The following is a 56,434-nucleotide window of genomic DNA, read 5'->3' on the forward strand; positions in this document are numbered from 1 at the left end:
ACCGCCGTACTGCACGGCACCTTCGACGGCGTGCGCGACGGCCTGACCCTGCTCCCGCCCGAACGCCGAAAGACATGGGCCGAGCGGCTGGACGAGGCACAGACCCACCCCCCGCACCACTTCGCCAACAACGGCTGGGTCGTCCACGCGCTCCAGGCCGCCTGGTCGGCCATCACCCACACCACCGTCCCCGAACTGAACCCCGCCCAAGGCCACTTCCCCGCCCAGCACCTGCGCCACGCCCTGGAAGCGGCCGTGCGGGCCGGCACGGACACCGACACCGTCGCGGCGATCACCGGCGCCCTGCTCGGCGCACGCTGGGGCTGCTCCGCCATCCCGCTGGACTGGCAGCAGGCCGTCCACGGCTGGCCGGGCCTGACCGCTCCGGACCTCGTCCGGCTGGCAGTGCTCACCGCCCGGGGCGGGAGCGACGACAACACCGGCTGGCCCTCGGCACCCCGACTGCCGGCCGGCGGCCACGCCGGCTTCGCCGTTCCCCACCCGCACGACGACGGGGTGATCATGGGCAACCTGGCCCTGGCGCAGGGCGCCGAGCCGGTCGACGTCGACGCCGTGGTCTCGCTCTGCCGTGTCGGTTCGGACCCGCTCCTGCCCGGCGCCGACGTCGAGCAGGTCCGGGTCTGGCTGGTGGACAGCGAGGGCGCGAACGCCAACCTCCACCACGTCGTGGACCAGGCCGCCCGCCAGGTACTGCGGCTGCGGCGGGAGGGCAAGCGGGTCCTGCTCCACTGCCACGCCGGGCAGAGCCGCACCCCGGCCGTCGCCGCCGTCTACAGCCACCTGGCCAAGGGCACCGACGCCGAGAGCGCGCTGCGGGATCTGCGCCGCGCGCTGACCGGTGGCTGGCACCTCGACGCGCACCCCGAACTCCGGTCCGCCGTCCACGATCTGACCGCACCCACGGTGGCCGCTTGAGCCCGGCTCGACCAGGGCGGCCGGGAGGCACCCGGTCCGGAACCCGCCGGGCGTCCGTCCTAAGACTTCCCCGGGGAGCGCGTACGCCTCGGGCCGGGAGGAGCACGGCCGGGGTCGCCGTCCCGGCGGGTGAGCCGCGCCCCGCCGTAACCCCAGGCCCGGATCCCGCGTGACACCGGGGCCTGGGCCGGGGCGGCGACCGTCCGGACGGTCCTGCCCGAGGGCCGCGCTCGGCGGCGACCCGTCACCGGAGGAGCGGCCACCACGTCAGATGTGCCCGACGGCACGTCAACTGTGTCGAAGGACCACGGCATGACGCGTTCTGCACTTTGCAAAGCGTCGCCAACATGCTGTGCCGCGCCCTGACGTCATGACAAACTACGCGGGGATCAGCGGTGTTGGAGGAGATTGACCGTGACTGAAGCGCGGGCGGCAAGCGCTCCCACCGTACTGCGGGTGGTACTCGGCAGACGCTTGCAGGACCTCAGGGAGAGGGCCGGGCTCTCCTACGAGCAGGCGGCCCGCGCCCTGGACGTCACTCATGCCACGGTGCGCCGCATCGAGAAGGCCGAGGTGGGCCTGCGGATCCCGTACGTGGAGAAGCTGCTCCTCACCTACGGCGTCACCGCGCCCGCCGAGATCGCCAACTTCCTGGAGCTGGCCCGCGAGGCCAACCGCCCGGGCTGGTGGCACCGCTTCCGCGACGTGCTCCCGGAGTGGTTCAGCGCCTTCGTCAGCCTGGAGGGCTCCGCCGAGCTGATCCGCGCCTACGAGCCGCACTACGTCCCCGGGCTGCTGCAGACCCCGCAGTACGCGCAGGCCGTGCTGCGCGCGGGCCGGCCGCACGCCTCGCAGGAGGAGATCGAGCGCGGCGTCGCGCTGCGGATGCAGCGGCAGGCGCTGCTCACCCGCGACGACCCGCCGCTGCTGTGGGTCGTGCTGGACGAGACGGTGCTGCGACGTCCCATCGGCGGGCCCGAGGTGATGCGCCGGCAGATCGACCGCTTGATCGAGGCGTGCGCGATGCCCCAGGTGCGGCTGCAGGTGCTGCCGTTCGCCTCGGGGCCGCACCCGGCGATGTACGGGCCGTTCCACATCTTCCGCTTCCCGCTGCCGGAGTTGCCGGACATCGCGTACGCGGAGAGCCTGATCGGCGCCGTCTACCTCGACGAACGCGAGGACGTCTCGCGGTTCCGCGAGGCCCTTGACCGGATGAGCGCCCAGGCGCTGCCCGCGGGCCCCACCCGTGAGTTCCTGGAGGAGGCACGGGACCGCCTGTGAGGGCGGGCGCCGTGCCGTCCACGGGCCAGCGGGTCAGCGAGGTCCACGGGTCAGCGGGTCAGCGGGTCAGCGGGTCAGCGAGGTCCACGGGTCAGCGCGGCATCGTGGCCAGCTTCGCCGCGAGGCTCTCCACGCGGTCACGCCAGACGTCCAGCGCGTGGGCGGCGGGCACGTCGGGCACACCGGTCTGGGTGAGGACGAGCCGCGCGCCGTGCCCGGTGCCCCGGGTCAGCTCCCAGCGCACGGTGCCCTCGTGGCGGCCGTGGAGGTCCCAGGGATAGGCGAGCACCTCCTGCGGGCGCAGTTCGCTCACCGGCCCGGCGGCGAAGTCGCCCACGACGAAGCCGCGCGGCACGGGTCCGCCGATCTCGGGCGCGGCCACCCCGCCGAGCAGGGTCTTCCACACGGTCGCCACGGGCTGGGTCAGCTGCCGCTCGAAGCGGATCCGCCAGCCGACGGGCAGTTCCTCGGCGGCACCGCGGTCGAGGCCGAACTCCTTGACGTAGCGCTCGTGGGCCGCCTTCATGTCCCCCGGGCCGGGCGCGGGCTCGCCGGCCAGTTCGGGGTCGATTCCGGCGATGCAGGCGTCCCAGCCGGCCGCGAAGCTGGCGGCGCCCGGGCGGTCGGCGAAGGTGTGGGTCAGGATCAGGACGGAGCCGAGGGACTCCGGGATCAGCTCCCAGCGCAGCACGTCCTCGTCCCAGGTGTAGGCGACGACGTGCGGCGGGTCCCACTCGACGACCTCGCCCTCCATGGTCTCGCCCTCGCCGTGCCGGAACGGGAAGCGGACCTTGCCGCCCAGCCGCGGCTCCATCTCCAGGTCGGAGGGGAACCACTTCGACAGGTGCCCGGGCTCGGTCAGGGCCCGCCACACCTTCTCCGGCGGGTGGGCGAGCCGCCGCTCCATCCGCAGCGCGGTCCGGCCGTCCGTGGTGGTCAGCGTCTCGCCGGTGTCCGTGGTCATGGCTCCTCCATCTCGTCGGGCATGGCGTCCAGGTGCCGCTCCAGCGCGTCCAGGCCGGTGCCCCACAGGCCGCGGTAGGGCGCGAGCCAGGCGTCCACCTCCCGCAGGGGCTCGGGGCGCAGCTCGTACCAGCGGCGCTGCGCCTCGGCGCGCACGCGGACCAGGCCCGCCTCGCGGAGCACGCGCAGGTGCTTGGACGTACCGGGCTGGCTGAGGCCGAGGTGCTCGGTGAGTTCGCCGACGAGACGGGGGCGCTCCAGGAGCAGATCGAGGATCCGCCGTCGCGTCGGCTCGGCCAGCACGTCGAAGGGTATGGACACGCTCCCCAATATACTCCCGAGGCTATATACCTGCAACGGAATGTAAGCCTCGCGCGCGACGAGCGGCCGGACGCGCCCGAGGCTTCCCGCGCCCTGGTGCGCGCCCCCGACGGTGGGTCAGAATGTCCGCCGTGACGATCACCACCGCCGAGGCGGACAAGGTCCTGGCCGACAACTTCGCGCCCTGGGTGCAGGACCTGGGGCTCACCGTCGAGGAGACGGGGGAGCGGCACGCCGTGCTGCGGCTGCCCTGGTCGGACCGGCTGGCCCGGGAGGGCGGCGCGCTGTCGGGCCAGGCGCTGATGGCCGCCGCCGACACGGCGACCGTGATCGCGGTGTCGGCGGCGCGCGGCGGCTACGGGCCCATGACGACCGTCCAGCAGTCGACGACCTTCCAGCGGGCCGTCATGGGCACCGACGTCCTGGTCACCGCGCGGGTCACCAAGCTCGGGCGGCGGCTGGCGTTCATCGACATCGAGCTCACCCCGGAAGGCGCCGGCGAGCCCGCGGCGCACGCGACCACGGTCTACGCCTTCCCCGGCTGACGCGACCGGGGCGGCCAAGGGGCGGCCCTCGCGACTGGGCCGCCGCACCCCGCCCGGCCGGTCCGCTTCCCTCCGGCTTTTCACCGTATCGAGTCGGATCCCCTCGTATGCGGCGTGGTGGTGCGACAACCCCGCCGGCCCGGGCAACCATTGACCTCTCGTCAGGTAATCGGTTCTCGGGCTGGAGCGACGTGACTCGACGACCCCGCCGGGTGCGCCTGGCGATCTCGGCGGCGCTGGCGTGGAGCGCGCTGCTCGGCGGCACGAGCGGCGCCGTCGCGGCGGTCGCCGGTGACGGACTGCGCTACGGCGCGACCACCGTGCTCGTCCCGGGCGTGGACTACCGGACGTTCACCTACCGGGGAGCCCACGGCACGACCCGCGGGCACCTGCTGACGGTGGACCTGCGCAACCCCGGCGTCGCGGTGGACCTGCTGCACCCCGGCGTCGTCGCCGGCCGCGGCAAGGTCTCGGCGCTCGCGAACGCCGCCGGAGCCGTGGGCGGCATCAACGCCGACTTCTTCAACATGAGCGAGAGCCAGCACCCCGGGGTGCCCGCGACCGGTGCCCCGGTCGGGCCGGCGATCGCCGCCGGGCGGACCCTGAAGTCGGCGGTGCCCCTGGGCCAGCGCTTCGGGCCCAGGCTCCCGCCCGGCACGTCGACCGAGGACGTCCTCGGGGTCGGGACCGACGGGGTCGCCCGGCTCGACCGGCTCCGGCTGGCGGGCTCGGTCGGCTTCGAGGAGGGCACGGTGGCGCTGGACGGACTGAACCAGTACGCGCTCCCGGTCGGCGGCGTGGGGGCGTACACCTCGGACTGGGGCAGCGCCTCCCGGCTCCGGGCCGCCTGCGGCGACGACATCAGGCGCGGGGCCCCGTGCAGCGACGACACCTACGAGGTCACGGTCAGCCAGGGCGAGGTCGTCGACGTCGCCGATCGTCCGGGAGAGGGCGAGATCCCGCCGGACGCGGTGGTCCTCGTCGGCCGGGAGGCGGGCGCGGAGGCGCTGCGCACGCTGGAACCCGGTGACACGGTGGACGTGCGGCAGCGGCTGGTGGCCTCCGCGTACGGCGACGGCTACCGCTTCGCCGTCGGGGGCTGTCCGATCCTGCGCGACGGATTTCCGCTGGCCGGGCTGGAGAACGGCGTCGCGGCGACCCGCACGGCGGCGGGCTACGGCGCGGGCGGGCGGGTGATGTACCTGCTGGCCCTGGACGGCAGGGCCGAGTCCCGCGCCGGACTGTCGGTCCTCGAACTCGCCTCCCTGATGTCCGGCATCGGCGCCCAGGCGGCCGTCAACCTCGACGGCGGCGGCTCCTCCACCCTCGTCACCCGCTCCCCCGGCGCGGCCGCCGTCAAGGTCCGCAACCACCCGGCGGGCGGCACGGAACGCCTCGTCGCCAACGGCATCGGCGTCTTCGCCGGCTGAGGCCGCAAACGCCGGTGCGGCGCCGGCGCGCCCGTCCGGGGCCTCAGCCGCCCAGGCCCGGCGCGCCCCAGAGCGGGAACCAGCGGCCGAGGTCCTCCTCGAGGCGCAGGTCGTTCCCGAGCAGCGCCTTGACCTGGAGTTCCAGGGGGTTGTCGCGCTTCTCCCCCGCCAGCGGGGCGAACGCGTAGAACGACCCGCGTTTGTAGAGGTAGACCAGCGCCAGCGACCGCCCCGCGTCGTCGCGGAAGGCGGCCAGCGAGCAGAGCAGCTGGGGGCCGAAGCCGTGCCCCTCCAGCGCCGAGTTGACCGCGTGGAGGTCGCCGACCAGGACCGGCAGGTCCTGTGCCGGGCGCCGGACGACCAGCCAGCTGTACCCGTACGCGTCACGGACCGACTCCACCGGGACGGCGCCCTGGCCGGTGTCCATGTCGAGGAGCGCCCGCACGTCCTGCTGGACCTCGGCGAACGCGCCCCCCTCCACGGCGGCGAAGCAGACGGAGCCCACACCGGTGGGGCGGAATCCGGCCGCGGCCTCCAGGGTCACGGCCGCCGAGGGGAGCCCGAACAGCTGGTCCAGGTCGGGCCTGACGGGCTTGCTGCGGCCGAGCAGCGTGTCCAGGAACCCCATCAGCGCCGCCCCAGCTCGACGGAGATCCGGCCGAGCTGCTGCAGCCGCTGCTCGAGGGTGGGGTGCGTGGAGAGCAGCTGGGCCAGGCTCTGCCCGCCGGCGAAGGCGGGGACGAAGTAGAAGGCGTTGAAGGGCTCGGCCTTGCGCAGGTCCTCGGTGGGGATGCGGGCCATCTGACCGGAGACCTTGGTCAGCGCCGACGCCAGCACGGACGGCCGCCCGGTGAGCAGCGCGGCGGAGCGGTCGGCGGACAGCTCGCGGTAGCGGGAGAGCATCCGGGTCAGCAGGAAGCTGACGCAGTAGACGAGTGCGCTGACCAGTGGGATGAGGATGACCACGATCGCGGTGCCGGGGTCCCGGCTGTTGCGCCCGAGGCCGCCCCACAGGCCGATGCGGGTGACCACCCCGGCGAGGACGCCCAGGAAGGAGGCGATCGTCATGACCGCCACGTCCCGGTGGGCGACGTGGGACAGTTCGTGGGCGATCACGCCCTCCAGCTCCTCGGGCTCCAGCCGGCGCAGCAGCCCGGTGGTGGCGCACACCAGGGCCGCCTTCTCGTTGCGCCCGGTGGCGAAGGCGTTGGGGACGTCGCTGTCGGCGATGGCGACGCGGGGTTTGGGCATGTCGGCCAGGGCGCAGATCCGGTCGACGACGCCGTGCAGTTCGGGGGCCTGCTCGGGCGTGACCTCGCGGGCGCCCATGCTGAAGGCGGCGATCCGGTCGCTGAACCAGAACTGGGCGATGAACAGCCCGCCCGCGAGGATCAAAATCAGCGGCCAGGCACCGCGCAGCAGTGCCAGCAGGACGCCCACGAACACGACGTAGAGCAGCCCGATCATGAACATGGTGACCACCATGCGGGTGGTCAGCCCCCTGTCGGGGGCGAAGCGGGTCCTGTCCATGGCCCCTCCCGTTCCTCGGGCCGCCGGCCGCGGCTTCGTGCTCCGCTGTCGATTGTGCCTCCGCGCGGAGGCGAACGGCGGGGCGCGGGCGCGGCCGGCGCGCGGCGGTCAGCCCGCCGGGTCGAGCGTCAGTTTTCCGTAAGTACGGCGGGCCCGCAGGTCCTCGTGGGCGCGGGCGACCTCGGACAGCGGGTAGCTGCCGCCCTCCTGGGGCTTCAGCCGTTCCTCGGCGGTCATGGCCAGCAGCTCGGCCATCGGCTCGCGGTACATGCCGGGGCGCCCCAGGCAGTGCATCAGCCAGACGCCGACGACGGCCCGGGAGCGGCCCATGAGCTGCGCGGCCTGGACCGGGGCCGGGGGGACCCGGGAGGCGAGTCCGTAGGTCACCAGGCGGCCGAAGGGGGCGAGGGCGGCCAGCGAGGCGTCGAAGACCGGGCCGCCGGTCATCTCCAGCACGATGTCGACCTTCCTGCCGCCGTTGGCCTCGACGAGCCGCTCCTTCAGCCCCGCGGCGTCCGCCTCGATCGCGACGTCGGCGCCGAGCTCCAGCGCCAGGTCGCGCTTCTCCTTGGAGGAGGCGGTGGCGATGACCCGTCCCGCGCCGAACTCCTTGGCGAGCTGCACGGCGAGCGAGCCGGTGCCGCCCGCGGCGGCGTGGACGACCACGGACTCGCCCTCGGCCATGCGGGCGGAGGTGCGCAGCAGGTGCCAGGCCGTGAGGCCCTGCACGACCAGCGCGAGGGCCTGGCCGTCGGTGACGCCCTCGGGCACGTCGTGGGCGAGGTACTCCTCGACGACGGCCTTCTCGGCGTAGCCGCCGTTGTCGGTGAGGGCGACGACGCGGCGGCCCCCGGCGGTACGGCCGACCACCTCGGCTCCGGGGACGAGGGGCAGGGTGGCCTTGGAGAGGTAGGAGTTCTCCACCATGTGCGTGTCCGCGTAGTTGACGCCCGCCGAGGAGACCTCGACCAGCAGTTGCCCCGGCCCCGGCACGGGTTCGGGCAGGTCGACCTGCCGCAGCACCTCGGGCCCGCCGAACTCGGTGATCTGGATCGCGCGCACCGCGACTCCCTCCGCGTACGTCCTACGTCGTCCGGGCCACGATATCCCGGAACACCGACCAGTCGGTATGTGACGTTCACCGGAACTCCGGAAGAAGAAGGACGGGCGCACCGAGCACCGTGCACCGCACGCCGTCCGCCCCTCCCCCGTCCGGCACCTCGCCCCGCCCCGACGCCACCGGCACGGGGTGCTCCGGGGGCGCGTCCGGCCCCGTCCCGCACCACGGGAGGGCCGGACGCGCCGCCGGATGAGCGGTACGGGTCGCCGCACCGTATGGTCGTGCGTAGGTACGGCAGGGGCAGCGCCGGGGAGCGCCTCACGGCAGCGGGGGCGACCGCGGCGACCGGAAGGGCAAGAACGGCATGTGGCGGCGCCTTCCAGTGCGTCAGATCGTCGGTGTGGCACCGCTGTTGGTGGTGGCGCTGATCGTCCTGCGGCAGTGGCCGATGGTCGACGCCGGTACCGACCGGCTGGGTTCCGCCGACGCCGAGTGGCTGCTGGCGGCCGGGGCCGCGACGCTGCTCGCCTGGGTGTGCTCGGCGGCCGCCCAGCAAGGCGCCGTGCTGGAACAACTGCCCCCGGGACGCCTGCTGGCCACCCAGTTCGCGGCCTCGGCGGCCAACCACATCCTCCCGGCGGGCGTCGGCGGAAACGCCGTCAACCTGCGCTTCCTGCTGCGCTGCGGCCTGTCGCCCAGTCGTTCCGCGGCCGCGCTGACCGTGCGGGCGCTGGCGGCCTGCGTGGTGCGGATCGGGCTGCTGGTCGTCCTGCTGGCGGCCTTCCCGCACGCCCTGGACATGCGCAAGGTCGTGCCCGGTCGGCCCGGCCTCGACGTCGCGCTGATGGCCGGGGCGGCGCTCTGCCTGGTCCTGGTCGTCCTGCTGTCGGTGCGCCACATCCGCCGCACGGTGGGCTCGTTCCTCGGCACGGTCGCCACCGACGTCCGGGCCGTGCACAGCCGTTCAGCGCGGGTGGCGGCCCTGTGGGCGGGCTCCCTGGCCTTCCCGGTGATGCACGCCGCGGTGCTGGTCGCGGTCGTACGGTCGCTGCACGCGCCGGTCCCGGCCGCGCACGTGGCCGTGGCGTACCTGGCGGGGAGCGCGGCGGCGGCCCTGCTGCCGACGCCGGGCGGACTCGGCTCGCTGGACGTCGCCCTGGCCCTGGCGCTGGTCACCGCCGGGGCGACCGGGGTGGCCGCGACCTCCGCGGTGCTGGCGTACCGCATCGTCACCGTATGGCTGCCCCTGCTCCCCGGCGTGCTGGTGCTGGCCGCACTGGTCCGCCGGCGGGTGCTGTGAACCGGCCGGGGAGGGAACTCCCGTGCGCGTCCTGACCGGTCTCGTGGGCGCGCTGGTCGTGTTCGGCACCTTCTCGTCGGTGCTGCGCACGCTGGTGATCCCGCGGCCCACCCGGTCCAGCTTCACGCGCCTGGTGCACATGGCGGTCCACCTGCCCTTCCAGTTCGTCGCGGACCGCTGCCGCACGCCCGAGGCCAAGGACCGCGTCCTCGTACCGGTGGCCGCGGTGTCCATCCTCGCCAACCTCATCGGCTGGCTGGTCGCGTTCTGGGCGGGCTACGCCATGCTGCAGGCCGCCGTCAGCGACCTCGACCCGATCGACGCGCTGCGGGAGGCCGGTTCGTCGCTGTTCACGCTGGGCTTCGCCAGCAGCCACCACGTCGACCTCACCGTCATCGACTTCATCGCCGCGGCGACCGGCCCGATCACCATCGGCCTCCAGATCGGCTACCTGCCGACCCTGTACGCCGCGTACTCCCGCCGCGAGGCGGAGGTGACCCTGCTGCAGGCCCGGGCCGGCAACCCGCCCTGGGGGCCGGAGATCCTCGCCCGCTACGCCCAGATCGGGCTCACCGACAGCCTCACCGAACTGTTCCGCAACTGGGAGCGGTGGGCGGCCGAGGTGAGCGAGAGCCACACCAGCTACACGGTGCTCAGCCGGTTCCGCTCCCCGCAGCCCGACCGCAGCTGGCTGATCGCCCTGCTGGCCGTCATGGACGCCGCCGCCATGCAGCTCGCCCTCAACCCCGGGCGCCCGCAGGCCGAGGCCAGGCTCGCCCTGCGGGCGGGCTTCGTCTGCCTGCGGGACATCGCCGGGATCTGGCGGATCCCGTACAACGCCGATCCCTCGCCCGACGCCGCGATCCGGCTGCCGTACGAGGAGTTCGCCGCGGCCGTCGCCCATGCGGCGGCCAACGGCTACCCGCTGGAGCGGACCGCCGAGGAGGCGTGGCCGCACTTCCGCGGCTGGCGGGTCAACTACGAGGACCTGGCCTACGGTTTCGCCTACCTCTTCGACGCGGTCCCCGCGCCCTGGTCCGGCCCCCGCCGCACCCAGGAGGAGACCCTCACCCCGGTCACCCCCGTCGACCGCAAGCCCGCCGGCCCGGAGTAGCGTCGGCCCGGTCGCCGGCCGGCGCGGCGGGCGCCGTACCGTGACACCATGCCCAGCATCCCCGGACCGACGGCCGTCACCCGCCCCGCGCGGCCCGCCGACCTGCCGCATCTGCTGCGGTGGGAGCGCGACTACATCCGTACGGTCGAACCGGCCGCCGAGGCGGCCTGGACCGGGGCGATCGACCGCAACCTGGCCCTGTGGGTGCAGTGCCTGGACCGCACCCTGATCCTGGAGGCCGAAGGGGAGCCGGGCGGCTCGATGATGTGGATGCCCACGGAGGGCAGTGACGGCACGGACAGTACGGACGGCACGGCGACGCTGATCGGCATCCATGTCGTGCCCGCCCTGCGGCGCCGCGGCTTCGGCCGCCTCCTCCTCGACGCGTTCGCCGCGCAGGCCCGCGCGGCCGGCCGCACGACGCTCGCGCTCGGCGTCCACCGCGCCAATCCGGCCCGCCGCCTGTACGAGGACGCCGGCTACCGGCACACCGGCGGGGACGGCGACTACCTCCTGATGGAACGCCCCGCCACGCCCTGACCGGTGGCCCGCGGGGCGGTCACGCCGCCGGCACCGGCTGGGGCGGCACCGGGCCGACGTAACGGGCGGCCGGACGGATGATCTTGCTGTCCTCGGCCTGCTCCAGGACGTTGGCGCACCAGCCCACGACACGGGCGCAGGCGAAGGTCGGGGTGAACATCTCGCGCGGCAGGCCGCACAGCTCCATGACCACGCCCGCGTAGAACTCGACATTGGTGTGGAGTTCGCGGCCGGGCTTCAGCTCGGCGAGTATCTCCTCGACCCGCGCCTCGACCCGGACGGCGAGGTCGACGAGCGGGCCGCCGAAGGAGAGGGCGATCCCCTTGAGCATCCGGGACCTGGGGTCCTCGGTGCGGTAGACGGGGTGGCCGAACCCCATGATGCGCTCCCCCGCCAGGACACGTTCGCGGATCCACGGATCGATGCGGTCCGGGGAGCCGATGGCGTCGAGGGTGTCCAGGGCGCGGCTCGGCGCGCCGCCGTGGAGCGGGCCGGACAGCGCACCGACGGCGCCGGTGAGACACGCCGCGAGGTCGGCGCCGGTCGAGGCGATGACGCGGGCGGTGAAGGTGGACGCGTTGAAGCCGTGGTCGACGGTGGAGATCAGATAGCGCTCGACGGCCCGCGCACGGGCCGGGTCGGGCTCCTCGCCGGTGAGCATGTAGAGGTAGTTGGCCGCGAACGGCAGGTCGTCGCGCGGTTCGACGGGCTCCAGGCCCTGCCCGAGCCGGTACAGAGCGGTCAGCAGCGTCGGCACGGCGGCGCTCGCGGCGAGGGCGTCGGACAGCCGCCGCTCCGGCTCGACGTCGTACAGCGGGCGGAAGCCCTCGGCCGCCCCCAGCAGGGACAGCGCGGAACGCAGCCCGGCGAGGGGACCGCTGAGGGCGCCGGCACCGGCGACGGCCGGCAGCGCGTCGCGGACGGCCCCGGGCAGCCGGCGCAGCGGGGCGACGCGCCGGGCGAAGGCGGCGCGCCCGGCGGCGTCGGGCAGCGTGCCGAGCAGCATCAGGTGCCAGACGTCCTCGAAGGTGCGGCTCTGCGCCAGGTCCACGGCCGAGTACTGGCGGTAGTGGTAGAAGCCCTCGGCGCCGCGGACGTCGCCGAGCGCGGTCTCGGTGACGACGACTCCCTTCAGGCCGCGGGGTACGTCGGGGGCGACGGGCGTGACGGTCACGGTGGTCCTCCGGTCATGCTGCGACGACTCGACATTGATCAGACCATCCATCATTGATTCAATCCCCGTCAATATTGATTCAGTCAATGTGTGATGGGATGGAGTCATGACGACGGAGCAACGGGCGACCGAGGAGCGGCTGAGCACCCGCGAGGCGGCCGAGCGGCTCGGGGTCAAGCCGGAGACGGTGTACGCCTACGTCAGCCGCGGCCTGCTGAGCAGCCGGCGCGCCCCCGGCGGGCGGGGCAGCACCTTCGACCCCGGCGAGGTCGACGCCCTCGCGCGCCGCAACCGCCGTGCCGCGCAGCAGCCCCCCGAGGACGGCGCCACGGGCGCCGTACGCACCGCCATCACCCTCATCGACGGGGACCGCCACTACTTCCGCGGAGTCGAAGCCACGGCCCTGGCCGAACGGTACGGCTACGAGGAGGTGGCGGAGTGGCTGTGGACGGGCGTCCTGAGCCGCGGCGTGCGCTTCACCGCGCCGCCGCAGGCACTGGCGGCCGCCCGGCGGGCGGTCGCGGCGCTGCCCGGGCACAGCGGCCCGATGGACCGGCTGCGGGCGATCGCCGTCGCGGCGGCCGTGGAGGACCCTCTCCGCTTCGACCTCTCCCCCGGGGCCGTGCTCGGCGCCGCCCGCGGCCTGATCCCCACGCTCGTGCGCGCCCTTCCGGCGGCCGGGACCGCGCACCAGGGCGAGGGCCGGCTGGCCCGGCGGCTGTGGTCCCGGCTGACCGGCAGGCCGGCCGACGAGACGTCACTGCGGGTGCTGGACGCGGCTCTCGTCCTGCTCGTCGACCACGACCTGGCGGCCTCGACGCTCGCCGTGCGCATCGCGGCGTCCGCCCGTGCCCACCCGTACGCCGTGGTGTCGGCCGGACTCGGCGCCCTCGACGGCCCCCTGCACGGCGCCGCCAGCGGCCTCGCCCACCGCATGCTGTCCGAGGTCCTCGACCGCGGCAGCGCTGCGGCCGTCGTCGCCGACCACCTGCGCGCGGGCGGCCCCGTCCCGGGGCTGGGCCACCGCCTCTACCGGGCCGAGGACCCGCGCGCGGTCATGCTCCTCCGGCTGCTCGAGGACGTCCCGTACGCCGCCGGGGCCCTCGCCGCCGCCCGCGAGGTGGCCGCCACGACGGCCCGTCACACCCCCGTCCACCCCAACGTCGACCTGGCCCTCGCGGTGCTCTCCGTCTCCGCGGGCATGGCCCCGGAGGCCGGAGAGACGGTCTTCGCCGTCGCCCGGACGGCGGGCTGGATCGCCCACGCCCTGGAGGAGTACGAGGAGCCCCCGCTGCGCATGCGCCCGAGCGGCCACTATGTCGGGCCGCGCCCGCCGCAGCCGGTGCCGTAGCCGTTCTTGTCGGCGAGGGATCGGTGCGGCGCTCTGGCGGTGTTCGGCTGTCCCGTCGTCCGGCGCCCTTCGGGCGCGAAGCGGCGGGCTGCGGGAAACGCGGCGCTCGCGGTGGCCACGGCGGCGGAGTAGCACGGGGGTGACGGCCGGCCGGGCCCCGGCCGGCCGTCACCGGGTCAGGAGGACGCCTCCGGAAGACGCACCTCGTACGCCAGCCCGTCACCGCCCGCCGGGACGCGTTCCACCGCCGCCGCGCGGGCCGCGGCGCGGACGTCGTCCTCGGCCATGGCGAGGAGCGCCAGCGCCGGGGCGGGGCCGGTGACGACGAGCCGGGCGATCTCCGACCGCATCGACAGCCGCGCCTCGGACTTGGCCCTGCGGACCGCGGTGATCGCGTCGCGGGCGGTGGCCAGGACGCGCGGGTCGCCGTCGCCGGCGAGTGCCCGCAGCGCGTCCGCGTCGGGCCACTCGGCGCGGTGGACGGAGTCCTCCCGCCACCACGACCAGACCTCCTCGGTGACGAAGGGCAGGAAGGGCGCGAACAGCCTCAGCAGCACGGACAGGGCGGTGGCCAGCGTGGCGAGGGCGGAGGTGTCGCCGTCGTAGGCGCGGCCCTTGACCAGCTCGACGTAGTCGTCGCAGAAGTCCCAGAAGAAGGACTCGACCAGTTCCAGGGCGCGGGCGTGGTCGAAGTCCTCCAGGGCGTCGGTGGCGGCGCGGACGGTCGACGCGAGGGCCGCCAGGAGGGCGCGGTCCAGCGGCGCGGTGATCCCCGGGACGCCCGCGTCCGGCGTCGCGCCGGAGGTGAGCACGAAGCGGCCGACGTTGAGGATCTTGATGGCGAGGCGGCGGCCGATCTTCATCTGCCCGGTGTCGAAGGCGGTGTCCGTGCCGGGCCGGGCGGAGGCCGCCCAGTAGCGGACGGCGTCGGAGCCGTGCTGCTCCAGCAGGTCCCCGGGGGTGACCGCCCTGCCCCGGGACTTGGACATCTTCTTGCGGTCCGGGTCGAGGATCCAGCCCGAGATCGCCGCGTGCCGCCACGGCAGGACGTCCTGCTCGGCGTGGGCGCGGACGATGCTGCCGAACAGCCAGGTGCGGATGATCTCGTGGGCCTGCGGCCGCAGGTCCATCGGGAAGACCTTGGCGAACAGCTCGTCGTCGGTGCCCCATCCGGCGGCGATCTGCGGGGTGAGCGACGAGGTCGCCCAGGTGTCCATGACGTCCGGATCGCCGGTGAAACCGCCGGGCACACCCCGCTGCGCCTCGTGGTAGCCGTCGGGGACGTCGGTGCCCGGGTCGACGGGCAGCGCGGACTCGTCGGGGACCAGCGGCTTGTCGTGGACGGGCTCGCCGGCCTCGTCGAGCGGGTACCAGACGGGGACGGGGACGCCGAACCAGCGCTGGCGGCTGATCAGCCAGTCGCCGTTGAGCCCGCCGACCCAGCTCTCGTAGCGGACCCGCATGTGCTCGGGGTGCCAGCGCAGTTCGCGGCCCCGCTGCAGCAGCCGGTCCCGCAGGGCCTCGTCGCGGCCGCCGTTGCGCAGGTACCACTGCCGGGTGGTGACGATCTCCAGCGGCCGGTCGCCCTTCTCGTAGAACTTGACGGCGTGGACGACCTGTTCGGGCTCGCCCTCCAGCTCGCCGCGCTCGCGCAGCATCTCCACCAGCCGCTCGCGGCCGGTGTGCGCGGTGGCCCCGGCCAGCCGTCCGTACGCCTCGCGGGCCTGCGCCGTGCCCAGGGCGGCCGGCGGCGCGGGCAGGAAGCGTCCGTCGCGGCCGAGGACCGGCCGGGTGGGCAGCCGGAGTTCACGCCACCAGGTGACGTCGGTGGTGTCGCCGAAGGTGCAGACCATGGCGATGCCGGTGCCCTTGTCCGGGTCGGCCAGCCGGTGGGCGTGGACGGGGACCTCGACGCCGAGGACCGGGGTCGTGACCGTCGTGCCGATGAGGTCCCGGTAGCGCTCGTCGTCGGGGTGGGCGACCAGCGCGACGCAGGCCGGGAGGAGTTCGGGCCGGGTGGTGGCGACGACGACCCGGTCGCCGCCGGGTCGGTGGAAGGCCAGCCGGTGGTAGGCGCCGGGACGTTCGCGGTCCTCCAGCTCCGCCTGGGCGACGGCGGTGCGGAAGGTGGTGTCCCACAGGGTGGGCGCCTCGGCCGAGTAGGCCTCGCGGCGCGCCAGGTTGCGCAGGAAGGCGCGCTGGGAGGCGGCTCGGGAGCGGGCGCCGACGGTCCGGTAGGTGAGCGTCCAGTCGACCGACAGGCCGAGGCGGCGCCACAGTTCCTCGAAGGCCTTCTCGTCCTCGGCGGTGAGGGTCTCGCACAGTTCGATGAAGTTCCGCCGGGAGACGGGCCGCTGGTGCGTGCCGGGGCGCTCGGGCGGGGTGAGACCGGGGTCGTAGGGGAGCGAGGGGTCGCAGCGGACCCCGTAGTGGTTCTGGACCCGGCGCTCGGTGGGCAGGCCGTTGTCGTCCCAGCCCATGGGGTAGAAGACGGTCTGCCCGCGCATGCGCCGGTAGCGGGCGACGGTGTCGGTGTGGGTGTACGAGAAGACGTGTCCGATGTGGAGCGATCCGCTGGCCGTGGGCGGCGGGGTGTCGATGGAGAAGATCTCCTCGCGCGGCCTCGACCGGTCGAAGCGGTGTACGCCCGACTCGTCCCAGCGCCGCGACCATTTCGCTTCGAGCCCGTCGAGGGAGGGCTTGCCGGGGACGTCGTGATGACGAGGCGGGGGGTTCATGCCGTCTCATGGTAGGCAGCCCGGCCCGGGTGGCCGAACGATTTATCCATCGAATCATTCGCGCCACCGATGATTCGGTAACGGACCTTTTTGCTAGGCTCGGACCATGAGTTCCACGGCATCCGCGCCCGACTTCACCGGCCTGCTGCAGTACGCCAGCCACGCCATGACGAACCGGCTGGCCGCCGCCCTGGCCGAGGTCGGGCTCACCCCCCGCGGGTACTGCGTGCTGCTGCACGCGCTCCCCGGACAGCTGACGCAGGCTCAACTCGCCGAGGTCTCCCAGCAGGACAAGACCACGATGGTCGTCACCATGGACGAGCTCGAGCGGGCCGGCCTCGCCGAGCGGCACCCCTCCCCCACGGACCGCCGGGCCCGCATCATCACGGTGACGGAACCCGGACGGGAGCTCGTCGCCCGCGGCAGGGAGATCACCGCGCGCGTCCACGGCGACCTGCTGGCCGCCCTCCCCGAGGACGAGCGGACGGTCTTCACCTCCGCGCTGCAGCGGCTGGTGGACGGCCATCTCGCCGCGGCCGGGGATTCCCCGCGTCCGGTGCGGCGCGCGCGCCAGTCGCGCAAGTAGGCTCGGAACGTGAGCGACAAGGCGCCTTTCGAGCGGGGCACGGACGGCCCCAAGGTGATCGTGGCGGGACTGGACGGATCCGAGTCGTCGTGGCGCGCCGTGGCGTACGCGGCGGGGCTGGCGCGGCGCCAGAACGCGCTGCTGGCGATCGTCTACGTGCAGCCGGTCCTGGCGGCGGGAGCCGCCTTCGGCGCCCCGGTCGCGGAGGCGACCGCCGAGATCGCCGACCAGCTCAAGGCGGAGATAGAGAAGGCCGCCGCCCGCTTCCAGTCGGTGTCCAGCCTGCGCTGGGAGTTCCACACCTTCGTGGGCGACCCGTTCAGCGGGCTGTCGCAGGCCTCGAACGAACTCAAGGCGGACGCCGTCGTGGTGGGCGCGTCGGAGAAGGCCGGGCACCGGATCGTGGGCTCGGTGGCGGTACGGCTGGTCAAGGCGGGCCGCTGGCCGGTGACCGTCGTCCCGTAGGCTCCGCGGGCATCCCGGACCGGGCGGTCCCGGCGGTCCGGGACCCGGCGGTCAGGTCCCGTCGGCGACATGGATGACGACCTTGCCTCGGCGGTGCTCGTGCTCCAGCGCCTCGTAGGCGGCGCGGGTCTCGGTGAGGGGCACCACGCGGTCGACCCGCGGGGTGAGCTTGCCGCCGTCGATGAGCCGTGAGACCGCTTCCAGGCCCGCCCGGTCCGGCTCGACGACGAAGAAGACGCCTCGGGCGCCGTGCGCGCGGGCGAGGTCCGGGTCGGGCGGGGACACGATGCTCACCAGCAGGCCGCCCGGGCGCAGCACCGACCAGGAGCGGGCCTGCGTGTCGCCGCCGACGGCGTCGAAGACGACGTCCACGTCCGCCACCTCGTCCTCGAAGCGGCTGCCCGCGTAGTCGAGGACCCGCCGCGCGCCGAGTCCGGCGACGAAGCCGGCGTCGCGCGCGGCGGCGGTCGCCGTGACCTGCGCGCCGAGTGCCGCGGCGATCTGGACGGCGAAGGAACCGACGCCGCCCGCCGCGCCGTGGACGAGGACGTGCCGGCCGGGGGTGACCCCGGCGTGCCGGGCGAGCGCCTGCCAGACGGTGAGCGCGGCGAGCGGGACCGAGGCGGCCGCGTCGTGGTCGATCCGCCGGGGCTTGGGGGCCAGGAGGCCCGCGGGGAGGGTGACGAACTCGGCGGCGGCGCCGTCGTGGACGAAGGGGATCAGCGCGTAGACGGCCTCCCCGACCCTCGGGGTGACGACGCCTGGTCCCACGTCGGCGACCACTCCGGAGACCTCGTGCGAGGGGATGGTGGGGGTGCGGTCGCGGCCGGAGCCGTCGAAGCTGTCGGTCCAGGTCGCGTCCCAGTCGAGCTCCCCCGCGGTCACGGAGGCCGCCCGCACCGCGACCAGGGCCTCGCCCGGGCGCGGCTCGGGGCGGGGCGCGGTCTCGTAGCGGAGCTGTTCCGGTCCGCCGCGCCGGTGGGCCCGTACGGCGTGCATCGTCGTCACCATCGACCGCTCCCGTGGTCGCTCCGTTCCTGCCCGGCGGGGGCGGCGGACGCCCCCGCCCCCTCCAGCATCCGGCCCGGCCCGGCTCCCGGCATCCCGTTCCACGGGCGGCGGCGGGAGGACGCGCCGGGACGGCGTTCGGAATAGCGCAGCGCTGCCTTCGGTTACGGTCAGTGGGTCCCGACCGACGGCACCCGGAAGCAGGTAAGGGAAGCATGAGCACTGTTGAGCTCACCAAGGACAACTTCGACGAGGTCGTGGGCAACAACGATTTCGTCCTGATCGACTTCTGGGCGTCCTGGTGCGGCCCGTGCCGGATGTTCGCCCCCGTCTACGAGGCGGCCGCGGAGAAGAACACCGACCTCGTGTTCGGCAAGATCGACACGGAGGCGCAGCCCGAGCTGGCCGCCGCGTTCCAGATCCAGTCCATCCCGACGCTGATGATCATCCGCGACAAGGTGGCCGTCTTCTCGCAGCCCGGCGCGCTGCCGGCGCCCGCGTTCGAGGACCTGATCAAGCAGGCCCGCGACCTGGACATGGACGAGGTCCGCAAGTCCATCGCCGAGCAGGGCGCGGACCAGGACGCCCCGAAGGCCTGACATCTGACATCTGAAATCTGACAGATGGTCAGCCATGGTGCGGCCCCATGGGACGCACCATGGCGGAGTTCGTCGAGGCCGGTGGGGCGATCCGCGCCTCGGGCTGCCGTACGGGGAGCGCGGGCTCAGCCGCCATGACGTCGCGGCCGCCTCCGCCGCCCGCGGGGCGCTCCTGGCCGACCTGCTGCCGAACGGCGCCGAACCGCACGTCGGAGTGCTCCTGGGCAACGTCCCGGAGTTCCCGCTGTGGCTCGGCGCCGCGGCGTACGCGGGGGCCGCCGTCGTGGGGGTCGACCCGACCCGGCGCGGTGTGGAGCCGGCCCGGGACCCCGCGCACACCGAATGCGCGGTGCTGGTCACCGAACGTGCGCACCTGCCGTCGCTGCGCGCCTTGCGACGGCCCTGGCACCAACCCTCCGACCTGTACAGATGCGCTCTGGAGATGCGGGCCGCGAGGTGGCGGTCCACTCTTGATTCGGACCGGACGGCAGAGGCCGCCCTCGACACGGGTGTCACCTGCCGTCCCTCGGCCGTTCGCCCGGGGCGCTCTTGAGTGCCCCGCGCCGAAGGGCTTAGGTGGTACGGACACCGCCCGGCCCCGGCCGGGCGGACACGGAGAACCGCCTTCGACGGGAGGTCCCGGCCATGCCCGGCACCAGTCAGCGGATGGAGACGTCCGAACCGATCAGCGAGACAGCGGCGGAGGACCATATACAGGGCATCTGTTTCAAGACCGGCCCGCCGCGCCGCATAGGCGTGGAACTGGAATGGTTCCTTCACGACCCGCACGACCCGGCCCGCCCGGTGGGCCCCGCACGGCTCGGCGCCGCCGTCGCCGGACTGCGCGACCTGCACCTCCGATCCCGGCTCACGACCGAGCCCGGCGGACAGCTGGAGCTCAGCTCGCTGCCCGCTCCCTCCCTGACCGCGTGCGTCGACGCTGCGGCCGCGGACCTCCACTCCGTACGCCACCGGCTCCGCCGGGATGGCCTGGCCCTGGCGGGCCACGGCCACGACCCCTGGCGACGGCCGCGACGGCTGCTGGACGAGGCCCGGTACGCGGCCATGGAGACGTACTTCGACCGTTCCGGACCCGCGGGCCGGGCCATGATGTGCTCGACGGCCTCCGTCCAGGTCTGCCTGGACTCGGGCACCGAGGAGCCGGGCCCCTTCGGGCTCGGCAGGCGCTGGCTGCTGGCGCACCTGCTGGGCGCGGTCCTGGTGGCGGCGTTCGCCAACTCCCCGCTCAGCACGGGACGTCCGACCGGCTGGCGGTCAACCCGGCAGGCGGTGTGGGCGGCCCTGGATCCGGGACGCACCCTCGCCCCGCCCTCCGGACCCGATCCGCGGACCGCCTGGACGGCCTACGCCCTGGACGCCCCGGTGCTGTGCATCCGTGGCGAGGAGGCGCCCTGGACGGTGCCCGACGGGCTCACCTTCCGTGACTGGATCCGTGAGGGGTCGCACCGCCGGCCGACCCTCGCCGACCTGGACTACCACCTGTCGACGCTCTTCCCGCCGGTGCGGCCGCGCGGCTACCTGGAGCTGCGCATGATCGACGCTCAGCCGGGGCGGGACGGCTGGATCGTGCCGCTGGCCGTGGCCGTGGCGCTCTTCGACGACGCCGCCGCCTCCGAGGTCGCCTACCGGGCGGTCAAGCCGCTCGCCGACGCGGCGGGCCGGGACGCGGCGCCCCGCAACCCGCTGTGGCGGCGCGCCGCCCGGCACGGCCTGGCCGACCCCGAACTCCACGCCATCGCCGTGACCTGCTTCGCCGCGGCCCGCGAGGCCCTGCCCCGGCTCGGGGCGGACCGGGCCGTGCAGGGGGCGGTCGACGACTTCACCGAGCGCTACGTCCAGCGCGGACGCTGTCCCGCCGACGACATGCTCGACGCCTTTCTACGCAAGGAGAGCCGCACGTGACCGCACCCGCGCTCGACCCCGAAGCCCTGCGCCGGCGGGCGCTGGACGCCCTGACCACCGCGCGTGAGCGCACCCGGGCGCTCACCACGTGCGTCGACGACCGTGAACTCACCGCGCAGCACTCCCCGTTGATGTCCCCCCTGGTGTGGGACCTGGCCCACATCGGCAACCAGGAGGAGCAGTGGCTGCTGCGGAACGTCGGCGGCCGTGAGGCCCTGCGGCCCGACATCGACCCGATCTACGACGCCTTCGAGCACCCGCGCTCGGAGCGCCCCACGCTCCCGCTGCTGCCGCCCGCCGAGGCGCACGCCTACGCGGCCGAGGTACGCGGCAGGGTGCTGGACATCCTGGAGCGCGCGCCGCTGCACGGCACTCCGCTCACCGACGCGGCCTTCGCCTTCGGCATGATCGCCCAGCACGAACAGCAGCACGACGAGACGATGCTGATTACCCATCAGCTGCGCCGGGGCCCGGTGGCCCTGACCGCGCCCCCGCCGCCGCCCGCACCCGCGGACACGGCGCTGCTGCCGGCCGAGGTCCTCGTCCCCGGCGGTCCGTTCACCATGGGCACCTCGGCCGAGCCGTGGTCGCTGGACAACGAACGCCCCTCGCACGTGCGCGAGGTGGCGCCGTTCTTCATCGACACCGTCCCGGTGAGCAACGGCGCCTACCTGGCCTTCATCGAGGACGGCGGCTACGAGGACGAGCGCTGGTGGACCCCGGCCGGCTGGGCGCACGTCCGCGAGCACGGCCTGGCCGCCCCGCTGTTCTGGCACCGGGAGGGCGGTGCGTGGCTGCGCCGCCGCTTCGGGGTGACCGAGCCGGTGCCGCGCGAGGAGCCCGTGCTGCACGTGTGCTGGTACGAGGCCGACGCCTACGCCCGCTGGGCCGGACGCCGGCTGCCGACCGAGACGGAGTGGGAGAAGGCGGCCCGGCACGACCCGGCGACCGGGCGCTCCCGTCGCTACCCGTGGGGCGACGCCGACCCCGGCCCGGAGCACGCCAACCTCGGCCAGCGGCACCTGCAGCCGGCCCCGGTGGGCAGCTACCCGGCCGGAGCCTCGCCGCTGGGCGTACGGCAGCTGGTCGGTGACGTGTGGGAGTGGACGGCGAGCGACTTCACGCCCTATCCGGGCTTCGCCCCGTTCCCGTACAAGGAGTACTCGGAGGTCTTCTTCGGCCCCGACCACAAGGTGCTGCGCGGCGGTTCCTTCGCCGTGGACAAGGTGGCCTGCCGGGGCACGTTCCGCAACTGGGACTACCCGGTCCGGCGGCAGATCTTCTCCGGCTTCCGCACCGCCCGCGACGCCCGCCCGGAGCAGGTGTGAGGGCCCCGGGCAGACGGGGGCGCGGCTGATGTGCCGGCACCTGGCGTACGTCGGTCCGCCCGTCGCGCTCCGCGAACTCGTCATCGACCCGCCGCACTCGCTGTACCGCCAGTCGTGGGCGCCGCGGCGGCAGAAGTACGGAACGGTCAACGCCGACGGCTTCGGCCTGGGCTGGTACGCCGAGGGGGACCCGCTGCCCGCGCGCTACCGGCGCGCCGGGCCGGTCTGGGACGACCCGTCCTTCGCGGACGTGTGCCGGGTGACGCGCTCCGGGGCGCTGCTCGGCGCGGTCCGCGACATCACCGAGGGCTCGGTGGCCGACGAGTCCGCCGCCGCCCCGTACACGGCGGACCGCTGGCTGTTCAGCCACAACGGCGCGCTGCGCGGCTGGCCGCACTCGGTCGCCGAGGCGGCCCGCACCCTGCCCCCCGAGGAGCTGCTGAGCCTGGAGGCACGCTGCGACTCGGCCCTGGCCTGGGCGCTGACCCTGCACCGGCTGCGGGCCGGCGCCCCGGCGGACGAGGCGCTCGCCGACACCGTCGGCCGGCTGGCCGCGCTGACCCCCGACTCACGGCTCAACTTCCTGCTGACCGACGGCCTGGCGATCGCGGGCACCGCCTGGGGCGACACGCTCTGGTACCTGGACACGCCCGGCCGCTCCCTCGTCGTGGCCTCCGAGCCGTACGACGACAGTCCGCGCTGGACCGAGGTCCCCGACCGCCACCTGCTCTACGGCGATCCCACCGAGGTCCTGCTGATCCCGCTCAAGGAGCCGCACCTGTGAGCCCGTTCACCCTCACCCGCACCCTGCCCGCCGACGCCACCGCGGCCGCGCTGCGCGCCGACGTGGCCCACGGGCTGACCCGCAGCCCCAAGCAGCTCCCGCCCAAGTGGTTCTACGACGCCCGGGGCAGCGAGCTGTTCGAGGAGATCACCCGGCTGCCCGAGTACTACCCGACCCGCGCCGAGCGGGAGATCCTGCACGCGCGGGCCCCGGAGATCGCCAAGGCGAGCGGTGCCCGCACCCTGGTCGAGCTGGGCTCCGGCTCCTCGGAGAAGACCCGGCTGCTGATCGGCGCGCTGGGCGGGCCGCTGACGTACGTGCCGATCGACGTCAGCGAGTCCGCGCTCACCGGTGCGGGCCAAGCCCTGCTCGCCGACCACCGGGACCTGTCCGTGCACGCGCTGGTCGCCGACTTCGAGCACGGGCTCGCCCTGCCGGAGACGCCCGCCCCCCGGCTGGTCGCGTTCCTCGGCGGCACGATCGGCAACCTCCTGCCGCAGGAGCGGGCCCGCTTCCTCTCCTCGGTCCGCGCGCTGCTCTCCGAGGGCGACGCGCTGCTCCTGGGCACCGACCTGGTCAAGGACGAGACGACGCTGGTGGCGGCGTACGACGACGCTCAGGGCGTCACCGCCGCCTTCAACAAGAACGTGCTGTCGGTCATCGACCGCGAGCTCGGCGCGGACTTCCACCCGGACGACTTCGACCACGTCGCCGTGTGGGACCGCGAGGAGGAGTGGATCGAGATGCGCCTGCGGGCGCGCGCCGACGTGACCGTGAAGGTCCCCGCGCTCGACCTGTCCGTGGACTTCGCGCGCGGGGAGACGATGCGCACCGAGGTCTCCGCCAAGTTCCGCGAGGAGGGCGTGCGGGCCGAGCTGGCCGCCGCCGGTCTCGCCCTGCGGCACTGGTGGACCGACGCCGAGGGCCGGTTCGCGCTGTCGCTGGCGTTCCCCGCCTGATCCGTGCCCGTCCGCGGTGGCCGGTCCCGGAGCGGGGCCGGCCACCGCGCCGCTTCCAGCGCACCCGGCGCGCCTGATGACCGCAGGCCGGCACGGGGACGGCCGGTCCGTCGCCGCGCCCCGGCGACGCGTACGATCATGCGGACGCCGCCGGAGCCGCCGGCGTACGGAGGAAGGACGACTCGCGTGGAGGACGCCGTCGCGACGGTGCTGCGCCAGTGGCAGGACGTCTACCCCGATCTGGACTTCGGGCCGGTCGCCGTGATCGGCCGGCTGAACCGCTGCGCCGCACTGCTGCAGCAGGTCACCGAGACGCCGCTGGGCCGCGAGGGCCTCAGCCGCCCCGAGTACGACATCCTCATCGCCCTGCGCCGCGTCGGCGGCGAGCTGACACCGGGCCGGCTGGCCCGGGAGACCTTCGCCTCGGGGGCCGCGGTCACCAAGCGGATCAAACTGCTGGAGGAGCGCGGCCTGGTGTCCCGTCGCCCCGACGGCCGCGACCGCCGGGTCTCCCACCTGCGGCTCACCGACGAGGGCCGGGTGCTCGTCGACCGCGTGCTGCCCGAGCAGCTCGCCTACGAGACCGGGCTGGTGTCCGGTCTCCCGGAGGCCCGCCGCGAGGAGCTGGCGGGCCTCCTCGGCGAACTCCTGCTGCTGCTCGAAGGCCGCCTGGGCGCGCTTTCCGGGTGAAGCGGGCGGCCCCGCGGGCCCGCGGCACCGGCACTTCAGCGAGCCCACATCTGCCCGCTCCGTCGACGACACGCCAAGGCAAGGCCGCGACGGGACATCTAGGGGTGTCCCCGTCCCCCTGACCAGGGAATCGTGCCATGACCGCTTCGTACGAACTCGCTCCCGTCGTCGACACCCCGATCGACCGGCCCCGCTATTCGGTGAGCCTCGCCCAGGACGAGGCCGAGGTGCGGGCCGCGCAGCGTCTGCGGCACCAGGTGTTCGCCGGGGAGATGGGGGCCGTGCTGGACACCCCCGAGCCGGGCCTGGACGTCGACGCCCTCGACGCCTACTGCGACCACCTGCTGGTGAAGGACGACCTCACCGGCGAGGTCGTCGGCACCTACCGGCTGCTCACCCCCGCCAACGCCCGCCGCGCCGGCCGCACCTACTCCGAGTCCGAGTTCGACCTGAGCCGGCTCGCCCCGATCCAGCACGACATGGTCGAGGTGGGCCGCTCGTGCGTGCACCCCGCGCACCGGGACGGGGCCGTCGTCGCCCTGATGTGGGGCGGCATCACCCGCTACATGGCGACCACCGGCCACAACTGGGTCGCCGGCTGCTGCTCGGTGGGGCTGAACGACGGCGGCGCGATGGCGGCCGGCGTGTGGGACCGGGTCTCCGCCAAGAACCTGGCCCCCGAGGAGTACCGGGTCTCCCCGCTCCGCCCCTGGGACCCGGCGGGCATCGCCCGCCCGGCCCGCACCACGCTGCCCGCGCTGCTCCGCGGCTACCTGCGGCTGGGTGCCTGGGTGTGCGGCGAGCCCGCCCACGACCCGGACTTCGGCGTCGCCGACCTGTTCATCCTGCTCTCGCTGGAGCGCACCGACGAGCGCTACCTGCGCCACTTCGGCGCCCTCGGCTCGCTCGGGTCGGTCTGAGATGGCCGCGACGTGGTGGTCGCCGGTCTCGTCCTGCACGCCGCAGGCGTGCGTGACCGGCGACGGTCCGGTGGTGGGCCGGGTCCGGCGGACGCTGCGGTACGCCGCCGCGGTGGCGGTGCTGCTGGTCGGCGTCGCGCTGTCGGCGCCGCTCGGCGCGCTGTGCGGCCAGGCGGGGCGCGAGCGGCTGATCCGGCGGTGGACCCGCTCGGTGATGGCGGCCTTCGGTGTCCGGGTACGGCTGCCGGATCCGGCGCCGCGGGAGCCGGGCCGCGGCCTGCTGGTGGTCGCCAACCACGTGTCGTGGCTCGACATCCTTCTCGTCGCCGCGGTCTTCCCGGGCCGCAACGTCGCCAAGCGTGAGATCCGCGACTGGCCGGTGATCGGGCGGCTGTGCGTTCGCGGCCGCACGATCTTCATCGACCGCGAGCGGATCCGCTCGCTGCCCGGCACGGTGGCCGAGGTCGCGCAGGCGCTGCGCTCGGGCGCGACGGTGGTGGCCTTCCCGGAGGGCAGCACCTGGTGCGGCCGCGAGGAAGGACGCTACCGCCGGGCGCTGTTCCAGTCCGCGCTGGACGCGGGTGCCGACGTGCAGCCGCTGCTCGTCCGCTACCGGGACGCGGACGGCCGGCCCAGCACCGCGGCGGCGTTCCTCGGCGAGGACACCCTGATGGACTCGGTGCGCCGGGTGGTGGCGGCCCGCGGCCTCACCGCGGAGGTGGCGGCGCTCCCGCGCATCGCGGCGCACTCGCTGCCGGACCGGCGTTCGCTGGCGAGCGCAGCCCACCGTGCCCCGGCGCCCCGCCCGGCCGTACCGGTCCAGGCCGGAGCCCGCGAGCACGGCACGAACGTCCGGATCGGCGCTCCCGCCCTCCGGGCCGGCGAACGGGTCGCGGGGCTGCCCGGCTGACGGTCCGTCACCGGGCCGCGCCCGCCGGCAATCCCTTCGGCCGGGCGCGGTCCGGCGGCCCCGGGCCCTCTTGTGACCACCCTCTCGAGTCATAACAATGTGCATGCCAAAACCGAAAGAACTTCGGTCTCGAGAGGACCCCCCACATGAAACGACCTCTCAGAGGATTCTTCGCGGCCGCCCTGGCGGCCCTCGCCGCGGTCGCGACCCTCGGCCTGTCCGCCGCCCCCGCCACGGCGACCGGACCGGACGCCGCGGCCACACCCCACGCCGGCGCGGCGGTCACCGTCGACTTCGCGGGGACGGTGTCGCTCAGCAACTGCTCCGGATCGCTCATCCGCTTCCCGGGCTCCGCGTCCACCGACCCGGCCCTGGTGCTCTCCAACGGGCACTGCCTGACCAGCGGCTTCCTCGACCCCGGCGAGGTGCTGGTCGATCAGGCGTCCACACGCGCCTTCGGGCTGCTCAACGCCTCCGGGCGCTCGGTCGCCACGCTGCGCGCCACCAAGCTCGCGTACGCGACCATGACCGACACCGACATCTCGGTGTACCAGCTGGGCCGCACCTACGCGCAGATCCAGTCCTCCTACGGGATCTCGGCGCTGGAGGTCTCCGGTACGCACCCTGTGCAGGGCACGGCCATCAAGGTCGTCTCCGGCTACTGGAAGACCATCTACAGCTGCAGCATCGACGGCTTCGTCCACCTCCTCAAGGAGGGCGACTGGACCTGGAAGGACTCGGTCCGCTACACCTCCTCGTGCAACACCATCGGCGGCACCTCGGGGTCGCCCGTCATCGACACCGCGACCGGCAAGGTCGTCGCCATCAACAACACCGGTAATGAGGACGGCGGCCGCTGCACCCTCAACAACCCCTGTGAGGTGGACGCGAACGGCACCGTCACCGTCCGCCGGGGCATCAACTACGCCGAGCAGACCTACGGGATCGGCGCCTGCGTGACCACGGGCAACCGCTTCGACCTCACCCTGCCGGGGTGCGGGCTCCCGAAGCCGTGACGGCGGTTCAGCGCCGGTACATCGCGTCGATCTCGGCGGCGTAGGCCTCCTCGACCGCCCGGCGCCTGAGCTTGCGCGAGGGGGTGACCAGCCCCCGCTCCTCGCTGAACGAGGCGGCCAGCACGCGGAACGAGCGGATCGACTCCGCCCTCGACACGCGCGTGTTGGCCGCCGACACCGCCCGGCGCACCTCGGTCTCCAGGTCCGGGTCGCGCACCAGCTCCTGCAGCCCCGCCTCGGCCTTGCCGCGCAGCCGCAGCCACTGGGCCGTCGCCTCGGTGTCCAGGGTCACCAGGGCCGTCACGTACGGCCGGTCGTTCCCGATGACCAGGCAGTGCTCGACCAGCGGGTGCTCGCGCACCCGTTCCTCCAGGACGGCCGGGGAGAGGTTCTTGCCGCTGGTGGTGACGATGATCTCCTTCTTGCGGCCGGTGATCGTCAGATAGCCGTGCTCGTCGAGGAAGCCGAGGTCGCCGGTGTGCAGCCAGCCGTCGCGCAGGGCCTGCGCCGTGGCCTCGGGGTCGCCGAGGTAGCCGGAGAAGACCGCCGGGCCGCGCAGCAGGATCTCGCCCTCGTCGGAGATCCGGACGGCGGTCCCGGGCACGGGGTGGCCCACCGTGCCGTAGCGCACCCGGCCGGGCGGGTTGGCGGTGGCCGCCGAGGTGGACTCGGTGAGCCCGTAGCCCTCGTACACCGTGACCCCCGCGCCCTCCAGGAACAGCCCGAGCCGCCGTCCCATGGTGGAGCCGCCGCTCACCGCGTTGCGGACCCGGCCGCCCAGCGCCTCACGGACCCTGGCGTACACCATCCGGTCGTAGAAGCGGTGCAGCACGCGCAGCGCCGCGCTCGGTCCCGGCCCGGTGCCCAGCGCACGGCGCTCGCGGGCCTCGGCGAACCGCACCGCCACGTCGACGGCCTTGTCGAACACCCCGAGGTGGCCCGCCTCCTCCGCCCTGTCCCGCGCGGAGTTGAAGACCTTCTCGAAGACGTACGGCACGGCGAGCACGAAGGTCGGCCGGAACAGCGCAAGGTCGGGCAGGAGTTCGGCGGCCGTCATCTCGGGCTGGTGGCCCAGGCGCACCCTCGCGCGCACGGCCGCCACCTGGATCATGCGGCCGAAGACATGGGCCAGCGGCAGGAACAGCAGCACGGACGGCTGCGCGGAGGCGCCGCTGTCGAAGACCGGTCGCCAGCCGGCGATGAGGTTGTCGGTCTGGCACATGAAGTTGCCGTGGGTCAGCACGCAGCCCCGGGGGCGCCCCGTGGTGCCCGAGGTGTAGATCACGGTGGCGACGGCGTCGGGGGTGACGGCGAGCCGGTGCCGGTGGACCACGTCATCGGAGATCCGCTCCCCGTCCGCCACGAGCTGCTTGACCGCTCCGGCGTCCAGCTGCCAGACGCGGGTCACGGCGGGCAGCCGGTCGATCACCGAGCCCAGCGTCATCGCGTGGTCCTCGTGCTCCAGGACGCAGCCGACGGCGCCGGTGTCGTGGAGGATCCAGCGCAGCTGCTCGGCGGAGGAGGACGGGTAGACGGGGACCGGCTGGGCCCCTACGGTCCACAGCGCGAAGTCGAAGAGCGTCCACTCGTAGCGGGTGCGCGACATGATCCCCACCCGGTCCCCGAACCGCACCCCGTGCGCGAGCAGCCCCTTGGCCAGGGCCATCACCTCGTCCCGGAAGCCGGCCGCGGTCACGTCCCGCCAGCGGCCGTCCTCCTTGCGGCCCAGCCGCACCTCGTCGGGGGCCTGCGCCGCGGTCTCGAACACCACGTCGGCGAGGCCGCCGGCAAGAGTGGCCGGGACCAGCGCGGGCAGACTGAATTCGCGCACGCGGCACCTCGTGGGGGTCGGGGCGGGCGGAGAGGCGTAACGTAACGGATCTCTCACTCACTGTCGGCCGAGGGCCCGTCGCCGTCCCGCTTCTTCACCAAACCTCCCCCGGCGAGAGATCATGGATACAGGAGGTGACCTCCATGACCACCAGGATCCGACTCCACGGCGGCCCCGGGGACGGTCTGACCCTCGGCATCGCCCTGGGAGCCGGGGGGCAGCCCCCCGAGGGCATCCTGTACGACCCGCTGGCCATCAGCGTGCAGGACGCCGGGGCGCACCAGGCGTGGCCCGACAGCGCCGCGTACTACAAGCGCCTCGAGCACATGGCCGACGAGCCGTGGGACTACGAGTACGAGAGCGAGGCCACCGCCCCCCTGGAGTGACCCGCGGCCGCGCCGCGGACCGCCTCCGGGACCGCCCCGGGGCACCTCCCGCGGCCGCCGGCCCGGGCACGGGTGGAAGCCGCCGTTTTGGCCGGGCGCCGCCGCCTCCGTAGAGTTCCGCAGGACACCAGCGGGAACACACGATCCAGGGAACGACGGCGGGCATGACGGCGACCGAGAACGAGCAGAGCACGGCCACGGCCTGGGACGGCGTCCCCGGCATCGACCCGGTACGCCTGGAACTGTGCCTCAGCGTGCTGAGGGAACTCGACGAGCTGCCGCTGGACCACCCCGACGCGATCACCGTCCGCAGGGCCACGGCCGGCATCTACCGGACGGTGAAGCAGCGGCGCCGCCAGGAGCGGCGTTCCGCCAAGACGGCCCACGACAAGTCCGTCACCGAGGCCACGGCCACCGGTTCCGCGGAACGCATCGACGACGAGACCCAGGGGCTGCTGCCGTCCTCCTCGGTCATCGGTGAGATCGCCGGCATCCTGCAGCGGCCGCGCTCCTGCTACGTGTGCAAGGGCCGCTATGTCGAGGTCGACGCCTTCTACCACCAGCTGTGCCAGAGCTGCGCGGCGTCCAACCGCGCCCGCCGCGACGCGCGGGCCGACCTGAGCGGCCGGCGCGCCCTGCTCACCGGCGGCCGGGCCAAGATCGGCATGTACATCGCGCTGCGGCTGCTGCGCGACGGCGCCCACACCACCGTCACCACGCGCTTCCCCGCGGACGCGATCCGGCGCTTCAAGGCGATGCCGGACAGCGACGAGTGGATCCACCGCCTCAAGATCGTCGGGGTCGACCTGCGCGACCCGGCGCAGGTGGTGGCACTCGCGGACTCGGTGGCCGCCGAGGGACCGCTGGACATCCTGATCAACAACGCGGCGCAGACCGTACGCCGGTCCCCGGCCGCGTACGCGGAACTGGTGGCCGCCGAGTCCGCACCCCTCCCGGCCGGGGCCCTGCCGGCCTCGGAGGTCTTCGGCGCCTTCGGCAGCGGCGCCCAGCCCGCGCTGCCGGCCCCGCGCGCGGAGCTGGCCGCCCGGGCCCGGGAGGTCACGGACCTGGCGCTGGTGAGCGGTTCGGCCTCGCTCGCCCGGATCGAGGCCGGCACGGCGATCGACGCCGGCGGGCTGATCCCCGACCTGGACGCGGAGAACAGCTGGAGCCGCGCCGTGGGCGAGGTCGACCCGGTCGAGATGCTCGAAGTGCAGCTGTGCAACGAGACCGCGCCCTTCATCCTGGTCAGCAGGCTGCGCCCGGCGATGGCCGCCGCCGCCGCCCGCCGCAAGTACGTGGTGAACGTCTCCGCGATGGAGGGCAAGTTCACCCGCGGCTACAAGGGTGCGGGCCATCCGCACACCAACATGGCCAAGGCCGCGCTCAACATGCTGACCCGCACCAGCGCCCGGGAGATGCTGGAGAGCGACGGCATCCTGATGACCAGCGTCGACACCGGCTGGATCACCGACGAGCGCCCGCACCCGGACAAGGTCCGCATGGCCGAGGAGGGCTTCCACGCCCCGCTGGACCTGATCGACGGCGCCGCCCGCGTGTACGACCCGATCGTCCGCGGCGAGCAGGGCGAGGACCTGTTCGGGGTGTTCCTCAAGGACTACGCGCCGACCGACTGGTGAGCGCCCCGGCACCGTCCCTCAGGGCCATGTGACGGCCCGTTGCGGGACAGGTGGCACAGGCGGTGCGGCCGGTCCGCGGCTACGATCGAAGCGTGGCCGAGCGAGGTTCCGCGCCCACCGCGCCCAAGCTCGTGCTCGAGACCGACGGGGACACCCGGATCCTGGTCCCGGGTCGGGACTACCACGTCGGTCGCGACCCCGACGGCGACGTCGTCCTCGACGACCCCCGGGTGTCGTGGCACCACGCGGTGATCCGCCCCGCGGGCGACAGCTGGATGCTGCACGACGTGGGCAGCACCAACGGCACCTTCGTCAACGGCCGGCAGGTCCGGCAGTGGGGAGTCGGCCCGGGCAGCGTCATCCGCTTCGGGCACGCCGAGCAGGGACCGTGCGCCCGGCTGAGCAGCGCGGAGGCCCCCACGGGCGTCTACCGGGCGCCGCCCGTGTCGTCCCCCGCGGCGACGGGCACCTTCCGTCACCCGACGTCGGTCCGATCGCTGCCGCGCCGCACGATCCACATCGGGCGCGCCTCCGACAACGACCTGGTCGTCTCGGACCTGCTGGTCTCCCGCCACCACGCCGAGCTGCGGTCGCTGCCGGACGGCGGCTACGAGATCGTCGACCTGCACAGCCACAACGGCACCTACCTGGACGGCCAGCGCGTCGACCGGGCGGTCGTGCACCAGGGCGACATCATCGACGTCGGCCACGCGGTGTTCCGGCTGGTCGGCGAAGAGCTGCAGGAGTTCACCGACACCGGCGAGGTCTCGCTCAACGTCCGCGACCTGTCGGTACGGGTGGGCGCCGCCGGCAAGGTGCTGCTGGACGACATCAGCTTCCCCGTCGGCGAGAAGTGCCTGCTGGCGGTGGTCGGGCCGAGCGGCTCCGGCAAGTCGACGCTCCTGAACGCGCTGACCGGGCTGCGCCCGGCGGACCAGGGCACGGTGCTCTACGACGGGCGGGACCTGTACCGGGAGTACGCGGACCTGCGCCAGCGCATCGGCCTCGTCCCCCAGGACGACATCCTGCACCAGCAGCTCCCCGTGGGCCGCGCCCTGTCGTACGCGGCCGAACTGCGCTTCCCCGGCGACACCGCCAAGGAGGAGCGGCAGGCCCGGGTGGACGAGGTGATCGCCGAACTGGGCCTGGAGGCCCGGGTACGGCAGCCGGTCCACACGCTCTCCGGTGGCCAGCGCAAGCGGGTGAGCGTCGCCCTGGAGCTGCTGACCAAACCCTCGCTGCTCTTCCTGGACGAGCCGACCTCGGGCCTGGACCCGGGAATGGACCGCTCGGTGATGACGATGCTGCGCGAACTCGCCGACGACGGCCGCACGGTCATCGTGGTGACGCACAGCGTGCTCAGCCTGGAGGTCTGCGACCGCCTGCTGGTGATGGCGCCCGGCGGGCGCATGGCCTACTACGGGCCGCCCTCCAAGACCCTCCCCTTCTTCGGCTTCCGGCAGTGGCCGGAGGCCTTCGAGGCGTTCGAGCACGAGGAGAACCGCGACTGGGCGGGCCAGTACGAGGCCTCCCCGCTCTACGACGAGTACATCGCGGCGGCGCTGGAACCCGCGGGCCCCATGGCCCCGGGGGGACTCGAACCCCTCGAACCGCCCAAGCCCCAGGGCTGGGGCGGCCAGTTGTGGACGCTGGTGCGCCGCTACACGGCGTCGCTCGCCGCCGACCGCACCTTCCTGGCGATCATGGTGGCGCTGCCCTTCGTGATGGGCGGGATGGCGCGCGCCCTGGCGGGCGGCGCGCTTGGCCGCAACAACGCGCTCAACGTGCTGCTGATCCTGTGCGTCGGCTCGGTCCTCACCGGGGCGGCCAACGCGGTCCGCGAGCTGGTCAAGGAACGCGTGATCTACCAGCGGGAGCGGGCCGTCGGCCTGTCCCGCTCGGCGTACCTGGCGTCCAAGGTGGTGGTGCTGGGACTGATCACCGTCGCCCAGGCGGTGGTGCTGACGATGGTGGCCCTGGTGGGCGTGCGGCTGAGACCCCAGGGCGGCGGCGGGGTCCTGATGCCGGCGCTGCTGGAGATCACGCTGGCGGTGGCGCTGCTGGCGTTCACCTCGATGATGCTCGGGCTGCTGATCTCGGCCCTGGTGCGGAAGGAGGAGGTGACCATGCCGCTGCTGGTGCTGCTCGCCATCGTGCAGGTCGTCTTCTGCGGTGCGCTGCTTCCGCTGCACGGGGTCCCGGGCCTGGAGCAGGTGGCCTGGCTGGTGCCGTCGCGGTGGGCGCTGGGGGCGATGGCCGCGACGCTGGACCTGCACGCCATCACGCCCAGCACCGTCACCTCCGACCCGCTCTTCCGGTCCGTCCCCTCGATGTGGCTCCTGGACATGGGCATGCTCGTGGTGCTGTCGGCGGTCTTCGGGCTCGTCGTCACCAGGCTGCTGCGGCGCCAGGAGCCGGCCGTCATGCGGAGGTAGGCCGTGGTGTACGAGCCGGAGTTCGTCCCGACCCACGTCGCCCCGTCCTCGGGGCTCCCCACCTGGCGGGCGCCGGACGACTCCAGCCCCTCCGCCGGGCTGGACCCGCTGCTGCCGGTGCGGGTGACCGAGCACCGGGGCGACTGGGCGCGGATCGTGTGCTCCAACGGCTGGTCCGCCTGGGTGGACGGACGGCTGCTGATCACGGTCCCGCAGGGCCCTCCGGCCGTCGGCGGCTCCCCCGCCCGCACCGCGGACGCCCGGCCCCTGCTGGGCCGGCTGGTGGAGGCGCTCGGCTCGTACCGCTCCCTGGTGCAGGACCTGGCGGCCGGCCGGATCGACCTGGAGACCTTCGACCGCGGCACGAGCGGCATCAGGATCGGAGCCGTCGTCGACGGGGACGCGGTCTGGCTCTTCGACGCCGAGCACGACCGCTGGTGCTACTGCGACGGCACCCGCATGGCGACCTACGCCGCCTCCTCACCGCCCGACGTGCGCCCGGGCGACCCCGGCCCCCCGCCCCCGGCGAAGCCCCCGGTCGGCGGCGACTCCTCCCCCACCGAGACCCACCCGATCACGTGGACGGGTGAGGCCTGACGACGCCTGCATCGGGGCGGCGTCAGGGGGCCGTCCCACCCGGCCGGGCGGGGCGGGCGCGGGCCACGAGGTGAGCGGCCATGCTGCCGAGCAGACCGGCCGCCACGCCCCACAGCGCGGCGATGCCGATCGCGGGGAGCAGGTTCGGGAGCAGCACGATCGAGCCGCCGAGGCCACCGGTGTCCGAGGGGTCGCCGATGCCGAACAGGGACAGCCCGTAGTGCGCGTCGATCCGGGTGAGCACGCCGATCAGCAGCATGGCCACCGCGGACGCCACCGCCAGGTGGACGGCGTTGCGCACGTGCCCCGTGCCGGGCGGCGCGCGCCGGGCGGTGGCCCAGCCGGCGCCCAGCATGGCGACGGCGACGGCGACCACCAGCCACCACGCCCTTCCGTCCTGCTCGGACAGCGACGCGAGATCGAGCGTGACGTCCCCGTCCCCGCTGCGCAGCACGGCGGCCAGCGCCTCCGGCATCGGCACGCCGAGTGCCCCCTGCACATTGCCGTGCCACGAGGCGCCCATGCCGATCCCGAGCGCGAGCCAGGCCACGTTGGGCAGGCCGAGGAAGACCACGGCGAAGCCGTCGGCGGGCTCCGCGCGGGTGAAGGCGGTGACCACCGCGATCACGCCGCCGACGACCACGTAGGCGAGCAGCACGCCCACCATGGCACGGGCGGCCGGCCGGACGACGGTGTGCGCGGGCACCAGCCGGGACGGCAGCGGCGCCCTGCGCGACACGGCGAAGGCCAGGACCAGGACGACGGCCAGCCAGAGCAGCCCGGCGACGACCGAGACCGGTACGTCGGCGCGAAAGCCCACGGTGGGGGTGACCCCGAGCAGGTCGCCGAGGTCGTTGAGGAACTCCTCGCCCGTGGAGATGGTGAAGGTGTGGCGTGCGCCGAGGGCGATCAGCAGCGTGGCGAGGGCCCACAGCACGGCCGTACGGACGAAGAGCCACAGCATCCGGCGCCCGGGGACCACCGCGTGCCGGCGCAGCGGCCGTACGACCACGTAGGCGGTGACCAGGGCCCCGGCCAGGGCGACGGACAGCGGGAAGACGGTCACCGCCGCGTCCGACCGGGCGATGGTGCCCGCGCCGCCCTCCAGACCGACGCGGCCGCCGACGGCCATGACCACGGTGGCCGCGATGACCGGCAGGAACGCGCCCTGCGGCAGCTCCGAGGCCCCCGCCAGCCAGAGTCCGAGGGCCGCCACGACCACCATGACGGCGTACCCGGCCAGAACCGCCGCCAGCGCGTGCAGCCAGCCGTGGGCGAACCCCGGGGCGGGGGGCGGGGTGGAGGGCGGATGCCGGGTCACGGTGTCAGGCTAAGCAGCCCGGCGGCAGCCCGCCCGTCCGGAATGCCCCGGCTTGCGGCCCGGTCGGAGGATGGACGGAGAATGCGGGAGTGACCCCACCTCCGCCCCGGGAGCCACCCGGCGCCCCCGACCCCGGCCACGCACCTCCCGCGCACGCGCGCCGGAGGTGGTGGACGTCGAGCGCCGGGCTGTCGGCACTGGCCGCACTCGGGGCCGCGGCGCTCGTCCTGGCGGTCTTCCTGGCCACGCGGGGAGGGAGTGGGGGCACCGGCGCGCCGGAGAAGAGCCCCTCGCCCACCCGGCCGCGGATCGTACTGCAGCCGGCCCAGGTGGCGGGTCAGGACGCCTTCACCGCCGGCACGGCCGGCGACCCCCCTCCCGCGGACGCCCCGGCGCCCACCCTGACCCCCGAACCCGCCGGCGCGTACGGGGCACCGAGCGTCTCCGGCGGTACCCGCGCCCTGTACGGCGGCACCAAGGGCAGGGCCTCCTGCGACGTCGCCGAGCAGACCCGGTACCTGACCGAGGACCCCGGCAAGGCGGCCGCCTTCGCCCGGGTGGCGGTCATCGACACCGACGGGATCGGGCGGTACCTGAAGTCGCTCACCCCGGCGCTGCTGCGCGCCGACACCCGGGTCACCGGCCACGGCTACGCGGACGGCTCCGCGACCTCCTTCGCGGCGGTGCTGGAGAAGGGCACGGCGGTGCTCGTCGACGAACGCGGCGTCCCCCGGGTGCGCTGCGCGGGCGGCAATCCGCTGTCGGCGCCGGAAGCGGCCGAGGGCGCCGGCCACAGCGGGCAGCCGTGGCCCGGCTTCCGCGCGTCGGAGGTCGTCGCGGTACGCCCCGCACCGAAGGCGCACCGGTCGTTCGTCCTGTACGACGCGGACCGCGACGAACTCTTCCGCCGCCCGGTGGGCACGCGGGGGGCCGAGGACACCTGGGTGGAGTGAACCGGGGAACAGGGGCGCGAGCCTCCGGCCGCCGGAAGGTCCGGACCCGGCCGAATGGGCGACGACCAGGAACTCCTCACCCTCGGGCGGCTCGCCCGCCGTACCGGCACGCCGGTGCGCGCTCACCACCCGCTACTGGTCCGACATCGGCGCGCTGCCGCCGGCCGGGCGCAGCGCGGCGGCTACCGGCTGTACGACGCCGCCTCCGTGGCACGGCTGGAGCCGATCCGCACGCTGCGGGAGCTCGGCGGCGGGCCGCCGCGCCCCACGCACGTGGCCGAATTCCGTCGGCCGGCCGAGGCGCTCGGGGCGCATCCCCGAGGAGCGGCCGTGCCCTCAGGAATGCTCCTGCAGACGCGGGCCGTACATGTCGAGCATCCGGGCCCGGGCGGAGCCCAGCCGCTGGGCGATGGTCTGTGCGGCGGCCAGCACGATGGCCTGGCCCAGCACCGGGTTTTCCCGGCACAGGTCGCGGATCTCGGCGCCGCTGAACTCGTACGCCCCCACCGAGCCCAGCGCGTGGGCGCCGACCTGCCAGCGGTAGGGAGGGAACAGCCAGGACCAGCCGACGAGTTCGCCGGGGCCGAGGGTCTCGACGGAGACCGCGCCGCGGCCGGGCACGTCCATGTCGATGGAGACGGCCCCCGATTCGATCACCCAGAACCGGTCGGCGAATCTGCCCTCGTCGCAGATGCGCCAGCTCTGCGGGAAGCTGACCTTCTTGCCGTGCTCCAGGAAGGCCCGGCGGTGGGCCGGCGGAAGTGAGTCCAGCATGGTCACCGTGCTCCTCATCGGCGCATCCTCCTACTCCCTTCCGCCCCCTGACCTCAGGGTACGGTCACGGACCGGCCGTCGCAGGGAGGTGACCGGCCAACCAGTCGCGCGCCAGGTGCGCCACCTCGTCGAGGGCTCCGGGCTCCTCGAACAGATGGGTGGCGCCGGGCACCACGTGCAGCAGGCTGGGGCAGCCGAGCGCCTCCTGGGCACGCCGGTTCAGCTCCAGGACGGTGGTGTCCCGGCCGCCGACGATGAGCAGGGTGGGTGCCCTGACAGCGCCGAGCCGGGGCGCGGCCAGGTCGGGGCGGCCGCCCCGGGACACCACCGAGGAGACGTACGGGGCGGCCCGGGGGTCGGCCGCTGCCCACAGCGCGGCGGCGGCGCCCGTGCTGGCGCCGAAGTAGGCCAGCGGCAGGTTCTCCCCGCGGGCCCACTCGGTGACGTCGGCCAGGCGGCCGGCGAGCAGTTCGATGTCGAAGACGTTGGCCCGGTCCGCCTCCTCGGCGGAGGTGAGGAGGTCGAACAGGAGGGTGCCGAGGCCGGCCTGGTTGAGCGCGGCGGCCACGGCGCGGTTGCGCGGGCTGTGCCGGCTGCTGCCGGTGCCGTGGGCGAAGAGCACCAGCGCCCGCGCGTCGGCGGGCATGGTCAGCGTGCCGGCGAGCCGCGTCCCGGCCCCGTCGCCCACGGTGAGGTCCACCTCGGTGGTCCGCGGTGCCCGGGCGGCGGCCCGCTTGAGCAGGCCGGACACCTCCTCGTCGGCGGTCTGGGAGAAGTCGTGGTACCACTCCCCCACCGCGAAGAAGGCGTTCGGCGCCGACAGGCACACCACGTCGTCGGCGGCGTGCCGCAGCGCGGGCAGCGACTGCGGCGAGGCCACGGGCACCGCGAGCACGATCCGGGCCGCGCCCTGGGCGCGGGCCACCTCGCAGGCGGCGAGGGCGGTGGCGCCGGTGGCGACGCCGTCGTCGACGATCAGCACCGTACGGCCGGCCAGCGAGGTGCGCGGCCGCCCCTCGCGGAATCGGTGCGCCTGCCGGGCCAGCTCGGCCTCCTCGCGGTGTTCGACGCTGTCGATGTCGGCACGGGAGACGTGGCCCATGCGGACGATGTCGTCGCTGAGCACCTTGGCGCCGCCCTCGCCGATGGCGCCGAAGCCCAGTTCCCGGTGGTAGGGGACGCCCAGCTTGCGGACGACGATCACGTCCAGCGGAGCGTGCAGGGCCTGCGCCACCTCGTAGGCGACGACCACGCCGCCACGCGGCAGGCCGAGCACGATGGGGTTGTCGAAATCCAGATGCCGCAGCCGCTCCGCGAGCTGCCGTCCGGCATCGGCACGGTCTGTGAAGTGCATGGTTTCACCCCCGCGAGCGGGGAGATGCGGGACTTCTTACGACCTACCCTGAATAGGGACAAGCAAGCAACCGGCAGGGCCGCGCGATGTCCGTGCTCGTGGGAACCTCAGGGTGGCAGTACCGGGACTGGCGCGGCGTGCTGTACCCGCCCCAGGTGCCGCAGCGACTGTGGCTGGAGGAGTACGCCCGCCGCTTCGGCACGGTCGAGAGCAACAACGCCTTCTACCGCCTGCCGTCCCGGGAGACGTTCGCGATCTGGCGCGAGCACACGCCCGAGGGCTTCGTCATGGCGGTTAAGGCCAGCCGCTACCTGACCCACATGAAGCGGCTGCGCGACCCTGAGGAGCCGGTGCGGCGGCTGCTGACGCACGCGGAGGGGCTCGGCGACCGGCTGGGCCCGGTGCTGCTGCAGCTGCCGCCGAACCTCCGGGCCGACGCCCGTGTCCTGGAGACGTGCCTGCGCTGCTTCCCCGCGGGTGTGCGGGTGGCCGTCGAGCCGCGGCACGCCTCCTGGTGGACCCCCGAGATCCGCGCGCTGCTGAAGCGCCAGGGCGCGGCCCTGTGCTGGGCCGACCGGCGGGCGCGCCCGGCCACGCCGTTGTGGCGCACCGCGGACTGGGGCTACGTGCGCTTCCATGAGGGCATCGCCCGGCCGTGGCCCCGCTACGGGTCCCGGGCGCTGACCACCTGGGCGCACCGCATCGTGGACACCTGGCCTGAGGGCTCCGACGTGTTCGTGTACTTCAACAACGACCCCGGCGGGGCGGCCGTCCTGGACGCCGACGCCTTCCGCGACGCGATCCGCCGGGTCCGGCCGTGATCCGGCGCCGGGTCGTGGTGACGGGGGACGTCCAGGGGGTGTACTTCCGGGACACCTGCCGCATGACCGCGGACGGCACCGGTGTCGCCGGCTGGGTCCGCAACCGGCCGGACGGCACCGTCGAGGCGGTCTTCGAGGGCCCGCCCGGGGCGGTGGCGGAGATGGTCGCCTGGTCGCAGGAAGGCTCGCCGCTGTCCATCGTGGACCGGGTGGAGGTCGTCGAGGAGGAGCCGGAGGGGCTCACCGGCTTCGAGATCCGTCCCACCCCCTGGCGCGACTGAGGCCCGGGGCCGGGACGCACGGGCGTCGTCAGCCGTGGCGGCGCAGTCCCTCGCGGTCGACGGGCGGAAGGTACTCGCGCACGAGGCTCCGCTCCCACCAGGCCCCGGTGGCGCGCAGGGTGCGCCAGTCGGTGAAGCGGTAGTGGTAGAGGCGGGCGCGGACGTAGGTGGGCGGGGCGTCCGGGAAGGGGTTGCTCCGCAGCAGCCGCAGGGTGCGGGGATCGTTCTCCAGGAGCTTGCCGACGAACGGCACGAACCAGCTCCACGCGTAGCCCGAGGAGATCCCGGCGAACCACATCATCCAGTCCAGCCGCAGGTGGTACGGGGCGAACTGGCGGGGCAGCCGGTGCGGGTCGGTGGGCTTGCCCTTGAAGCCGTACTCCTTCCACACGGTGCCGGGGCCGGGTTCGGCGGCGTCGGTGCCCTCCACCACGACCTCCAGGCGCATCCGGTTGATGCTGCCGAAGGCGCCGTAGGAGTTGACCAGGTGCAGCCGGTTGAAGGAGACGTTCATCATCTGGCCGCGGGAGAGCAGATTGCGGGCGGGCCAGTAGCTGAGCACGGCCACCAGAGCGGTGGCGGCGATCACCAGGGCCGCGTACCAGGCGGGCGGGGGGACGGACGCCGCGGGCGGCGGCGCTGCCGCGTACGAGCCGTCGAGGGCGGCGACGGCGAGGACGATCGTCAGCCAGTTCAGCCACGCGAAGTTGCCCGAGAGCACCAGCCACAGCTGGGTGAGGATGACGACGCAGGCGGCGACGCTCGCCACCGGTTGCGGAGTGAACAGGGCTACGGGCATGACCAGCTGGGCGAAGTGGTTGGCGGCGGTCTCGGCCCGGTGCGCCCCGCGCGGCAGGTGGTGGAAGAACCAGCTGAGCGGGCCGGGCATGGGCTGTGTCTCGTGGTGGTAGTAGAGGCAGGTCAGATCGCGCCAGCAGGCGTCGCCCCGCATCTTGATCAGTCCGGCGCCGAACTCGACGCGGAAGACCAGCCAGCGCATCAGCCACAGGATCAGCACGGGCGGCCCTGTGTCGTCGTTGCCGAGGAACACCGCCAGGAAGCCGGCCTCCAGCAGCAGGGACTCCCAGCCGAACGCGTACCAGGTCTGGCCGACGTTGACGATCGACAGGTAGAGCAGCCACAGCGCCGCCCACAGCGGCATGGCGGCCCACAGCGGCACGAGGTCGGTGACGCCCGCGACGACGGCGGCGGACAGCGCGGCACCGCCCCACGCGACAGCGGCGAAGAGACGGTCGGAGTAGCGGAGGTGGAACAGGCTGGGCGCGTGACGGAAGGGCACGTCCCGCAGGAAGCGCGGGACGGGCAGCAGCCCGTGCTCGCCGATGAGGGCGCGGAACTGACCGGCGGCGGTGAGGAAGGCGACCAGGTAGAGCACGCCCAGCCCGCGCTGGACGACGACGCGGCTCAGCCAGTAGTCGGGTGCCGTGAACCACTCCATGGCCGCTTCTCTAGTGCCCCACCGGGGTGTCCGCGACCCGGCGGGACGATGGCGGGGCGAGGTTCATCCGATGGGACGCGCCGGGCGCGTGCTACTGGTGGTCGGCGACGAGGGAGAGCAGTCCGCCCTCAGGGTCACGGATGCCCGCGACCCTGCCGTAGGCGCTGTCGAGGGGTTCGCCGGTCACCTCGCCGCCGAGGTCCTTGGCGCGCCGGACGGCCTCGTCGACGTCGGCGACGGTGAAGAAGACGTGCCACCGCGGCCGGACCTTGGGGTCGGCCGCGGCCTCCACGCCGCCGCCGCGGATCCCCGCGACGCTGTGCCCGTCGACGTAGAGGACGACGCGGTCGTTCTCCCATTCCACGACGTAGCGGGGGCCGCGCCGGTCCCAGTGGAAGACCTCGCCGTAGAACAGGGCCGCGGCGAAGGCGTCACGTGTACGCAGCTCGATCCAGGAGGGTGCGCCGTGCATCCGCAGCTTGCGGGCGGGGCCGTGCTCGCCCTCCCAGATGCCGAAGGAGGCGCCCATGGAGTCCGCCACCAGCGCCAGCCGCCCGGCGTCGAAGTCGAGCGGGCCCACGGCCACCGTGCCGCCGCGGTCGCGGATGTCGGAGGCCGTGGCGTCGGCGCTGTCCACCCCGAAGTAGGTGGTCCAGGACACCGAGGTCTCCCAGTCGCGGGCGATGGCGCCGATGCCGGCCACCTCCGTGCCGTTCACCAGCGCGCGTTCGTAGGGGCCCCAGCGTGAGGGCCCGGGTTCGAACTCCCAGCCGAGCAGTGGTCCGTAGAACGCCTTCGCCACGTCCAGGTCGCGTGCCATCAGGCTGACCCAGCACGGGGCGCCCGCCACACAGCAGATCTTCGTGGTGGACACGTACCGGCCTCCTTGTCCTTCCCCGTTCCAAGAATGGCGGCAGCGGGTCCGGGAGGCATCTTCGGCGGTCCGTCGTACGTAACGCTGGTGGCCGGGCGCTCCGGGTCGGTGGCTCGGTGGGCCGGTGGGCGGTGGGTCAGGTGGCTCAGTGGCCGAAGAGGTGCATGCCCCGGCGGCGCGCCGACGCCGAGGGGGTCTTCTGCGTCGTGGCCGTCTCGTCGTCGGTCCTGGCGGTACCGGGGGCCGGGGCGGCGGTGGTGCCCGCGGCGGTGGCGTCGGGCGCGGCCTCGGCGGCACGGGCCCGGCGGCGCAGCCGGCGCAGCTCCGCACGGCGGCTGCGCTCGCGTCCGGCGCCGGCCAGGGCGATGACCGAGGCCAGGCAGAACACCAGGGCCAGCGCGAGACCGGCGAGGAACGCCCCGAGGGTGTTGACGGTGGCGATGTCGGAGCCGAACAACGTCACGGTGTAGTCGGGGCCACCCCCGAGGTTCTCCGCGATCAGGAGCCCGGTGAAGGCGGCGGTGGCGCCCATGAGCACGAATCCCAGCAGCAGCATCGTGTCCTCCTCGATGTCGGGGCGTGGTGCGGGGCCCTTTCGCTGCGCCTACCCCGGGTACGGTCGCGGATGCGTACGGCGGCCCTCGCGCAGGAAGCGCCGCAGCCGGGTGAGCGGCCAGGCGTTGACGACGTCGTCCTCGGTGAGCCGGCCCCGCTGGGCGGTGCCGACGCCGTAGCGCATGAAGTCCAGGTGGACGGTGGAGTGCGCGTCGCTGTCGACGGCGAACCGCACGCCGTGCCGGCGGGCCCGCAGGATCAGCTCGTCGCCGAGGTCGAGCCGGTCGGGCTGGGCGTTGACCTCCAGCGCGGTGCCGGTGCGGGCGCAGGCGGCGAAGACCTCGTCGAGGTCGGCGTCGACACCCGGGCGCCTGCCCAGCAGCCGGGTGGTGGGGTGGCCGATGATGTCGACGTACGGGTTCTCGGCGGCGCGCACCAGGCGCCGGGTGAGGGCGTCGCGGTCCTGGTTGAAGTGGGAGTGGATGGAGGCGACGCACAGGTCGAAGCCGGCCAGGAACCCGTCCGGCCAGTCCACGTCGCCGTCGGGGCCGATGTTCAGTTCGGTGCCGTGCAGGACGCGCATGCCCTGGTGCGTGCGGTCCAGGCGGCGGACCTGCTCGCGCTGGGCGAGGATCTTCGCGTCGGTCATGCGCTGCATGTACAGGTTGGGCGCGTGGTCGGTGACCGCGTAATAGGCGTAGCCGCGCGCGGCCGCGGCCGCAACCATCTCCTCCAGCCCGGCAAGGCCGTCCGTCAGGTCGGTGTGGGTGTGCAGGTCGCCGCGGACGGCGTCCAGGGCGAGGGGCTCGGGCAGTTCCCCGGCCAGTCCCTCCTGGATCTCGCCCCGGTCCTCCCGCAGCGTCGGCGGTATCCAGGGCAGACCGAGCCGGGCGTAGACCTCCTCCTCGGTCCGGGAGACGATCCGCTCGCCGGTCGCGGTGTCGAAGAGCCCGTACTCGGAGAGCTTGAGGCCGTGATGGACGGCCAGCTCGCGGACGCGGATGTTGTGGGCCTTGGAGCCGGTGAAGTACTGCAGCGCCGCGCCCCACGCGTCCGGCGGCACCACCCGCAGGTCGACCTGGAGGCCTTTGGCGGTACGGATCGAGGTCTTCTTCGCGCCCCGCACGACGACCTCCGCGGTCACGGGCATCCGGACGAACGTCTCCATGAAGGGCCCGGACCGCTCCGCGGCGACGAGGACGTCGACGTCGCCGACGGTCTCCCGCATGCGGCGCAGCGAGCCTGCGTACGTGCAGCGCTCGCAGCCGGGGAGCGCGGAGAGCTCGGCGACGACCTCCTCGGCGACCTCCATGGCGACGTCGAGCCGGACCCGGCCCCCCGAGGACCGCAGCAGGCCGATGCCGTGCAGGATGTTCTCCTCGGTGCGGGCGCCGAAGCCGGGCAGGCCGCGCAGGCGCTCCTGGTGGATGGCGTCGGCGAGTTCCCGCACCGAGGCGATGTGCAGCTCCCGGTAGAGCATCATGGCCCGCTTGGGGCCGAGCGTCGGGATCTCGGTCATCTCCCGCACACCCGCGGGGATGCGGGCGCGCAGCTCCTCGAGGGCTGGCACGGTGCCGGTGCGCAGGTACTCGGCGACCTTCGCGGCCACCGACTTCCCCACGTCGGGGATCTTCCGCAGCTCCTTGTCGTCGAGCCGGGAGACGTCCTCATGGTGGCCGCCGATGGCGCGGGCGGCCTTCTCGTAGGCGCGCGCCTTGAACGCGTCGCCACCGGTGATCCGGATGAGGTCGGCGTACTCACGGAGCAGGGCTTCGACCTCGTCGTTCGCCCTGGCCATGTGGTGCCCCTTCCCACGGCACGCCGCGGGCTAACGCCCCGGGGCCCCTTCCCCTCGCGGCGCGACGGGTGATGAGGCACCGTGGAGGGCGGCGGAACCGCCCGTCCCACCGATCAGGGAGGCCTCATGACCGACCACACGTACCGGGTGACCGAGATCGTCGGCTCGTCCAGCGAGGGTCTGGACGCCGCCATCCGCAACGGGCTCAGCCGTGCCTCGGAGACCCTGCGCAACCTCGACTGGTTCGAGGTGACGCAGATCCGCGGTCATTTCGCGGACGGGCAGGTCGGGCACTTCCAGGTCGGGTTGAAGGTCGGCTTCAGGATCGAGGAGAACGGCTGAGCCGCTGTCGTACCCGTCGGGCAGGATGGCCCCACCGGCGCGGGCACCGGGCGGGCCACTTCGACGGAGGCACCCCATGGTCGCTTTCCAGCTCACGTTCGACTGCGCGGATCCGGAGGGCCAGGCGCACTTCTGGGCGACCGCGCTGCGCTACCGCGTCGAGGATGCGCCGGACGGCTTCCCCACCGTGGGGGCACCCCCCGGCGGAGCTGGGGCCGCAGGGGCGGCGCCCCCACCGGTGCTGCTCTGTCAGGTTCAGCGTGTTGAAGTGAATCGCGGCCCACGGGTGGCTGCTACGAAATCCTGACGTGGTTGACCTGGATCGCGAAGAGGGCGTGGAGGAGTGAGCCGGGCCGGACGGCCCGGCTCGTCGGCCGTTCCCCGGAGGACTGACGGATTACGCGAGACCAGAGCTGCTGGGAAGTACCAATGCCGAGTCCGCGTGGAGCGTGATGCGCACCGGCGTGTAGGTGATGGCGTCCACCGGCGACTCACCGGTGCCGGGATTGCGGGCGTAGCGTGGGTGGGCGCCTGCGCTGATCTGCCAGCGTATGCGATGGCCGACGGGGAAGCGGTGGGCAATGGCGCTCATCGGCACGGTGACCTGTGAGGGCGCCTGTTGAGCCGTCCGGAGTCGGCTGAACCCGTCACAGATGTTGACGGAGCGGCCTTGCGGGTCTACGTCGCACAGGCGGGTGAAGACATCGGCGTGTCCGGTGTCCGTGGAGATGCTCAGCCGTGCGGAGACCGGGCCCAGGATGTCCATGGGCTCGGTCAGGGGTGGGCCGGTGAATGTCAGGACGTCGTCTCGGGCCTCCAGGGTGGCGTTGTTCCGTGGACCGGCGGTGCGGGAGAGCAGTGGGCCGCCCAGGGAGGGGGTGGGATCGGCCGGGTCGTAGCGGAACGCCGTCACGGGTGCGGAGTCTGCGGGGGCCTGCCGGGTGAGATGCCCGCCGGGGACGGGGTACCACGAGGTGGCCGCAGCGGCCGGCGGCCAGTCGTCGAGGTCCCGCCAGGCGTCTTCGCCGCCGATGCGCACACGCACCGCGGTGGGACGCAGGCCGGAGGGATCGGCGTACAGGTGGGCGCGCAGCCAGGCGAGGCTCTCGGCGAATACCTCGGGCCATCCTTGCTGCAGGGCGGAGGTGTGGGTCCAGGGACCGACGAGCAGGGCGGTCTCACATCCGGCCTGGCACAGCCGGTCGTACTGCTCAAAGGTCTGGTCGGCCAGTGCGTCGTGCCATCCGGTGATCAGCGCCGTGGGCACGCGGAGCCGCTCCGCCGATTCCGCCAACGAGGCGCCGTGCCAGTAGGCGTCCTTGGCGTCCGGGTGTGTCATCACGTCGTCCAGCCAGGGCAGTTCGCTGCCGAAGGCTGACACGTACGCCCTGCGCAGGGGCTGCGCGGTGGTTATGTCGCGCAGACGGCGGTGCAGGCGCAGTGTCGCCTTGAGGAACGGTGCCATGCCCTGGTGCTGGTAGTTCATGCCCACGCCCACGGCGAGGGCGTTCTCCAGGCGAAGGGCACCGCCTGCATGGAACAGGGCGTAGGGATCGTGCAGCCCTACTTGCACCACCATTGCCCTCAGTTCTGGCGGTGGGTCCAAAGCGAGGGCCCATTGCACGTAGCCCAGGTAACTGGGGCCGACGGTCCCCAGTGTCCCGTTGAACCAGGGTTGCTCGCGCAGCCAGGACATCGTGGCCTGGCCGTCGGCGGCCTCGTTGCGCCACAGGTCGAACATGCCGCCCGAACCTCCGGTGCCACGGCAGCTCTGCAGGACTACGTGGAAGCCCTGTTCGGCGAAGAGCAGGCCGTACTGGGGTGACCACGGCAGGCCTCTGCCATAGGGCGAGCGGACCAGCAGGGTGGGGAAGTCGCCCTGGGCGCGCGGAAAGTAGTGGTCAGTGATCAACGGGCTGCCGTCGGCGGCCGGCACCACCAGCCCCGGCTCCCATCCGACCTCGTTCCGTTTCGCTGGCAGACCTCGCCAGGTGGCCCTCATCATCCGCGAGGACAGTGGCGGTTTTCCGGCGGGTGGCACCCAGGCTGGTCTGGCTACGGCGTCGGGCGTGTGTGATGGCATCGTTCCCCTCCTCTATTCTCGTACGGTGTACGAGAATAGAGGATGCTTGGATGACCTTGGCAAGAAGCCGCCTCAGCAATCAGGGGAAGGAGTGCGAGGCCGTGTCCGGGGACGGAAAGTCCGGTGCCGTGGGCGTCGATCCCGAACAGCTCTGGCTGCGTCCCACCGAGACCCGCAGAGGCCGCAGGCCCTCCTTCAGCCGGGAGACGATCACCGTCGCAGCCGTCACTCTGGCGGACGCGGAAGGACTCGACGCGGTCACCATGCGGCGGGTCGCCGCCGAGGTCGGAGCGGGCGTCATGTCGCTCTACAGCTACGCCCCTGACAAGGACACGCTGCTGGAACTGATGGTCGACCACGTCAGCGGTGAACTCACGGTCACGGACCCACCCAGCGGCGACTGGCGTGCCGATCTGAAGACCGTGGCCCACCTGCAGCGCACCCATATGCTGCGCCACCCCTGGCTGCCCGCCGCCTTGTCCACCCGTCGCGTTCCGGGCCCCAACACACTCGCCTTCCTGGAACACGTGCTCGCCGTCCTGCGGCCCACCGGGCTGGACGGTGCGGCGAAGCTAGAGGTCTTCGCCCAGATCACCGCATTCGTGGCCGGGCACGTTGCTCATGAGATCGCGCAGGCCGCGGTCTCACGATCACCAGACCGGGCCGCAGCCGAAGGCCGCTATCTCGCCGCTGTCGCCGCCGACGGCTGCCACCCGGAACTCGCCGAAGCCCTTTCCGCCCCCGGACGTCCCCTCACTCCCGACGCCACCTTCACCCGGTTCCTCAACCGCCTGATCGACGGCCTCGATACTGACTGACGCCACACATCTGTGACTGCCGTCCCGCGTGCCCAAGTCCGCCCCGCCGGGCGAGGTGCTCGACCGCGCGCGGACGCACCCCCGGGGCGACTGGTGGCTCCCGCGGCGCCGCCACATGGTCGGCGGTGACCGCCTCTGGATCCGCTTTCACCAACCCGTACAAGGTGGTCGCCGCCATGGCCGACCTGGAGGACGAGCCCCGGCAGGTCGCCGGCCCGATCCACCCCTGGCGGTTCACGGCGGTGCTGCACCTCGCGGCGGCACGCGCGCTGCATGACCGTCCCGTTCCGCCGGCCGCCCTGAGCAACGCACCAGCAGGGCGCCGGGCCGTGAGCCGCCTCAGGAGCCGGTGTCACGGCGGCGGATGCGGCGCCGGCGGATGTGGTGGGCGGTCAGGGCGGCGAGGAGGAGGCCCACGGTGATCACGGCGTAGAGCTGGAAGCGGGTGAGCCAGGAGTAGAGGGCGCCCAGGCGGGTGCCGGCGGCGTTGGCGAGGCCGGCCCAGACGCCGACCCAGAGGATCGCGCCGAGGGTGTTGCAGAGCAGGAAGCGCCACCAGGGCATGCCGGCGGTGCCGGCGATGATGCCGTTGGTCTGGCGCAGGACGTCGACGAACCGGGCGAGGAGGACGACGAGGTCGCCACGGCGGGCGAAGAACTCCTCGCCGCGCAGGAAGCGTTCCGGGGTGAGCAGGACGTAGCGGCCCCAGCGGTGGACGAAGGCGCGGCCGCCGCTACGGCCGATGAGGTAGCCGAGGCAGTCGCCCGCGACGGCCGCGGCGACGGCGACCGCGACGACGCCGGCGATGTCCATCCGTCCGGCGCCCGCGTAGGCGGCCGCGACGACGAGGACGGTCTGGCCGGGCACGGGGATGCCGCCGTTGTCGAGCAGGACGAGGACGCCGACCGCCAGGTAGCCCCAGTCGTCGAGGAGCGGGGCGAGGTCCACGAGGGGTCCGGGGAGGGGTGGCGGGACGGGGGCCGGCGCCATGGGCTCACTCCGCGGCCGTGTCGCGGGGGCGTTCGGGGAGCGTGAGGTTGTCACCCGTGGCCGGGTCGAAGACCTGGGCCCGTGCGGTGTCGAGCCACAGGCGCAGGCGTTCGCCCTCGCGTGCCCGGGTCCTGGCGGAGAGCCGGGCGACGACCTCGGGGCCGCCGGCGCCGGTGTCGGCGAGCCCGGAATCGGCGGCCAGTTCGGCCAGTTGCTCCGCGGCGGCCACGGCGGCCGCGCCGCCCTCCTGGGCGACGTGGACGTAGACGTCGGAGCCGAGGGACTCGCGGACGTCGACGGTCACGGTGACGGTGGCGCCGCCGCGTTCCGGGTCCACGAGCGCGGCGTCCTCGAAGTGCTCGGGCCGGAAGCCCGCGATGACCTCGCGCGGTGCGTCGCGGCGTGTCAGGGCGGTACGGAGCCGGTCGTCGAGCGGCAGGTCGCCGAGCGGGGTCCTCAACCGGTCCTCCTCCACCGTGGCGGGGAAGAAGTTCATCGCGGGCGAGCCGATGAAGCCGGCGACGAAGAGGTTGCGGGGCCGGTCGTACAGTTCCTGCGGCGATCCGGTCTGCTGGACGAGGCCGCCGCGCATCACGACGACGCGGTCGCCGAGGGTCATGGCCTCGGTCTGGTCGTGCGTGACGTACACCGTGGTGGTGCCCAGGCGCCGCTGCAGCCGGGCGATCTGGGTGCGCATCTGGACCCGCAGCTTGGCGTCGAGGTTGGACAGCGGCTCGTCCATCAGGAAGGCCTTGGGCTCGCGGACGATGGCACGGCCCATCGCCACGCGCTGGCGCTGCCCGCCGGAGAGGTTGGCGGGCTTGCGGTCGAGGTGCCCGGTGAGGTCGAGGACGCGGGCCGCCTCCTCCACCTTCTGCCTGATGACGGCCTTGTCCACGTGGGCCAGCCGCAGGGCGAAGCCCATGTTCTGGCGGACGGTCATGTGGGGGTAGAGGGCGTAGCTCTGGAAGACCATGGCGATGTCGCGGTCCTTGGGGGCCTTGTCGTTGACGACCTGGCCGCCGATGCGGAGGGTGCCCTCGGTGATGTCCTCCAGCCCGGCGATCATGTTGAGGGTGGTGGACTTCCCGCAGCCCGACGGGCCTACCAGGATCACGAACTCGCCGTCCGCGATGGCGAGGCTGACGTCGCGGACGGCGACCGCGCCGTCGGGGTAGCGCTTGGCGACGCCTTCGAGGGTGATCTCGGCCATGTGCGGTCCTTCAGCCCTTCACTGCGCCGGAGGTCAGTCCGGCCACGATGCGCCGCTGGAAGAGCAGCACGAAGACGACGATCGGGACGGTGATGACCACGGCGGCCGCCGCGATCGAACCGGTGGGCTGCTGGAACTGGGAGCTGCCGGTGAAGAAGGCGATGGCCGCAGGGACGGTGCGCGCGGCGGTGGTGGAGGTCAGCGAGATCGCGAAGAGGAAGTCGTTCCAGCAGAAGATGAAGACCAGGATCGCCGTGGTGAACACCCCGGGTGCCGCGAGCGGCGCGATGACCAGCCGGAAGGCCTGGGCGGGGGTTGCCCCGTCGACCTTGGCGGCCTTCTCCAGGTCCCAGGGGATCTCGCGGAAGAACGCCGACAGCGTGTAGATCGCCAGCGGCAGCGAGAAGGTCATGTACGGGATGATCAGCCCGGCCCACGTGTCGAACAGGCCGAGGAAGCGCTCGATGTCGAAGAGCGGCGACACCAGGGAGATGGGCGGGAACATCGCGATCAGCAGCGAGGTGCCGATCAGCAGCCCCTTGCCGGGGAAGCGCAGCCGGGCCACGGCGTAGGCGGCCATGGTGCCCAGGGTGACGGCGACGACGGTGGAGATCAGGGCGATCCCGATGGAGTTGACCAGCGCGCGGGTGAACTCGGAGGTCGCGAAGATGCCGCGGTAGTTCTCCAGCGTCCACGTGCGGGGGACGAAGCTGCCGTCGGAGAGGGTGGCGGGGTCCTTGAAGGACAACGCGACGATCCACCACACCGGGAACAGCGCGTAGAGCACCACGGCGGTGTTGACGACGCTCCAGCGGGCGATCCGCCGCCGCTGCGCCGGCCTCGTGCTCATCGTCCGGTGTCCTCCGTTCCTGGGGCGGCCGTGCCGAACAGCCTGATGAAGGCGAAGGCGATGACCGCCACGCAGAGGAAGATCAGCACGGAGATCGCCGAGCCGATGCCGAGGTTCAGCGCCGTGAAGAGGTTGTCGTAGCCGAGGATCGACACGGAGCCGGTGCCGTTGGAGCCCTGGGTGAGCACGTAGATGTTGTCGAAGACGCGGAACGCGTCGAGGGTGCGGAACAGCAGCGCCACCAGGATGGCGGGTTTCATCAGCGGCAGTGTGACGAGCCGGAAGCGCTGCCACCGCGTGGCGCCGTCGACCATGGCCGCGCGCAGGGTCTCCTCGGGCACCAGGGCCAGCCCGGCGAGGAGCAGCAGCGCCATGAAGGGCGTGGTCTTCCAGACCTCGGCCAGGATGATCAGCCCGATGGCCTTCCAGTGGTCGGTCAGCGGGGCCTCCCCCGCCGAGTCGACGAGGTAGCCGATGCCGGGGGTCCAGGCGTACTGCCAGGAGAAGGCGGCGACGACGGTCACGATGCCGTACGGCAGCAGGACCGCGGTGCGCACCGCGGAGCGGCCGATGATCGCCCGGTGCATGACGACGGCCAGGCCCATGCCGAGGACCAGTTCCACCGCCACGGAGACGACGGTGATCAGGCAGGTCACCTGGAACGCCTCCCACCAGAACCCGGAGCCCAGGACCGCGGCGTAGTTGTCCAGGCCCACGAAGCGGGCCAGCTGCGGGAAGCGCAGGTCGTAGCGGTGCAGGGAGAGGTAGAGGGCGTAGAGCACGGGGTAGGCGGTCACGGCGAGCATGACGAGCACGGCGGGGGCGCAGAGCAGCCAGCCGAGCCGGCGCTCCTGGCGGGCGCCCGCCGACAGCCGCGTCACGGGACCAGCCCCTTGGACTGCAGGGCGTCCTCGATCTGCCCCCGCAGGTCCCGGACGGAGGCGGCGGGCTGGATCTCGGCGGGTGGTGACAGGGTGTGGGACACCGCGATGGACACGTTCTGGTAGGCGGGGGTCTGCGGACGCAGGGCGGCGTTCTCCAGCTCGGCGAGGATGTCCTGGGCGAAGGGGTAGCTCCGCTCGATCCGGGGGTCGTCGTAGAGGGAGCGCAGGGTCGGCGGCAGGCCGCCGCGGAGCGCGGCGGCCCGCTGGTTGTCCCGGTCGCGCAGGCACAGCGCCGCCTCGAAGGCGAGCTCGGGCCGGCGGCTGTGGGCGCCGACGGCGAGGTCGATGCCGCCGATGGTGACCCGTGCGGGGCGGTCGGCGTCCACCCGGGGGTAGCGCGCCCATCGGAAGTGCCGGAAGAGCTCCGGGTTGTCGGCCTTCATCGCCGGATACACGAAGGGGTAGTTCACCTGGAAGGCGGCGCTGCCGGACTCCATGGCGAGCCGGTTCTGGTCCTCCGTCTGGTTGGACAGCGACGGGTCGGCGGCGGGAGAGGCCGCCAGGTCGCGCATGATGCCCGCGGCCCGGACGGCGGGCGCGCCGAGCGAGGGCGCGGTCGCGTCGGCGTTGAGGATCGAACCGCCCGCGCTGGCGACGAGCGTGTTGAACCAGACGGTGAGCCCCTCGTACTGGGCGCCCTGGACCTCGATCCGGTGGGGTTTGCCGGCCTTCGCCAGGGCGCGTGCGGCGTCGAGCATCCCGGCCCACGTCGTGGGCGGCTCCGGCACGAGGTCCGCGCGGTACCACAGCAGCTGGACGTTGGTGTTGTAGGGGACGGCGTAGAGGCGGTCCTTCCAGGTGGCCGTGCGCACCGGTGCGTCGAGGGTGTCCCGGACGGCCTCGGCGCGCCGGGTGCCGGTCCACGGGCGGATCCAGCCGGCCTCGGCGAACTCCGGGGCCCAGGTGACGTCCAGGCCGAGGATGTCGAGCGCGGGGTCGCGTGCGGCCAGCCGGCGTACGAGCTGCTGCCGCTGGCCGTCGGCCGTCCGGGGGAGTTTGTTGTAGCGGATGACGTAGCGTCCGCCGGAGGCCCGGCTGCAGCGGTCGGCGGCCTCCTGCAGCGCCCCGGAGTCGTCGGGGAAGTTGTACCAGTCGAGCGTCGCCCCTCCGGTCGTCCGCGAGGCACCACCGCCGCACGCGACCGCGGCGGCCGCGAGGACGAGCACCGCGGCAAGGGCCCGCGAGCGCCGCACCGCGCACGCCATAGGCACCTCGCTCCCCTGCTCGGACACACTCCGGCCCCGGACCATGAAGCCCCCGCCGGGGCCTCCGACGCAGCCTCAGGGGCGTGTCGGGGCCGGGTATTCACGCGGTCGGCGCAACCGTGCCCGCCGCACCGGTGCCGGCGTCCCGGGCCCGGGGAGACTGGCAGGGTGCCCGGCGCCCTCCCCGCCCCGCTCGCCGACCTCCTGCGGCGCACCAACGAGCCGATCGTCGTGCAGACGGCGCGCTCCACCGTGGCCGCGGTGCTGTCGTACGCCGTGGCAGTCCGGCTGCTGCCCAACCCGGCGCCGCTGACTGCGCCCCTGACGGCCCTGCTCGTGGTGCAGGTGACGCTCTACACGACGGTGACCACGGGCATCCGACGGGTGGTCAGCGTGGTGGCCGGCGTCCTCATCGCGGTGGGCTTCGCGGAGCTGATCGGGCTGACGTGGTGGAGCCTCGGGCTGATCATCCTGGCGTCGCTGGTGACCGGTCACTTCATCCGGGTGGACGAGTTCGTGGCCGAGGTCGCGATCAGCGCGATGCTCATCCTGGCCGTCCCCGCCCCCTCCGGCGAGGCGCTGGACCGCGTGCTGGAGACCCTGGTCGGGGCCGGTGTCGGGGTGCTGCTCAACGTCGTCGTACCGCCGCCCGCCTTCGTGGAGCCGGCCGGTGACGCGGTACGCGAGCTGGCGGAGCACATGCGGGCGCTGATGCTCCGCATGGGCCGTCAGGTGCGCGCCGGAGCCACCGCCGGGCAGGCCCGCTCGTGGCTGATGGACGCACGTCGGCTGGACAACGAGGTCGCGCGGTTCGACGCCTCGCTGCGCAGGGCGGAGGAGGGGACCCGGCTCAACCCGCGGGTCAGACCGGCGGAGGGCGCGATGGCCCGGCTGCTGCTGCGCAGCGGGCTCGACACCCTGGAGGTCTCGACCGTCCTGCTGCGGACGCTGTGCCGCTCACTGACGGAGCTGGACCGCGAGCGCGGCACGCGGGAGCCGCTGTTCACCGGTGAGCTCGCCGCCGGCATCGACGAGTTGTTCGCCGACCTGGCCGACGCCGTCGACAGTTTCGGCCGGCTGATCGCGGCCCAGGTCACGGAGGGTGCCGACCAGGCGGAGGCCCGGCTGGAGGACGCCCTGCGGCGCGGCCGGGAGGAAAGGGACCGGATCGCCGTGCTGCTGCGCGCGGAGACGGAGCGGCGCTGGGAGAGCTGGGACCTGTACGGGGCTCTGCTGGCCGACATCGACCGGCTGCTGGACGAGCTGGACCTCGAGAAGCGCTCCCTGTGGCTGTCGGAGCAGCTGATCGCCGCCGCGCCGCGCCCGCCGACGCTGTCCGGCCGGATGCGCCGTCAGGCCCGCTCCGCCGCGGCCCGGCTGCGCCCCAGGTCCCCCGGTAGGACCGGTTCCGGGCGGGACGGTCGGTGATCATGCCTCATGCTGGTGGGATGGACCTGCTGAACGTGTGCGTCGCCGGGGCGACGGGCTGGACCGGGGAGGCGGTGGCGCGCGCCGTCCTGGACTCCGCGGACCTGCGGCTGCGTTCCGCGGTGGTACGGTCCGCGGCCGGCGCCGACCTCGGGGCGGTGTGGGGCGGTCCCGAGCTCGGGGTGCCGGTCTTCAGCACGGTCGACGACGCGCTGGACGATGTGGACGTCCTGATCGACCACACCTCGCACACCGCGGTCGGGCGCCATGTGCGCACCGCCGTGGTCCGGGGGGTCGGGGTCGTGGTCGGCTCGTCGGGCCTGTCCGGCGCCGACTACGAGGAGATCGCCGCGCTGGCGGAGGAGCACGGCGTCGGCGTGGTGGCCTCGGGGAACTTCTCGCTGACCGCCGCCCTGGCGCAGGCGGCCGCCCGGCTGGCGGCCTGGCACCTGCCCCACTGGGAGATCATCGACTACGCCTCCGCGACCAAGCCCGGCGCCCCCAGCGGCACCGCACGCGAACTCGCCGAACAACTGGCCGCCGCACGGCGGCCCGAGTACGCCGTGGACCCGGAACACACCGCCGGGCACCCGGAGGCCCGCGGCGCGTCGATCGCGGGCACGCAGGTCCACTCGGTGCGGTTGCCGGGCTACACCCTCGCCGTGGAGGCGCAGTTCGGGATGCCGGACGAGCGCCTGGTGATCCGGAACGAGGCGGGGCCCTCCCCGCGCCCTACGTCGCGGGGACGCTGCCGGCCACTCGCGCGGCCGCGGCTCGCCGCGGTCTGGTACGCGGTCTCGACACCCTGTTGCTCAGCGGGGACTGACGTTCCGTACCTCGTGGCACTGCGTCACTTCCTTGGCCACGCTGTCGCCCGGACGCTCCGCTCGACGGGCGGCCGTTTACCGCGCGACGTACGACTGGATCGCAGGGGCGGCGGCGATCGCCGCCCGCCACGCGTCCGAAGGAAGGACCCTCATGCGAACCAGGCTGATGCGCCGCAGCGCTCTCGGCGTCGCGACCGGACTTCTCGCCACCGGTCTACTGGCCGCGTCGACCGGCAGCGCCGTCGCCACGCCGGGAAGCGACGACGGCAGGAACAGCTCCCACAGCAAGGGCAGCGACGACTACGGCGACGACGACAGCGGATACGGCGACGACGGCGGGGACAACGGCTACGGCGGGGGCAACGGGGACGACGGGGACAACGGTTACGACGACAACGGCCGCGGCGGCGGGGGCGGCGGTGGCGGCGGGGGTGGCGGCGACAACGGCCGCGGCGGCAACGGCGGTGGCGGCAACGGAGGCGGGGGCGGCGGCGGCGGCAGCTGGAACGGCGACGGCGGCGACAACGGCCGCGGCGGCAACGGCGGTGGCGGCAACGGAGGCGGTGGCGGCGACGGCGGCAGCTGGAACGGCGACGGCGGCGACAACGGCCGCGGCGGCAACGGAGGCGGTGGCGGCGACAACGGCCGCGGCGGCAACGGAGGCGGTGGCAACGGCGGCGGGGGTGACAACGGCCGCGGGGGTGGTGGCGGTGGCGGCAACGGCGGCAGCTGGAACGGCGGCGGCGACGGCGGTACCGACTGGAACGACAACGGCAGTGGCGGCGGTGGCGGCCGAGGCGGCAACGGCGACGACGACAACGGCCGGGACGGCGGCCGCGACAACGGCGGCAAGAACAACGGCAACGGAGGCGGCAAGGGCGGCGGCAAGGGGGGCAACAACAACGACAACGACGACAACGGCGACAACGCGACCTACAAGGACAAGGACGACAACGGGAAGGGCAACAGCAAGGGCAGCAACAAGGGGAGCAAGGGCAAGAGCGACAAGGGCGGCAAGAGCGGCAAGGGCCACGACAAGGGCCACGGCAAGAAGCACAAGAAGCACCACAAGAAGCAGTGCAACAAGCACGGCTACCGGTTCAGCTTCAGCTACAAGTACAGCGTGAGCTACGGCTATGGCATGGGGATCGGCCAGGGCGTCCACGCCCTCGGCCTCGGCAAGG

General features: G+C 73.6%; 54 protein-coding genes and 1 pseudogene (1 of these 55 cut by a window edge). 33 read left to right on the forward strand and 22 right to left on the reverse strand.

From position 1 onward, the window contains the following. Together B085_RS43025 and B085_RS0119855 are read left to right on the forward strand one after the other, a co-directional pair. Positions 1-936: ADP-ribosylglycohydrolase family protein (locus B085_RS43025; protein ID WP_018560327.1), on the forward strand; the 936-nt coding region annotated here is incomplete at its 5' end. Between the two features lie 414 nt (positions 937-1,350). Beyond that, the gene (locus tag B085_RS0119855; protein ID WP_026251238.1) at positions 1,351-2,217 is read left to right on the forward strand and encodes a helix-turn-helix domain-containing protein; all 867 of its coding nucleotides are present in this window, start codon (positions 1,351-1,353) and stop codon (positions 2,215-2,217) included. A 91-nt stretch (positions 2,218-2,308) separates the two neighbouring features. Here B085_RS0119855 and B085_RS0119860 read toward each other — a convergent pair whose 3' ends face one another. Beyond that, positions 2,309-3,181 carry an SRPBCC family protein gene (locus tag B085_RS0119860; RefSeq protein WP_018560329.1) on the reverse strand — a complete coding sequence of 291 codons (873 nt, stop codon included), beginning with the start codon at positions 3,179-3,181 and terminating at the stop codon, positions 2,309-2,311. Continuing rightward, positions 3,178-3,501: an ArsR/SmtB family transcription factor gene (locus B085_RS0119865; RefSeq protein WP_018560330.1), complete on the reverse strand. Its 324-nt coding sequence runs from the start codon at positions 3,499-3,501 to the stop codon at positions 3,178-3,180. Before B085_RS0119865 ends, B085_RS0119860 begins: the two co-directional genes overlap by 4 nt. 131 nt (positions 3,502-3,632) lie before the next feature. Here B085_RS0119865 and B085_RS0119870 point away from each other — a divergent pair, with 131 nt between their 5' ends. Both B085_RS0119870 and B085_RS0119875 read left to right on the forward strand, forming a co-directional pair. Beyond that, positions 3,633-4,046: a PaaI family thioesterase gene (locus tag B085_RS0119870; protein ID WP_026251240.1), complete on the forward strand. Its 414-nt coding sequence runs from the start codon at positions 3,633-3,635 to the stop codon at positions 4,044-4,046. A gap of 191 nt (positions 4,047-4,237) precedes the next feature. After that, positions 4,238-5,476, forward strand: a complete 1,239-nt coding sequence (locus B085_RS0119875) for a phosphodiester glycosidase family protein (protein WP_234018617.1) — start codon at positions 4,238-4,240, stop codon at positions 5,474-5,476. A 43-nt stretch (positions 5,477-5,519) separates the two neighbouring features. On the opposite strand, the gene pspAB is transcribed toward B085_RS0119875, so the two are convergent. The 3 genes from pspAB to B085_RS0119890 form a co-directional block, all read right to left on the reverse strand. Continuing rightward, entirely contained in the window at positions 5,520-6,104 is a 585-nt protein-coding gene (gene pspAB, locus B085_RS0119880; protein ID WP_018560333.1) for a PspA-associated protein PspAB, read from the reverse strand. Continuing rightward, complete coding sequence (gene htpX / locus B085_RS0119885) at positions 6,104-7,006, reverse strand: zinc metalloprotease HtpX (protein ID WP_018560334.1); 903 nt, start codon at positions 7,004-7,006, stop codon at positions 6,104-6,106. The genes pspAB and htpX overlap by 1 nt, the downstream gene beginning before the upstream one ends. 108 nt (positions 7,007-7,114) lie before the next feature. Next, on the reverse strand, positions 7,115-8,068 hold the full coding sequence (locus tag B085_RS0119890; RefSeq protein WP_018560335.1) for a quinone oxidoreductase family protein: 954 nt from the start codon (positions 8,066-8,068) through the stop codon (positions 7,115-7,117). 398 nt (positions 8,069-8,466) lie between these two features. Here B085_RS0119890 and B085_RS0119895 point away from each other — a divergent pair, with 398 nt between their 5' ends. From B085_RS0119895 to B085_RS0119905, 3 genes are read left to right on the forward strand one after another with little or no spacing between them, the layout of a single operon-like run. Next, positions 8,467-9,366 carry a lysylphosphatidylglycerol synthase transmembrane domain-containing protein gene (locus B085_RS0119895; protein ID WP_234018618.1) on the forward strand — a complete coding sequence of 300 codons (900 nt, stop codon included), beginning with the start codon at positions 8,467-8,469 and terminating at the stop codon, positions 9,364-9,366. 22 nt (positions 9,367-9,388) lie between these two features. Beyond that, positions 9,389-10,480: a hypothetical protein gene (locus tag B085_RS0119900; protein WP_018560337.1), complete on the forward strand. Its 1,092-nt coding sequence runs from the start codon at positions 9,389-9,391 to the stop codon at positions 10,478-10,480. Between the two features lie 48 nt (positions 10,481-10,528). Next, positions 10,529-11,020, forward strand: coding sequence for a GNAT family N-acetyltransferase (locus tag B085_RS0119905; RefSeq protein ID WP_018560338.1), 492 nt, complete (start codon positions 10,529-10,531; stop codon positions 11,018-11,020). 19 nt (positions 11,021-11,039) lie between these two features. Here B085_RS0119905 and B085_RS0119910 read toward each other — a convergent pair whose 3' ends face one another. Continuing rightward, a complete protein-coding gene (locus B085_RS0119910) occupies positions 11,040-12,245 on the reverse strand; it encodes a citrate synthase (protein WP_018560339.1) in 1,206 nt (401 codons plus the stop codon). 55 nt (positions 12,246-12,300) lie between these two features. Between B085_RS0119910 and B085_RS0119915 the strand changes: the two genes are divergently transcribed. Continuing rightward, the gene (locus B085_RS0119915; RefSeq protein WP_018560340.1) at positions 12,301-13,545 is read left to right on the forward strand and encodes a citrate synthase; all 1,245 of its coding nucleotides are present in this window, start codon (positions 12,301-12,303) and stop codon (positions 13,543-13,545) included. Positions 13,546-13,721: 176 nt separating this feature from the next. Here B085_RS0119915 and valS read toward each other — a convergent pair whose 3' ends face one another. Continuing rightward, a complete protein-coding gene (gene valS / locus B085_RS0119920) occupies positions 13,722-16,283 on the reverse strand; it encodes a valine--tRNA ligase (RefSeq protein ID WP_018560341.1) in 2,562 nt (853 codons plus the stop codon). A 106-nt stretch (positions 16,284-16,389) separates the two neighbouring features. On the opposite strand from valS, the gene B085_RS0119925 reads away from it, so the two are divergent. Then, a complete protein-coding gene (locus B085_RS0119925) occupies positions 16,390-16,869 on the forward strand; it encodes a MarR family winged helix-turn-helix transcriptional regulator (protein ID WP_018560342.1) in 480 nt (159 codons plus the stop codon). 9 nt (positions 16,870-16,878) lie between these two features. Continuing rightward, on the forward strand, positions 16,879-17,334 hold the full coding sequence (locus B085_RS0119930; RefSeq protein WP_018560343.1) for a universal stress protein: 456 nt from the start codon (positions 16,879-16,881) through the stop codon (positions 17,332-17,334). Between the two features lie 51 nt (positions 17,335-17,385). Here B085_RS0119930 and B085_RS0119935 read toward each other — a convergent pair whose 3' ends face one another. Then, a complete protein-coding gene (locus B085_RS0119935) occupies positions 17,386-18,345 on the reverse strand; it encodes an NADP-dependent oxidoreductase (RefSeq protein ID WP_018560344.1) in 960 nt (319 codons plus the stop codon). A 212-nt stretch (positions 18,346-18,557) separates the two neighbouring features. Between B085_RS0119935 and trxA the strand changes: the two genes are divergently transcribed. The 10 genes from trxA to B085_RS0119985 all read left to right on the forward strand — a co-directional run bounded on the left by trxA (position 18,558) and on the right by B085_RS0119985 (position 27,471). Continuing rightward, positions 18,558-18,941 carry a thioredoxin gene (gene trxA / locus B085_RS0119940; RefSeq protein WP_018560345.1) on the forward strand — a complete coding sequence of 128 codons (384 nt, stop codon included), beginning with the start codon at positions 18,558-18,560 and terminating at the stop codon, positions 18,939-18,941. 34 nt (positions 18,942-18,975) lie between these two features. After that, positions 18,976-19,494 (forward strand): AMP-binding protein, encoded by a 519-nt coding sequence (locus B085_RS51680; protein ID WP_026251244.1) that lies wholly within the window; start codon positions 18,976-18,978, stop codon positions 19,492-19,494. 92 nt (positions 19,495-19,586) lie between these two features. Further along, positions 19,587-20,864 carry an ergothioneine biosynthesis glutamate--cysteine ligase EgtA gene (egtA, locus tag B085_RS0119950; protein ID WP_018560346.1) on the forward strand — a complete coding sequence of 426 codons (1,278 nt, stop codon included), beginning with the start codon at positions 19,587-19,589 and terminating at the stop codon, positions 20,862-20,864. After that, positions 20,861-22,192 carry an ergothioneine biosynthesis protein EgtB gene (egtB, locus tag B085_RS0119955; RefSeq protein ID WP_018560347.1) on the forward strand — a complete coding sequence of 444 codons (1,332 nt, stop codon included), beginning with the start codon at positions 20,861-20,863 and terminating at the stop codon, positions 22,190-22,192. Before egtA ends, egtB begins: the two co-directional genes overlap by 4 nt. A gap of 28 nt (positions 22,193-22,220) precedes the next feature. Beyond that, complete coding sequence (gene egtC / locus B085_RS0119960) at positions 22,221-22,976, forward strand: ergothioneine biosynthesis protein EgtC (RefSeq protein ID WP_018560348.1); 756 nt, start codon at positions 22,221-22,223, stop codon at positions 22,974-22,976. Continuing rightward, on the forward strand, positions 22,973-23,935 hold the full coding sequence (egtD, locus tag B085_RS0119965; RefSeq protein WP_018560349.1) for an L-histidine N(alpha)-methyltransferase: 963 nt from the start codon (positions 22,973-22,975) through the stop codon (positions 23,933-23,935). The genes egtC and egtD overlap by 4 nt, the downstream gene beginning before the upstream one ends. A gap of 138 nt (positions 23,936-24,073) precedes the next feature. Continuing rightward, positions 24,074-24,625 carry a MarR family winged helix-turn-helix transcriptional regulator gene (locus tag B085_RS0119970; protein ID WP_051102116.1) on the forward strand — a complete coding sequence of 184 codons (552 nt, stop codon included), beginning with the start codon at positions 24,074-24,076 and terminating at the stop codon, positions 24,623-24,625. A 137-nt stretch (positions 24,626-24,762) separates the two neighbouring features. After that, positions 24,763-25,545, forward strand: coding sequence for a GNAT family N-acetyltransferase (locus B085_RS0119975; RefSeq protein ID WP_018560351.1), 783 nt, complete (start codon positions 24,763-24,765; stop codon positions 25,543-25,545). Between the two features lies 1 nt (position 25,546). Beyond that, positions 25,547-26,455: a lysophospholipid acyltransferase family protein gene (locus tag B085_RS0119980; RefSeq protein ID WP_018560352.1), complete on the forward strand. Its 909-nt coding sequence runs from the start codon at positions 25,547-25,549 to the stop codon at positions 26,453-26,455. Between the two features lie 146 nt (positions 26,456-26,601). After that, positions 26,602-27,471, forward strand: coding sequence for a S1 family peptidase (locus tag B085_RS0119985; protein WP_018560353.1), 870 nt, complete (start codon positions 26,602-26,604; stop codon positions 27,469-27,471). Positions 27,472-27,478: 7 nt separating this feature from the next. Here the strand turns inward: B085_RS0119985 and B085_RS0119990 are convergent, their stop codons facing one another. After that, positions 27,479-29,302, reverse strand: a complete 1,824-nt coding sequence (locus tag B085_RS0119990; RefSeq protein ID WP_018560354.1) for an AMP-dependent synthetase/ligase — start codon at positions 29,300-29,302, stop codon at positions 27,479-27,481. A 143-nt stretch (positions 29,303-29,445) separates the two neighbouring features. On the opposite strand from B085_RS0119990, the gene B085_RS0119995 reads away from it, so the two are divergent. The 4 genes from B085_RS0119995 to B085_RS0120010 all read left to right on the forward strand — a co-directional run bounded on the left by B085_RS0119995 (position 29,446) and on the right by B085_RS0120010 (position 34,360). Further along, a complete protein-coding gene (locus B085_RS0119995) occupies positions 29,446-29,688 on the forward strand; it encodes a hypothetical protein (protein WP_018560355.1) in 243 nt (80 codons plus the stop codon). Positions 29,689-29,852: 164 nt separating this feature from the next. Then, complete coding sequence (locus B085_RS0120000) at positions 29,853-31,328, forward strand: SDR family NAD(P)-dependent oxidoreductase (protein WP_018560356.1); 1,476 nt, start codon at positions 29,853-29,855, stop codon at positions 31,326-31,328. 92 nt (positions 31,329-31,420) lie between these two features. Continuing rightward, a complete protein-coding gene (locus B085_RS0120005) occupies positions 31,421-33,763 on the forward strand; it encodes an FHA domain-containing protein (RefSeq protein WP_026251246.1) in 2,343 nt (780 codons plus the stop codon). A gap of 3 nt (positions 33,764-33,766) precedes the next feature. Further along, a complete protein-coding gene (locus tag B085_RS0120010; protein ID WP_018560358.1) occupies positions 33,767-34,360 on the forward strand; it encodes a hypothetical protein in 594 nt (197 codons plus the stop codon). Between the two features lie 22 nt (positions 34,361-34,382). Here the strand turns inward: B085_RS0120010 and B085_RS0120015 are convergent, their stop codons facing one another. Next, a complete protein-coding gene (locus B085_RS0120015; RefSeq protein ID WP_018560359.1) occupies positions 34,383-35,681 on the reverse strand; it encodes a streptophobe family protein in 1,299 nt (432 codons plus the stop codon). 89 nt (positions 35,682-35,770) lie between these two features. Here B085_RS0120015 and B085_RS43030 point away from each other — a divergent pair, with 89 nt between their 5' ends. Next, positions 35,771-36,634 (forward strand): DUF6777 domain-containing protein, encoded by an 864-nt coding sequence (locus B085_RS43030; protein WP_018560360.1) that lies wholly within the window; start codon positions 35,771-35,773, stop codon positions 36,632-36,634. Between the two features lie 336 nt (positions 36,635-36,970). On the opposite strand, the gene B085_RS0120030 is transcribed toward B085_RS43030, so the two are convergent. After that, entirely contained in the window at positions 36,971-37,426 is a 456-nt protein-coding gene (locus B085_RS0120030; protein ID WP_018560362.1) for a Crp/Fnr family transcriptional regulator, read from the reverse strand. Positions 37,427-37,472: 46 nt separating this feature from the next. After that, complete coding sequence (locus tag B085_RS0120035; RefSeq protein ID WP_018560363.1) at positions 37,473-38,762, reverse strand: phosphoribosyltransferase family protein; 1,290 nt, start codon at positions 38,760-38,762, stop codon at positions 37,473-37,475. Positions 38,763-38,848: 86 nt separating this feature from the next. Between B085_RS0120035 and B085_RS0120040 the strand changes: the two genes are divergently transcribed. Continuing rightward, the gene (locus B085_RS0120040) at positions 38,849-39,583 is read left to right on the forward strand and encodes a DUF72 domain-containing protein (protein ID WP_018560364.1); all 735 of its coding nucleotides are present in this window, start codon (positions 38,849-38,851) and stop codon (positions 39,581-39,583) included. Further along, on the forward strand, positions 39,580-39,864 hold the full coding sequence (locus B085_RS0120045; protein ID WP_018560365.1) for an acylphosphatase: 285 nt from the start codon (positions 39,580-39,582) through the stop codon (positions 39,862-39,864). The genes B085_RS0120040 and B085_RS0120045 overlap by 4 nt, the downstream gene beginning before the upstream one ends. Positions 39,865-39,892: 28 nt before the next feature. Here the strand turns inward: B085_RS0120045 and B085_RS0120050 are convergent, their stop codons facing one another. The 4 genes from B085_RS0120050 to polX form a co-directional block, all read right to left on the reverse strand. Further along, a complete protein-coding gene (locus B085_RS0120050; protein ID WP_018560366.1) occupies positions 39,893-41,323 on the reverse strand; it encodes a lipase maturation factor family protein in 1,431 nt (476 codons plus the stop codon). Between the two features lie 91 nt (positions 41,324-41,414). Then, on the reverse strand, positions 41,415-42,197 hold the full coding sequence (locus B085_RS0120055) for a VOC family protein (RefSeq protein ID WP_018560367.1): 783 nt from the start codon (positions 42,195-42,197) through the stop codon (positions 41,415-41,417). A 145-nt stretch (positions 42,198-42,342) separates the two neighbouring features. Continuing rightward, positions 42,343-42,753 (reverse strand): hypothetical protein, encoded by a 411-nt coding sequence (locus tag B085_RS50085; RefSeq protein ID WP_018560368.1) that lies wholly within the window; start codon positions 42,751-42,753, stop codon positions 42,343-42,345. Positions 42,754-42,801: 48 nt separating this feature from the next. Continuing rightward, positions 42,802-44,550, reverse strand: coding sequence for a DNA polymerase/3'-5' exonuclease PolX (polX, locus tag B085_RS0120065; protein ID WP_018560369.1), 1,749 nt, complete (start codon positions 44,548-44,550; stop codon positions 42,802-42,804). Positions 44,551-44,676: 126 nt separating this feature from the next. On the opposite strand from polX, the gene B085_RS0120070 reads away from it, so the two are divergent. Together B085_RS0120070 and B085_RS49395 are read left to right on the forward strand one after the other, a co-directional pair. Continuing rightward, on the forward strand, positions 44,677-44,892 hold the full coding sequence (locus tag B085_RS0120070) for a dodecin (protein WP_018560370.1): 216 nt from the start codon (positions 44,677-44,679) through the stop codon (positions 44,890-44,892). A 76-nt stretch (positions 44,893-44,968) separates the two neighbouring features. Beyond that, positions 44,969-45,199 (forward strand): VOC family protein, encoded by a 231-nt coding sequence (locus tag B085_RS49395; protein ID WP_158689778.1) that lies wholly within the window; start codon positions 44,969-44,971, stop codon positions 45,197-45,199. A 90-nt stretch (positions 45,200-45,289) separates the two neighbouring features. On the opposite strand, the gene B085_RS0120075 is transcribed toward B085_RS49395, so the two are convergent. Continuing rightward, on the reverse strand, positions 45,290-46,894 hold the full coding sequence (locus B085_RS0120075) for a CocE/NonD family hydrolase (RefSeq protein ID WP_037732078.1): 1,605 nt from the start codon (positions 46,892-46,894) through the stop codon (positions 45,290-45,292). 182 nt (positions 46,895-47,076) lie between these two features. Here B085_RS0120075 and B085_RS0120080 point away from each other — a divergent pair, with 182 nt between their 5' ends. Continuing rightward, complete coding sequence (locus B085_RS0120080; protein WP_018560372.1) at positions 47,077-47,793, forward strand: TetR/AcrR family transcriptional regulator; 717 nt, start codon at positions 47,077-47,079, stop codon at positions 47,791-47,793. Positions 47,794-48,132: 339 nt separating this feature from the next. On the opposite strand, the gene B085_RS0120085 is transcribed toward B085_RS0120080, so the two are convergent. From B085_RS0120085 to B085_RS0120105, 5 genes are read right to left on the reverse strand one after another with little or no spacing between them, the layout of a single operon-like run. Further along, entirely contained in the window at positions 48,133-48,783 is a 651-nt protein-coding gene (locus tag B085_RS0120085) for a DedA family protein (protein WP_037732068.1), read from the reverse strand. Positions 48,784-48,787: 4 nt separating this feature from the next. Next, entirely contained in the window at positions 48,788-49,996 is a 1,209-nt protein-coding gene (locus B085_RS0120090) for an ABC transporter ATP-binding protein (protein WP_018560374.1), read from the reverse strand. Between the two features lie 10 nt (positions 49,997-50,006). Next, positions 50,007-50,846 carry a carbohydrate ABC transporter permease gene (locus B085_RS0120095; protein ID WP_018560375.1) on the reverse strand — a complete coding sequence of 280 codons (840 nt, stop codon included), beginning with the start codon at positions 50,844-50,846 and terminating at the stop codon, positions 50,007-50,009. Next, positions 50,843-51,727 (reverse strand): carbohydrate ABC transporter permease, encoded by an 885-nt coding sequence (locus B085_RS43040; RefSeq protein WP_018560376.1) that lies wholly within the window; start codon positions 51,725-51,727, stop codon positions 50,843-50,845. The genes B085_RS0120095 and B085_RS43040 overlap by 4 nt, the downstream gene beginning before the upstream one ends. After that, on the reverse strand, positions 51,724-52,995 hold the full coding sequence (locus B085_RS0120105; RefSeq protein ID WP_018560377.1) for an ABC transporter substrate-binding protein: 1,272 nt from the start codon (positions 52,993-52,995) through the stop codon (positions 51,724-51,726). The genes B085_RS43040 and B085_RS0120105 overlap by 4 nt, the downstream gene beginning before the upstream one ends. A gap of 168 nt (positions 52,996-53,163) precedes the next feature. Between B085_RS0120105 and B085_RS0120110 the strand changes: the two genes are divergently transcribed. From B085_RS0120110 to B085_RS49400, 3 genes and pseudogenes are all read left to right on the forward strand, one after another. Next, positions 53,164-54,423 (forward strand): FUSC family protein, encoded by a 1,260-nt coding sequence (locus B085_RS0120110; RefSeq protein ID WP_018560378.1) that lies wholly within the window; start codon positions 53,164-53,166, stop codon positions 54,421-54,423. Between the two features lie 20 nt (positions 54,424-54,443). Beyond that, positions 54,444-55,079, forward strand: a pseudogene (locus tag B085_RS51965) (dihydrodipicolinate reductase C-terminal domain-containing protein); the annotation flags it as partial. 322 nt (positions 55,080-55,401) lie between these two features. After that, positions 55,402-56,434: the 5' portion of a hypothetical protein gene (locus B085_RS49400; RefSeq protein WP_018560380.1), read on the forward strand. Its footprint extends 104 nt past the window's final position; only the first 1,033 of its 1,137 coding nucleotides appear in the window; it begins with the start codon at positions 55,402-55,404; its stop codon lies off the right edge, out of view.

This window comes from Streptomyces sp. BoleA5 (assembly GCF_000373665.1).
Taxonomy (GTDB): domain Bacteria; phylum Actinomycetota; class Actinomycetes; order Streptomycetales; family Streptomycetaceae; genus Actinacidiphila.

Bases quoted from the DNA above. Each gene is read 5' to 3' on its own strand.
- B085_RS0120075 (WP_037732078.1), bottom strand. From the start codon at position 46,894: ATGAGGGCCACCTGGCGAGGTCTGCCAGCGAAACGGAACGAGGTCGGA.
- B085_RS0120035 (WP_018560363.1), bottom strand. From the start codon at position 38,762: ATGCACTTCACAGACCGTGCCGATGCCGGACGGCAGCTCGCGGAGCGG.
- B085_RS0120040 (WP_018560364.1), top strand. From the start codon at position 38,849: ATGTCCGTGCTCGTGGGAACCTCAGGGTGGCAGTACCGGGACTGGCGC.
- B085_RS0119925 (WP_018560342.1), top strand. From the start codon at position 16,390: ATGAGTTCCACGGCATCCGCGCCCGACTTCACCGGCCTGCTGCAGTAC.
- valS (WP_018560341.1), bottom strand. From the start codon at position 16,283: ATGAACCCCCCGCCTCGTCATCACGACGTCCCCGGCAAGCCCTCCCTC.
- polX (WP_018560369.1), bottom strand. From the start codon at position 44,550: ATGGCCAGGGCGAACGACGAGGTCGAAGCCCTGCTCCGTGAGTACGCC.
- pspAB (WP_018560333.1), bottom strand. From the start codon at position 6,104: ATGGGGTTCCTGGACACGCTGCTCGGCCGCAGCAAGCCCGTCAGGCCC.
- B085_RS0119980 (WP_018560352.1), top strand. From the start codon at position 25,547: ATGGCCGCGACGTGGTGGTCGCCGGTCTCGTCCTGCACGCCGCAGGCG.
- B085_RS0119935 (WP_018560344.1), bottom strand. From the start codon at position 18,345: ATGGTGACGACGATGCACGCCGTACGGGCCCACCGGCGCGGCGGACCG.
- B085_RS0120030 (WP_018560362.1), bottom strand. From the start codon at position 37,426: ATGAGGAGCACGGTGACCATGCTGGACTCACTTCCGCCGGCCCACCGC.
- B085_RS0120105 (WP_018560377.1), bottom strand. From the start codon at position 52,995: ATGGCGTGCGCGGTGCGGCGCTCGCGGGCCCTTGCCGCGGTGCTCGTC.
- trxA (WP_018560345.1), top strand. From the start codon at position 18,558: ATGAGCACTGTTGAGCTCACCAAGGACAACTTCGACGAGGTCGTGGGC.
- B085_RS0119860 (WP_018560329.1), bottom strand. From the start codon at position 3,181: ATGACCACGGACACCGGCGAGACGCTGACCACCACGGACGGCCGGACC.
- egtC (WP_018560348.1), top strand. From the start codon at position 22,221: ATGTGCCGGCACCTGGCGTACGTCGGTCCGCCCGTCGCGCTCCGCGAA.
- htpX (WP_018560334.1), bottom strand. From the start codon at position 7,006: ATGGACAGGACCCGCTTCGCCCCCGACAGGGGGCTGACCACCCGCATG.
- B085_RS0119975 (WP_018560351.1), top strand. From the start codon at position 24,763: ATGACCGCTTCGTACGAACTCGCTCCCGTCGTCGACACCCCGATCGAC.
- B085_RS0119995 (WP_018560355.1), top strand. From the start codon at position 29,446: ATGACCACCAGGATCCGACTCCACGGCGGCCCCGGGGACGGTCTGACC.
- B085_RS0119905 (WP_018560338.1), top strand. From the start codon at position 10,529: ATGCCCAGCATCCCCGGACCGACGGCCGTCACCCGCCCCGCGCGGCCC.
- B085_RS0119985 (WP_018560353.1), top strand. From the start codon at position 26,602: ATGAAACGACCTCTCAGAGGATTCTTCGCGGCCGCCCTGGCGGCCCTC.
- B085_RS0120050 (WP_018560366.1), bottom strand. From the start codon at position 41,323: ATGGAGTGGTTCACGGCACCCGACTACTGGCTGAGCCGCGTCGTCGTC.
- B085_RS0119910 (WP_018560339.1), bottom strand. From the start codon at position 12,245: ATGGATGGTCTGATCAATGTCGAGTCGTCGCAGCATGACCGGAGGACC.
- B085_RS50085 (WP_018560368.1), bottom strand. From the start codon at position 42,753: ATGCTGCTGCTGGGATTCGTGCTCATGGGCGCCACCGCCGCCTTCACC.
- B085_RS0120090 (WP_018560374.1), bottom strand. From the start codon at position 49,996: ATGGCCGAGATCACCCTCGAAGGCGTCGCCAAGCGCTACCCCGACGGC.
- B085_RS0120095 (WP_018560375.1), bottom strand. From the start codon at position 50,846: ATGAGCACGAGGCCGGCGCAGCGGCGGCGGATCGCCCGCTGGAGCGTC.
- B085_RS51680 (WP_026251244.1), top strand. From the start codon at position 18,976: ATGGTGCGGCCCCATGGGACGCACCATGGCGGAGTTCGTCGAGGCCGG.
- B085_RS49395 (WP_158689778.1), top strand. From the start codon at position 44,969: ATGGTCGCTTTCCAGCTCACGTTCGACTGCGCGGATCCGGAGGGCCAG.
- B085_RS0119970 (WP_051102116.1), top strand. From the start codon at position 24,074: ATGCGGACGCCGCCGGAGCCGCCGGCGTACGGAGGAAGGACGACTCGC.
- B085_RS0119915 (WP_018560340.1), top strand. From the start codon at position 12,301: ATGACGACGGAGCAACGGGCGACCGAGGAGCGGCTGAGCACCCGCGAG.
- egtA (WP_018560346.1), top strand. From the start codon at position 19,587: ATGCCCGGCACCAGTCAGCGGATGGAGACGTCCGAACCGATCAGCGAG.
- B085_RS0120070 (WP_018560370.1), top strand. From the start codon at position 44,677: ATGACCGACCACACGTACCGGGTGACCGAGATCGTCGGCTCGTCCAGC.
- B085_RS0120085 (WP_037732068.1), bottom strand. From the start codon at position 48,783: ATGGCGCCGGCCCCCGTCCCGCCACCCCTCCCCGGACCCCTCGTGGAC.
- B085_RS0120000 (WP_018560356.1), top strand. From the start codon at position 29,853: ATGACGGCGACCGAGAACGAGCAGAGCACGGCCACGGCCTGGGACGGC.